The 55,753-nt window shown below is 69.0% G+C and carries 56 protein-coding genes, 1 tRNA gene, 2 pseudogenes and 1 riboswitch (2 of these 60 only partly in view); of the genes and pseudogenes, 46 read left to right on the plus strand and 13 right to left on the minus strand.

From position 1 onward, the window contains the following. Together ku and ACZ7LV_RS24830 are read left to right on the plus strand one after the other, a co-directional pair. Positions 1 to 671, plus strand: partial view of a non-homologous end joining protein Ku gene (gene ku, locus ACZ7LV_RS24825; protein WP_471942271.1) — the 3' portion only. 364 nt of this gene lie to the left of the window's left edge; only the last 671 of its 1,035 coding nucleotides appear in the window; its start codon lies off the left edge, out of view; it ends in the stop codon at positions 669 to 671. A 139-nt stretch (positions 672 to 810) separates the two neighbouring features. Then, the gene (locus ACZ7LV_RS24830) at positions 811 to 1,077 is read left to right on the plus strand and encodes a hypothetical protein (protein WP_471942273.1); all 267 of its coding nucleotides are present in this window, start codon (positions 811 to 813) and stop codon (positions 1,075 to 1,077) included. Between the two features lie 251 nt (positions 1,078 to 1,328). Here the strand turns inward: ACZ7LV_RS24830 and ACZ7LV_RS24835 are convergent, their stop codons facing one another. Genes ACZ7LV_RS24835 through ACZ7LV_RS24850 form a run of 4 tightly spaced genes read right to left on the minus strand, consistent with a single transcriptional unit; the run spans position 1,329 to position 4,007 of the window. Then, positions 1,329 to 2,183 carry an ATP-binding cassette domain-containing protein gene (locus tag ACZ7LV_RS24835; protein ID WP_471942275.1) on the minus strand — a complete coding sequence of 285 codons (855 nt, stop codon included), beginning with the start codon at positions 2,181 to 2,183 and terminating at the stop codon, positions 1,329 to 1,331. After that, positions 2,180 to 2,929 (minus strand): cobalt ECF transporter T component CbiQ, encoded by a 750-nt coding sequence (gene cbiQ / locus ACZ7LV_RS24840; protein ID WP_471942276.1) that lies wholly within the window; start codon positions 2,927 to 2,929, stop codon positions 2,180 to 2,182. Before cbiQ ends, ACZ7LV_RS24835 begins: the two co-directional genes overlap by 4 nt. A 5-nt stretch (positions 2,930 to 2,934) precedes the next feature. After that, on the minus strand, positions 2,935 to 3,303 hold the full coding sequence (locus ACZ7LV_RS24845) for an energy-coupling factor ABC transporter substrate-binding protein (RefSeq protein ID WP_471942278.1): 369 nt from the start codon (positions 3,301 to 3,303) through the stop codon (positions 2,935 to 2,937). Then, positions 3,300 to 4,007 carry an energy-coupling factor ABC transporter permease gene (locus tag ACZ7LV_RS24850; RefSeq protein WP_471942280.1) on the minus strand — a complete coding sequence of 236 codons (708 nt, stop codon included), beginning with the start codon at positions 4,005 to 4,007 and terminating at the stop codon, positions 3,300 to 3,302. The genes ACZ7LV_RS24845 and ACZ7LV_RS24850 overlap by 4 nt, the downstream gene beginning before the upstream one ends. A 34-nt stretch (positions 4,008 to 4,041) precedes the next feature. After that, a riboswitch (cobalamin riboswitch) is annotated at positions 4,042 to 4,225 on the minus strand. 340 nt (positions 4,226 to 4,565) lie between these two features. On the opposite strand from ACZ7LV_RS24850, the gene ACZ7LV_RS24855 reads away from it, so the two are divergent. The 5 genes and pseudogenes from ACZ7LV_RS24855 (at position 4,566) to ACZ7LV_RS24875 (ending at position 9,987) form a co-directional block, all read left to right on the plus strand. After that, a complete protein-coding gene (locus ACZ7LV_RS24855) occupies positions 4,566 to 5,999 on the plus strand; it encodes a tetratricopeptide repeat protein (protein WP_471942282.1) in 1,434 nt (477 codons plus the stop codon). 834 nt (positions 6,000 to 6,833) lie between these two features. Further along, a complete protein-coding gene (locus ACZ7LV_RS24860) occupies positions 6,834 to 7,085 on the plus strand; it encodes a hypothetical protein (RefSeq protein ID WP_471942284.1) in 252 nt (83 codons plus the stop codon). A 788-nt stretch (positions 7,086 to 7,873) separates the two neighbouring features. Then, a complete protein-coding gene (gene snpA / locus ACZ7LV_RS24865; protein ID WP_471942286.1) occupies positions 7,874 to 8,704 on the plus strand; it encodes a snapalysin in 831 nt (276 codons plus the stop codon). 293 nt (positions 8,705 to 8,997) lie between these two features. Continuing rightward, a pseudogene (locus ACZ7LV_RS24870) lies at positions 8,998 to 9,385 on the plus strand (transposase family protein); the annotation flags it as partial. A gap of 251 nt (positions 9,386 to 9,636) precedes the next feature. After that, the gene (locus tag ACZ7LV_RS24875) at positions 9,637 to 9,987 is read left to right on the plus strand and encodes a hypothetical protein (protein ID WP_471942288.1); all 351 of its coding nucleotides are present in this window, start codon (positions 9,637 to 9,639) and stop codon (positions 9,985 to 9,987) included. A 366-nt stretch (positions 9,988 to 10,353) separates the two neighbouring features. Here the strand turns inward: ACZ7LV_RS24875 and ACZ7LV_RS24880 are convergent, their stop codons facing one another. The 6 genes from ACZ7LV_RS24880 to ACZ7LV_RS24905 form a co-directional block, all read right to left on the minus strand. Then, positions 10,354 to 11,607, minus strand: coding sequence for a DNA cytosine methyltransferase (locus ACZ7LV_RS24880; protein ID WP_471942290.1), 1,254 nt, complete (start codon positions 11,605 to 11,607; stop codon positions 10,354 to 10,356). 55 nt (positions 11,608 to 11,662) lie between these two features. Next, complete coding sequence (locus tag ACZ7LV_RS24885; RefSeq protein WP_471942292.1) at positions 11,663 to 12,097, minus strand: very short patch repair endonuclease; 435 nt, start codon at positions 12,095 to 12,097, stop codon at positions 11,663 to 11,665. Between the two features lie 28 nt (positions 12,098 to 12,125). Continuing rightward, positions 12,126 to 12,761 carry a hypothetical protein gene (locus ACZ7LV_RS24890; protein WP_471942294.1) on the minus strand — a complete coding sequence of 212 codons (636 nt, stop codon included), beginning with the start codon at positions 12,759 to 12,761 and terminating at the stop codon, positions 12,126 to 12,128. Continuing rightward, on the minus strand, positions 12,758 to 14,437 hold the full coding sequence (locus ACZ7LV_RS24895; protein ID WP_471942296.1) for a DEAD/DEAH box helicase family protein: 1,680 nt from the start codon (positions 14,435 to 14,437) through the stop codon (positions 12,758 to 12,760). Before ACZ7LV_RS24895 ends, ACZ7LV_RS24890 begins: the two co-directional genes overlap by 4 nt. After that, positions 14,434 to 16,878, minus strand: coding sequence for an ATP-binding protein (locus ACZ7LV_RS24900; protein WP_471942298.1), 2,445 nt, complete (start codon positions 16,876 to 16,878; stop codon positions 14,434 to 14,436). Before ACZ7LV_RS24900 ends, ACZ7LV_RS24895 begins: the two co-directional genes overlap by 4 nt. Before the next feature lie 645 nt (positions 16,879 to 17,523). Next, on the minus strand, positions 17,524 to 18,195 hold the full coding sequence (locus ACZ7LV_RS24905) for a hypothetical protein (protein WP_471942300.1): 672 nt from the start codon (positions 18,193 to 18,195) through the stop codon (positions 17,524 to 17,526). Positions 18,196 to 18,761: 566 nt separating this feature from the next. Here ACZ7LV_RS24905 and ACZ7LV_RS24910 point away from each other — a divergent pair. Beyond that, positions 18,762 to 19,322 (plus strand): HD domain-containing protein, encoded by a 561-nt coding sequence (locus tag ACZ7LV_RS24910; protein WP_471942302.1) that lies wholly within the window; start codon positions 18,762 to 18,764, stop codon positions 19,320 to 19,322. Here ACZ7LV_RS24910 and ACZ7LV_RS24915 read toward each other — a convergent pair. Together ACZ7LV_RS24915 and ACZ7LV_RS24920 are read right to left on the minus strand one after the other, a co-directional pair. Beyond that, on the minus strand, positions 19,310 to 19,780 hold the full coding sequence (locus ACZ7LV_RS24915) for an NUDIX hydrolase (protein WP_471942304.1): 471 nt from the start codon (positions 19,778 to 19,780) through the stop codon (positions 19,310 to 19,312). The genes ACZ7LV_RS24910 and ACZ7LV_RS24915 overlap by 13 nt on opposite strands. 28 nt (positions 19,781 to 19,808) lie before the next feature. Beyond that, positions 19,809 to 20,540 (minus strand): XRE family transcriptional regulator, encoded by a 732-nt coding sequence (locus tag ACZ7LV_RS24920; RefSeq protein WP_471942306.1) that lies wholly within the window; start codon positions 20,538 to 20,540, stop codon positions 19,809 to 19,811. Between the two features lie 157 nt (positions 20,541 to 20,697). On the opposite strand from ACZ7LV_RS24920, the gene ACZ7LV_RS24925 reads away from it, so the two are divergent. From ACZ7LV_RS24925 to ACZ7LV_RS24985, 13 genes are all read left to right on the plus strand, one after another. Then, positions 20,698 to 21,051 carry an SCO3933 family regulatory protein gene (locus tag ACZ7LV_RS24925; RefSeq protein WP_108708685.1) on the plus strand — a complete coding sequence of 118 codons (354 nt, stop codon included), beginning with the start codon at positions 20,698 to 20,700 and terminating at the stop codon, positions 21,049 to 21,051. A gap of 3 nt (positions 21,052 to 21,054) precedes the next feature. Beyond that, entirely contained in the window at positions 21,055 to 22,410 is a 1,356-nt protein-coding gene (locus ACZ7LV_RS24930; RefSeq protein ID WP_471942308.1) for an FtsK/SpoIIIE domain-containing protein, read from the plus strand. 18 nt (positions 22,411 to 22,428) lie between these two features. After that, entirely contained in the window at positions 22,429 to 23,082 is a 654-nt protein-coding gene (locus tag ACZ7LV_RS24935; protein ID WP_471942310.1) for a DUF2637 domain-containing protein, read from the plus strand. Between the two features lie 19 nt (positions 23,083 to 23,101). Then, positions 23,102 to 23,293, plus strand: a complete 192-nt coding sequence (locus tag ACZ7LV_RS24940) for a mobile element transfer protein (RefSeq protein ID WP_471942312.1) — start codon at positions 23,102 to 23,104, stop codon at positions 23,291 to 23,293. A gap of 12 nt (positions 23,294 to 23,305) precedes the next feature. Beyond that, the gene (locus ACZ7LV_RS24945) at positions 23,306 to 23,461 is read left to right on the plus strand and encodes a hypothetical protein (RefSeq protein WP_471942314.1); all 156 of its coding nucleotides are present in this window, start codon (positions 23,306 to 23,308) and stop codon (positions 23,459 to 23,461) included. A gap of 12 nt (positions 23,462 to 23,473) precedes the next feature. Further along, positions 23,474 to 23,803: a SpdD-like protein gene (locus tag ACZ7LV_RS24950; protein WP_471942316.1), complete on the plus strand. Its 330-nt coding sequence runs from the start codon at positions 23,474 to 23,476 to the stop codon at positions 23,801 to 23,803. Between the two features lie 91 nt (positions 23,804 to 23,894). Next, the gene (locus tag ACZ7LV_RS24955) at positions 23,895 to 24,446 is read left to right on the plus strand and encodes a GGDEF domain-containing protein (RefSeq protein WP_471942318.1); all 552 of its coding nucleotides are present in this window, start codon (positions 23,895 to 23,897) and stop codon (positions 24,444 to 24,446) included. Between the two features lie 85 nt (positions 24,447 to 24,531). Next, positions 24,532 to 24,714: a hypothetical protein gene (locus tag ACZ7LV_RS24960; protein ID WP_471942320.1), complete on the plus strand. Its 183-nt coding sequence runs from the start codon at positions 24,532 to 24,534 to the stop codon at positions 24,712 to 24,714. 5 nt (positions 24,715 to 24,719) lie between these two features. Then, positions 24,720 to 25,775, plus strand: coding sequence for a DNA cytosine methyltransferase (locus ACZ7LV_RS24965; RefSeq protein ID WP_471942322.1), 1,056 nt, complete (start codon positions 24,720 to 24,722; stop codon positions 25,773 to 25,775). Further along, on the plus strand, positions 25,772 to 27,160 hold the full coding sequence (gene repSA, locus ACZ7LV_RS24970; protein WP_471942324.1) for a replication initiator protein RepSA: 1,389 nt from the start codon (positions 25,772 to 25,774) through the stop codon (positions 27,158 to 27,160). The genes ACZ7LV_RS24965 and repSA overlap by 4 nt, the downstream gene beginning before the upstream one ends. Positions 27,161 to 27,171: 11 nt before the next feature. Continuing rightward, positions 27,172 to 27,345, plus strand: coding sequence for a helix-turn-helix transcriptional regulator (locus tag ACZ7LV_RS24975; RefSeq protein ID WP_467507954.1), 174 nt, complete (start codon positions 27,172 to 27,174; stop codon positions 27,343 to 27,345). Beyond that, entirely contained in the window at positions 27,342 to 28,715 is a 1,374-nt protein-coding gene (locus ACZ7LV_RS24980; protein ID WP_467507035.1) for a tyrosine-type recombinase/integrase, read from the plus strand. Before ACZ7LV_RS24975 ends, ACZ7LV_RS24980 begins: the two co-directional genes overlap by 4 nt. Before the next feature lie 194 nt (positions 28,716 to 28,909). Next, complete coding sequence (locus ACZ7LV_RS24985; RefSeq protein ID WP_471942326.1) at positions 28,910 to 29,293, plus strand: DUF6083 domain-containing protein; 384 nt, start codon at positions 28,910 to 28,912, stop codon at positions 29,291 to 29,293. A gap of 175 nt (positions 29,294 to 29,468) precedes the next feature. Here the strand turns inward: ACZ7LV_RS24985 and ACZ7LV_RS24990 are convergent. Beyond that, positions 29,469 to 29,540: transfer RNA gene (locus ACZ7LV_RS24990), tRNA-Arg, on the minus strand. 66 nt (positions 29,541 to 29,606) lie between these two features. Between ACZ7LV_RS24990 and ACZ7LV_RS24995 the strand changes: the two are divergent. From ACZ7LV_RS24995 to ACZ7LV_RS25115, 25 genes and pseudogenes are all read left to right on the plus strand, one after another. Further along, positions 29,607 to 30,186, plus strand: a pseudogene (locus tag ACZ7LV_RS24995) (response regulator). Positions 30,187 to 30,370: 184 nt separating this feature from the next. Beyond that, positions 30,371 to 31,516, plus strand: a complete 1,146-nt coding sequence (gene nrtL, locus ACZ7LV_RS25000; protein WP_471942328.1) for an ArgS-related anticodon-binding protein NrtL — start codon at positions 30,371 to 30,373, stop codon at positions 31,514 to 31,516. Between the two features lie 15 nt (positions 31,517 to 31,531). Next, complete coding sequence (lysA, locus tag ACZ7LV_RS25005) at positions 31,532 to 32,923, plus strand: diaminopimelate decarboxylase (RefSeq protein WP_471942330.1); 1,392 nt, start codon at positions 31,532 to 31,534, stop codon at positions 32,921 to 32,923. 289 nt (positions 32,924 to 33,212) lie between these two features. Continuing rightward, positions 33,213 to 34,505 (plus strand): homoserine dehydrogenase, encoded by a 1,293-nt coding sequence (locus tag ACZ7LV_RS25010; protein WP_471942331.1) that lies wholly within the window; start codon positions 33,213 to 33,215, stop codon positions 34,503 to 34,505. 6 nt (positions 34,506 to 34,511) lie between these two features. Then, entirely contained in the window at positions 34,512 to 35,570 is a 1,059-nt protein-coding gene (gene thrC / locus ACZ7LV_RS25015; RefSeq protein WP_471942333.1) for a threonine synthase, read from the plus strand. 314 nt (positions 35,571 to 35,884) lie between these two features. Beyond that, a complete protein-coding gene (gene thrB / locus ACZ7LV_RS25020; RefSeq protein ID WP_471942335.1) occupies positions 35,885 to 36,829 on the plus strand; it encodes a homoserine kinase in 945 nt (314 codons plus the stop codon). 405 nt (positions 36,830 to 37,234) lie between these two features. After that, a complete protein-coding gene (rho, locus tag ACZ7LV_RS25025) occupies positions 37,235 to 39,235 on the plus strand; it encodes a transcription termination factor Rho (RefSeq protein WP_471942336.1) in 2,001 nt (666 codons plus the stop codon). 225 nt (positions 39,236 to 39,460) lie between these two features. After that, on the plus strand, positions 39,461 to 40,597 hold the full coding sequence (locus tag ACZ7LV_RS25030; protein ID WP_471942338.1) for an LCP family protein: 1,137 nt from the start codon (positions 39,461 to 39,463) through the stop codon (positions 40,595 to 40,597). A 151-nt stretch (positions 40,598 to 40,748) separates the two neighbouring features. Further along, complete coding sequence (rpmE, locus tag ACZ7LV_RS25035) at positions 40,749 to 40,970, plus strand: 50S ribosomal protein L31 (protein WP_401673365.1); 222 nt, start codon at positions 40,749 to 40,751, stop codon at positions 40,968 to 40,970. A gap of 145 nt (positions 40,971 to 41,115) precedes the next feature. Further along, entirely contained in the window at positions 41,116 to 42,192 is a 1,077-nt protein-coding gene (gene prfA / locus ACZ7LV_RS25040; RefSeq protein ID WP_401673366.1) for a peptide chain release factor 1, read from the plus strand. A gap of 71 nt (positions 42,193 to 42,263) precedes the next feature. Beyond that, positions 42,264 to 43,103, plus strand: coding sequence for a peptide chain release factor N(5)-glutamine methyltransferase (gene prmC, locus ACZ7LV_RS25045; RefSeq protein WP_401674481.1), 840 nt, complete (start codon positions 42,264 to 42,266; stop codon positions 43,101 to 43,103). Between the two features lie 51 nt (positions 43,104 to 43,154). Continuing rightward, positions 43,155 to 43,802, plus strand: a complete 648-nt coding sequence (locus ACZ7LV_RS25050) for an L-threonylcarbamoyladenylate synthase (RefSeq protein ID WP_401673368.1) — start codon at positions 43,155 to 43,157, stop codon at positions 43,800 to 43,802. Between the two features lie 52 nt (positions 43,803 to 43,854). Next, on the plus strand, positions 43,855 to 44,517 hold the full coding sequence (locus ACZ7LV_RS25055; RefSeq protein ID WP_365456787.1) for an arsenate reductase/protein-tyrosine-phosphatase family protein: 663 nt from the start codon (positions 43,855 to 43,857) through the stop codon (positions 44,515 to 44,517). A gap of 94 nt (positions 44,518 to 44,611) precedes the next feature. Then, positions 44,612 to 45,847 carry a serine hydroxymethyltransferase gene (locus ACZ7LV_RS25060; RefSeq protein WP_471942340.1) on the plus strand — a complete coding sequence of 412 codons (1,236 nt, stop codon included), beginning with the start codon at positions 44,612 to 44,614 and terminating at the stop codon, positions 45,845 to 45,847. 130 nt (positions 45,848 to 45,977) lie between these two features. Continuing rightward, entirely contained in the window at positions 45,978 to 47,294 is a 1,317-nt protein-coding gene (locus tag ACZ7LV_RS25065; protein WP_471942341.1) for an MraY family glycosyltransferase, read from the plus strand. 286 nt (positions 47,295 to 47,580) lie between these two features. Further along, positions 47,581 to 48,018, plus strand: a complete 438-nt coding sequence (locus ACZ7LV_RS25070; RefSeq protein ID WP_471942343.1) for a hypothetical protein — start codon at positions 47,581 to 47,583, stop codon at positions 48,016 to 48,018. Positions 48,019 to 48,291: 273 nt separating this feature from the next. Next, positions 48,292 to 49,062 carry a F0F1 ATP synthase subunit A gene (atpB, locus tag ACZ7LV_RS25075; protein ID WP_401674483.1) on the plus strand — a complete coding sequence of 257 codons (771 nt, stop codon included), beginning with the start codon at positions 48,292 to 48,294 and terminating at the stop codon, positions 49,060 to 49,062. A 77-nt stretch (positions 49,063 to 49,139) separates the two neighbouring features. After that, positions 49,140 to 49,376, plus strand: coding sequence for an ATP synthase F0 subunit C (gene atpE / locus ACZ7LV_RS25080; protein ID WP_189701479.1), 237 nt, complete (start codon positions 49,140 to 49,142; stop codon positions 49,374 to 49,376). A gap of 42 nt (positions 49,377 to 49,418) precedes the next feature. After that, positions 49,419 to 49,967, plus strand: coding sequence for a F0F1 ATP synthase subunit B (locus tag ACZ7LV_RS25085; protein WP_401673379.1), 549 nt, complete (start codon positions 49,419 to 49,421; stop codon positions 49,965 to 49,967). Then, entirely contained in the window at positions 49,964 to 50,779 is an 816-nt protein-coding gene (locus tag ACZ7LV_RS25090; protein WP_471942345.1) for a F0F1 ATP synthase subunit delta, read from the plus strand. Before ACZ7LV_RS25085 ends, ACZ7LV_RS25090 begins: the two co-directional genes overlap by 4 nt. Before the next feature lie 129 nt (positions 50,780 to 50,908). Further along, the gene (atpA, locus tag ACZ7LV_RS25095; protein WP_471942347.1) at positions 50,909 to 52,498 is read left to right on the plus strand and encodes a F0F1 ATP synthase subunit alpha; all 1,590 of its coding nucleotides are present in this window, start codon (positions 50,909 to 50,911) and stop codon (positions 52,496 to 52,498) included. 21 nt (positions 52,499 to 52,519) lie between these two features. Beyond that, positions 52,520 to 53,437, plus strand: a complete 918-nt coding sequence (locus ACZ7LV_RS25100) for a F0F1 ATP synthase subunit gamma (RefSeq protein ID WP_471942349.1) — start codon at positions 52,520 to 52,522, stop codon at positions 53,435 to 53,437. Further along, positions 53,437 to 54,885, plus strand: a complete 1,449-nt coding sequence (gene atpD, locus ACZ7LV_RS25105; RefSeq protein ID WP_471942350.1) for a F0F1 ATP synthase subunit beta — start codon at positions 53,437 to 53,439, stop codon at positions 54,883 to 54,885. Before ACZ7LV_RS25100 ends, atpD begins: the two co-directional genes overlap by 1 nt. A 119-nt stretch (positions 54,886 to 55,004) precedes the next feature. Beyond that, complete coding sequence (locus ACZ7LV_RS25110) at positions 55,005 to 55,382, plus strand: F0F1 ATP synthase subunit epsilon (RefSeq protein ID WP_471942352.1); 378 nt, start codon at positions 55,005 to 55,007, stop codon at positions 55,380 to 55,382. A gap of 129 nt (positions 55,383 to 55,511) precedes the next feature. Then, positions 55,512 to 55,753: the 5' portion of a DUF2550 domain-containing protein gene (locus ACZ7LV_RS25115; RefSeq protein ID WP_189701486.1), read on the plus strand. It continues 205 nt past the right edge of the window; 242 of the gene's 447 nt are visible here — the first part of the coding sequence; it begins with the start codon at positions 55,512 to 55,514; its stop codon lies off the right edge, out of view.

The raw sequence follows: 55,753 nt of genomic DNA on the forward strand, positions 1-55,753 counted from the left end.
CCTACACGCTGCTGCGCGAGGCGCTCAAGCGGAGCAACAAGGTGGCCATCGCCAAGTTCGCGCTGCGCGGCCGGGAGCGGCTCGGCATGCTGCGGGTGGTCGGCGACGCCATCGCGATGCACGGGCTGCTGTGGCCGGACGAGGTCCGCGCACCCGAGGGCGTCGCCCCCGACACCGGTGTCACCGTCCGTGACAAGGAGCTCGACCTCGCGGACGCCCTGATGGACACCCTCGGCGAGGTCGAGCTGGAGGACCTGCACGACGAGTACCGCGAGGCCGTCGAAGAGGTCATCGCCGCCAAGGCGGCCGGCGAGGCGCCCCCCGAGGCCCCGGAACCCGCGGCCGGCGGCAAGGTGCTCGACCTGATGGCGGCGCTGGAGAGCAGCGTCCGCGCGGCGCGGGAGTCGCGCGGTGAGGCGCCGGCCGAGGACGCCGACGTCCACGCCCTGCCGCAGCGCAAGTCCAGCCGTACCGCGCCGAAGGAGCCTGCCGGGAAGAAGTCCACGGCGAAGAAGGCGGCCGCCAAGAAGACGGCGTCCAAGTCGGCCCAGGGGACGAAGAAGGCGGCGGCCTCGAAGAGCACGGCGAAGAGCACCGCGAAGACGGCGGCGAAGAAGTCGACGGCCAAGAAGACGACGGCGAAGACGACGGCGCGCAAGCGTTCGGCGTGAGCGGGTCGTCGCTTCGAAGTCGACAGGCCTGTCACAGAGTCCGGTCGCCGGCCGGTCACTCCCGCCCGTTCAGGTAGTCATGTTCGTGCACTGACCGAACTGACCGAACTGACGAACTGACCGAACGGAGCGGGACGCGATGCGATCCGGGCAGCAGGAGAACGAGACGCGGGACCAGGACGTCCCCGCAGACGCCTGGTGGGCGGGGATGGGCACGGTCGGCGGGCTGGTCCTGGTGCTGATCGGGGTCGCCGTGGCGGCCTGGGCCTTCCTGGACCTGCCGGGCAGCCCGGGCGGCGACCACGCCGTCTACCAGGCGGCCAAGGTCGGCGCGATCGGTGCCGTGGTCGCGGGTACGACGCTCCTCGCCCGCCGCAAGAAGGACACCGACGCCCCGGGCGACTGAGGACCCGCGGGGCAGCGCCCCGACAGCAGCGCCCGCCTCGCGCAACCGGGCGGCGACCTCCGTCGGCCTGCCTGGCCTGCCTGGCCTCCTGGCCTCCTGGCCTCCTGGCCTCCTGGCCTCCTGGCCTCCTGGCCTCCCGGCCTACCCGGCCTCCCGGCCTCCCGGCCTACCCGGCCTCCCGGCCTACCCGGCCTCCCGGCCTACCCGGCCTCCCGGCCTACCCGGCCTCCCGGCCTACCCGGCCTCCCGGCCTACCCGGCCTGCTCCGCCTGTGTCGCCGCCAGCGTCGCGAGTTCCTCCGCCGTGCGCGGGCCCGGCGCCGTACCGGCCAACAGGCCCTGGCCGCGCAGCAGTTCCGCCGCCGCGACACCCCACGGCAGGCGCAGGCCCGCCTCCCGGAGGAGGTGGGTGCGCGCCAGGTTCTCGGGTGCCGGGCCGGTGCGGACGCCGGACGGGGTGAGCAGGGCCGCGTCGTCGGCCCAGCGCAGCGCCAGGTCGACGTCATGGGTGGCCATCACCACCGTCGTACCGCTCGCGCGCAACCCGTCCAGGGTGGCGAGCAGCCGTTCCTGGCCGTCGGGATCGAGCCCGGCCGTCGGCTCGTCGAGGATCAGCACCCGCGGCCGCATGGCGACGGCCCCGGCGATCGCGGTCCGCTTGCGCTGCCCGTACGACAGCAGATGCGTGGGCCGGTCCGCCAGCGCGGCGATGTCCAGCGCGGCCAGCGCCAGGTCCACCCGCGCCCGCACCTCGGAGTCCGCGAGCCCCAGGTTGAGCGGCCCGAAGGACACGTCCTGCGCCACCGAGGCGGCGAAGAGCTGGTCGTCCGGATCCTGCACCACCAGCTGGACGGTGGTCCGCAACCGGGTCAGCCCCTTGCGGTCGTACGACACCGTGCCGCCGTCCACCGTCAACTCCCCGGCCCGCGGCCGAAGTCCCCCGCTGAGCAGCCGCATCAGCGTGGTCTTGCCGCTGCCGTTGCGCCCGAGCAGCGCCAGCGCGCGCCCCTCGCGCACCTCGAAGTCGAGGCCGGTGAGCACGGCCGGGCCGTCCTCGTAGGCGAACGACACGTCGCGCAGGGCGACCAGGGGGGCGGCCTCGCTCATGACAGCGGCCTTTCGAGTACGAAGGTGAGGGCGGTCAGCGCCCCGAGCAGCGCGACGCTCACGACCGTGAACGGCACGGAGACGCGGGCCTCGGGCACCAGGACGCGCAGGGTGCCGTCGTAACCGCGCCCGGCGAGCCCGGCCTGCAGGCGACTCGCCCGGTCGAACGCGCGCACGAAGGCCGTGGCGCCCAGCCCGGCCAGCGACCGCCACTGGGCGGCGCGCGTGGTGTGCCCGAGCCGCGCCGCCTGCGCCTCGCGGATCCGGCGCACCGAGTCGAGGAGCAGAAAGCTCATGCGGTACGTCACCAGCGCCACGTCCACCACGGGCGCGGGCACGCCGGCCCGCACCAGGCGGGGCAACAGGTCGGACATCGGGGTGGTGAACGCGAACAGCAGCACGCCGAGTGAGGCCGCCGAGGTCCGCAGCAGCAACTCCCCGGCACGGACCGCGCCGCCGCCCGCGAGACCGACGAACCCGCCCGGCCCCCCGACCCGCACCAGCAACGGCAGCGCGCCGGTGACGCAGAAGCCCAGCGGCACGCGGTACGCGAGCCACAGCCGCCGCCACGGCACGCCCGCCGGCCCGAGCAGCACGGCCAGCGCCGTCACCAGCACCAGCGCCGCTCCTGGCCAGGGCGGCAGCGAGATCGCCAGCACCGTGAGGCCCAGCCCGAGCACGGCCTTGTCCAGGGGGTGGCGGCGGCGCCAGCGACTGCTGTGCGCCGCCGCGTCGATCGGCAGCACGAGGCTCAGGCCCCTTCGGCCCCGTCGACACCGTCGGCCCCGGACACCCGCGCCGCGCCCTGCCGCTCCGTGGCCCGGGCCTCACCCTGGCGACGGCCCCTCCGGACCCCGAAGTAGTACGCGAGCGCGCCCGCGCCGACCGCTGCCTGGAGGGCGAACAGCCCCGACTCGATCTCACCGGACGGCGGCTCGTACAGCGGAGCGAACCAGGGCTCGTAGTCCGGGTCCAGCTCGGTGATCGCCGTCTCCGCCTCGGCGTCGGCGCCGGTGAACGGCTCCTCCTTGTGGTCGCCGAGGCCGAGCACCAGCGGAAGCACCGCGAGGGCGACGACCGCGAGCAGCAGCAGGAGGTTGGTCCTCGTGTGGCGCTTCATCGGGCCACCGCCTTCGCGTCGGCGTTCTCGCCGCGGGTCCCCTTGGTGAGCAGCACGCCCAGCCGGGTCAGTTCCCCCTTGCTGGACTGCACGAGCAGTCGCATCACCAGCACCGTCAGCAGCCCCTCGCTCACCGCGAGCGGGATCTGCGTGACCGCGAAGATGGAGCCGAACTTGCCGAGCGCGCCGAGGAATCCGCTGCTCGGGTCGGGAAAGGCGAGCGCCAGCTGGACGCTGGTGACGCAGTACGTGGACAGGTCGGCGACGAACGCGCCGAAGAACACGGCGACCATCAGCGGCACGTCGTAGCGCCGCAGCAGCCGGTAGACGCCGTACCCGGCCCAGGGGCCGACGATCGCCATCGAGAAGACGTTGGCGCCGAGCGTGGTCAGTCCGCCGTGCGCCAGCAACAGCGCCTGGAACAACAGGGTGATGGTGCCCAGCACCGCCATGACCGGCGGCCGGAACAGGATGGCGCCCAGTCCCGTGCCGGTGGGATGCGAGCAACTTCCGGTCACGGACGGCAGTTTCAGGGCCGACAGGACGAACGTGAAGGCGCCCGAGGCGCCGAGCAGCAGGGTGCTCTCGGGATGTTCCCTGACCTCACGGGTGAGGGAACGGACTCCGTGGACGACGAACGGCGCGGACGCGGCACCCCAGGCGATCGCGTGCGCCGGAGGCAGAAAACCCTCGGCTATGTGCATGGCTTCAGCAGACCCTCTCCAGCACCTCGTGGATGGTGTACAACGTGCCTCGGCCGGTCTCCTGGCTGACGGGTGACACCGCCCGTGCTCCGCCTTCCCGGGTCACTAGGACCCAGTGGCTGCCCCTGAGGGCCGGAGCCGGACTTCCCGATCACAGTGGCGAGGGCCGCACCGGTATCGCACCGGATTTCCCGTTCACCAAGGCGTGGCGACAGTAGTGCGCCCGCGGGGGTGGTGACAAGCGGCGCATCGGGGGCGCGAAGGCGCTGGTCACGCGGCGCGCCGAGGCGGCGCGCGGGGCCGGCGCCGCTGGTCGACGCCGGGTTCGGGGCCGGGTTCGGGGCCGGTTCGGGGCCGCTCCCCGAAGGTGGCCCGATAAAGGGCGCGCCGAACGGCTGGACAGCAACGGCGTGGGGAAATAAGTGAGTTGAGAGGCAGTTCGCCGACCGGGGGGCACGCCGAACCGGGGTCCCGGTGGCGCCGGCACCGGAACCGGGAGCCGGTGACTCCGGCACCGACGGCTGCACGGGGAACCACTCACACCAGGGGGAGAGCACGATGGAAGAACCGACCTACACCACACCCTTCGCACCACCGCCACGGCCGCCCGAGCCGCCCCGCGTCCACCACCACGACCCGCTGGCCGCCGCCCTCGGCAACGCCTCCCTGCTCGGCGTCGGCTACTGGCTGCTCGGACGCCGCGGACTCGCCGTACTGTCCCTGCTGGGCACGGTCGTCCTCGTCTCGCTGCTCGCCGCCACCGCCGCGTGGGGCTACGAGATCGCCGCGCTGGTGTGGTGGGTCGCGCTCGTGGCCCACGGTTGGTTCCTCGCGAGCCGCGGCGTCCCGCGCGCCGCGTCCCGTAGGCAGCGCCTGATCGCGCTCTGCGTCACCGTGCCGGTGCTGCTGGCGGTGGGACTCCTGCGGTACGACGCCCTGCGCATCGGACAGGACGTCACCGAGGCCCGCGACAAGGGCGACTGCGCCGCGGTGTTCCGGGCCCAGGACGAGGTGTGGGCCGGGCACCGCGTGGCCGGCGCCCCGGTCAGCGCCCGGGGTGACGAGGTGGTCGAGGACTGCCGGAACCTGGGAACGGCCGAGGTGCTGCTGGACAGAGGCCTGGGCAACGACACCGAGGCACTGGAGCGGGGCTTCGGCATCCTCACCTCCGTGCTCCGCGAACCCGGCAACGAGCGGACCGTCGGCACGGTCCTCGACGGCTTCCTCGACGGACTGCCCACGGACGACGCCTGCGGGACCGTCGGCGTCACCGACTGGCTCCGCGACCGCGAGGCGACCCGCGACCAGCTCGACCGGTCCGCGTCCACCGCGGACCGCGTGGCGCCCGCCGCGCTCGTCGCCTGCGGTGACACCCTCATGCAGGGCGACGACTGGCAGGCCGCAAGGGCGCACTACAGGCAGCTGCTCGACGAGTATCCCGACGACGGTCTGCAGAGCCGGGCCCGCACCGGCGTCACCAAGGCCACGCAGGCCATCGAGCTGGACAACGTCCGCTCCCTGCTGTCCGGCACGCAGGACGAACAACCCGAGTACTGCTCCCAGCCGGCCAAGTACAGCGCCGCCAAGCCCCTGGGCAAGGGCACCAACCGGGCGATGTACTTCGGCAACACCGAGTACACCAAGCAGCTCCCCGGCAACTGGAAGGCCACCGACGCCGCGCGCGCGGCGGCGATCGTGTGCGTGGGCGAGGAGGACTTCGGGACGTCCGTCCAGACGTGCCCGTACCAGAGCCAGCGGTCCGGCACCATCACGTACGTGACCTTCCACCGGATCGCGATCCCGGTACGGGTCTACGAGGTGCGCACCGGCAAGCTCGTCTCCCGGCGCACGGTCCAGATCAGCGGATCCAGCTGCCCCGCGGTCCTGTCGTACCTGACCTGGGGCGACGAAGACAACCCACCGAGGAACCGGTACGTCGACGACTCCGCGTCCGACGTGCGCAACGCATTCAGGCCGCTGACCCACCGCTGACCGGCCGGCGGCGTGGGGGACTGACCCGGGCGGGTGGTCCACGCCCACGCCGCCGCGGCTGACCCTCACCTTCGCGACGACGTCGGCAGGCCGCTGACCAACTGCTGACCGGCCGGCGGCGAGGGGGTCGAGCCCCGGGAGGGTCCACACCCCGCCGCCGCGGCCGACCCACACCCTCGCGACGACATCGGCCGGCTCTTCGCGATGTTCCGCACGGCCGCGGCCGACATCGACTCGGCGGTGCCGCACAGCGCCTGCCTCGACCGCTCCGCACCCCGCACGGACAGGCGGGCGAGCGTACGCACCGGTGCGGGAGCACCGCAGGGTCCCGCGGGTCACCCACCTGATGCGGACCGACCCGTACCTCGCAGGGATCCAAGATCATCGAGCGTGAGGGAGGCCAGGGTCTTCCGTTTCGACAAGTGGAGGCGTAGGTTCCGGGTACCCCGCGCGGCACCCTCACAGGTGCGGGCCCGCCAGTTCCGGACGGCGGGCCGCGCGGGGGCCAGAGCCACACGGTCGCGCAGGCCGTCGGTGGACGAGACGGCCGCGCACACGGGTGACGGTCGATCAGCCTCCACGCAGGGGTGGCGCATGCGGGCCGGCCATGGGCCGAGCGCGGCGGAGCGGACCGCTCCTGCCAGCGGCGATGCCGAGGCGGCTGCTGCATCGGGAGTACCGGCCGGCCGGCCCGCGCCCATCCGTGGCCGACGGAGCCTCAGAACCCCTGGATGGCCTTCCCGATGAGCGCCGCGCGAGAAGTCGATCTAGCCTCCGATGAGAGCGCTGAGTGGATCTTCGAGTGGCGCTCCCTGTCCGGCCCAAGGAGGAGATATGCGCAGGTTTCACAAGGCCGCTGTCGCGACCGTCATCATAAGCAGTGTGGGTTTCATGGGTATCGGCACCGCCACTGCCGTGGAAGCGCAAGGCCCGCACGGCGGCGGATGCAGATCCCATGACTTGAACATCGACATCCTGGGCCAGGTGGGCATCCTGAACGGCCTGGGCGGAAACCTGATCAACGGTGAGGGCAGCCCAGGCGCTCAGTTCACCGACATCGGTTCCGATTGTGACGACGACCGTTAACCGAGTCACCTAGCTCACCGCACGGGCTCCGGCGCCCGGGCCCGAACCCGGCGCCCGCCCATGAGTGGCCGCTTGCGTTTCGTCTCGAAGTGGGTGCGAAGGCCCCGGACCTCACCGGTCCGGGGCCTTTGTGACGCCCGACGACCGACGACCTGACGGTTGCGCGGGAAAGCGGTACGCGCGGCATTTCACTGCCCCGTCCGCCGGCGCCGAGCGCGCCTGAAGAAGAGACAGGATCTCCGCGCCGTGATCCATGAGCGCGCTGATCGCGGCCTTGCGGGAGGCCTTGGGGGAGGCTTTGGGGTTCGAACATCAGGGGGCTGAGGCTCGACGAGCGCGTGCTGCGGGCCAGTGGGGCGCAAAAGACGCGTAAGCCCATTATTTCGTGACGTCAGTCACAGCGCTTCTCGAATCAACCGGTGCGCTTAGTAGAGGCAGCATGGCGGACATCTAAGCATTTGTCCGTCTTGACCAGGATGCGAACCCCGTCGCGCGCCCCGGAATCCCGGCCCGCCGATCCGCGCACCGACTGCCGTGCGCAATAAGGGTTTTGACGGAGCAAAAGGTTCCCTTCCTACTGCCGTGCGCACCCCGGCGGCCCGCGTACCGCCCCGGCGAGGCCCCGACACCTACGAAGCGACGTCGTAGTGGACCCCATTGCGCACCCTGTCGAGCCGTTCTAAGAATGGCGCCCCACAGGACGTCGCAGCAGTTCGGAACCGGTGCTCACGCCGAGTCGACCGCGCACTGTGGCGCTCGGCGTCACCGAGTCAGTTGGAGCCCCCCACATGAAGTCGTCCCGAAGGTCCCCGAGATTCCTCGCCGCCGCTCTCGGCCTGGGCCTGGCGTCCAGCGCGCTGGGTGCGGCGGCGCCGGCGAGCGCCCTGACGGCCACCGGCCCGTCCGACTCCGCCGACACCTCCGTGGCGCGGTACGACGGATCGGCCGAGGAGGCCTCGAACAACAAGGCGTTCTTCGAGGCCGTGCTCAAGTCGGCCGCCGAGAAGCCCGCCGCCCAGACCAGCGGGCAGGCGGTGACCCTCTACTACGACGCCTCCAAGGCACCGAGCTACCGCTCGCAGATATCGAGCGCGGCCGAGATCTGGAACAGCTCCGAGTCCAACGTCAGGCTCGAGGAGGCGTCGAGCAGCGCCGCCGACTTCTCCTATTACGAGGGCAACGACCGCCGCGGGTCCCACGCCGAAACCAACGGCCAAGGACGCGGTTACATCTTCCTCGACCACACCCAGACCCGGCAGAACGACTCGATCCGCGTCGTCACCCACGAGACCGGGCACGTCCTGGGCCTGCCGGACAACTACAGCGGGCCGTGCAGCGAGCTGATGTCGGGCGGCGGCGCGGGCCCGTCCTGCACCAACCGCTACCCGAACGCCACCGAGCGCGCCCGCGTCGACGAACTGTGGGGTGACGGAGTCGCCCAGGCCCCGGGCACGGAGAACCAGCCCACCGAAGACCCGAACACCGCACCACAGGCACCCCCCGCGCCCCCGGCCCCGGAAATCCAGCCGCCCGGCCCCATGACCACCGCCCCGCCGACACGCCCCACAGCCCCGGGTCCCGGCCCCTGGCACCCGCACCACCGCACACCCTGGAACTGATCACGCCCGCAGGCGGGGCGGCCGGCGAAGGACATGTCCATCGACGTCGGCGGCCCCGCGGCAGGTCAGGTCACCCGCAGTGGGTGCCTACGGGCGCCCCGCTCGTCGGATAGCCGATCTCCGCGAGGTCCTCCGCGAGCTGAGCCAGGGCTACCTCCGAGTTCAGGGCACGGACCACTTCCTCGGTCAGCGGACGCGAGGGGACTTCGCCAACGAGTTGCTCGCCCGCGTGGACCGGTACGGCGAGTGCGACCCGTCTGTGGCTGCCCCCGCAATCGTGGGGGCCTCAACCCCGACACGGGGTGAACGTGCAGGTCGTGACTGATCCGGGCGGCCGGCTGCTGTGACTCTCACCCGCACTGCCGGGCCGGACACACGACCTGACCGCCGCCCGCACCCCGGATCACCCGAATCTGCGAGCCATAGGGCGTCCCCGTCCTGGCCGATCTCGCCTACCAGGGCGGCGGCCTCGGGGGGACTACGGGCATCAAACGCAGGCGCCTGCAGGAACGCGCCCTCACCGAGAAGACCGCCAACCGGGTGCTGGCCGCGGCACGGGCACCGGTCGGACGCGGCGTCGCCGCCTGAAGTCCTGCCGGATCTTCCCGCAGACCTCGATCCAGCCCAAACCACACGACGACAATCGTCAAAGCCATCCTCACCCTGGAGCGGCAACGCTGAGAGCGTATACAGGGAGCGTGAGTTGGCGGTACTGGAGCCGCTTTCAGGGGTGCTGACGGCCGAGCGGGTTGAGCAGGCGTACAGCGTTACTCGCCATCGTCAGGCTTGGACCCAGGTCCCGCCGCCCGCGGAACGGAAGAGCTGACCCGCCACGCCAAGGGCATCGACGGGCGGCAGACCCACGAGCGTATCGAGGACCTGCTGCGCGAATACGAGTGATTGCACGGGGTCTGGGGCACCATACTTCCGGCGTGGACATATCCCACGATGGCCGGGACCTCGATCCTGAATGGGTAGAGGTCGGCAACAACATATGCGGGGTTCTACACAATTGCCGTGATGCCTCCGCGGTGGCCCAGCACTTCGCGAGGGCGGGATGGAGTTCGAGGTCGTCCTCCTGGCACAGCTACGAGGTGGAGACCAGCTGGTGCCAACTGGAGGTCGACTCGATCGAGGACGCAAGCGTTCTGCTGAACGGTGTCGTCGACCCGCAGCGTTTCGACGAGCTCGACGGCCTACTCAGCCGCTTTGGTTTGAGGTACTCCCTGGAGCTCTACGAAGGAGATGGCAGCCTGGTTCGCGAGACCAATCGTGATCACTGAGCCGCGCGCATGGCTCCTAGTGATCTGTCCGGGTGCCACGTCGTTTCTGCTGGCTCACCTGCGGCAATGTCCCAGGCCCTGTGCACGCCTCGTCCACAGACCTCGACAGGGGCCGCTTCGGGCTGCATACGCCTGCACATGCGCGAAGACCCCGTCCTCAGCGTCTCGCTGATGACGGGGTCTTTGGGCAACTCATAACGGGTGCCCCCGGCAGGATTCGAACCTGCGCACACGGCTCCGGAGGCCCCTTCGGTCTCGGACATGTGCGCAGGCCACGGCCGCTTCACGCACCGATGAACGGGTGACCAGTCCACCAATAGTCCACGGACTCGACATGCGGCTCATCCTGGTGCCCGAGCGGCTGCATCAGCAGAGTTGCTGACCGCTTCCGTCAGCCGCTAGCCGATGCTGCGCTACGGCCCGGGCTGAACCACCGCTGCCGCTGTGTGCTTCGTCGTCGAGTACCAGCCGGAGGCGTCGGCCAATCTCTGCCGCGACCTCAACGGCTACCGCGTTTCCGAGTGCGCGCATGGCCGCCGTCCTTGTGCCGGGAATCTCGTAGTCATCCGGGAAGGTTTGGATTCGGGCGGACTCTCGCACCGTGAGGTAGCGGACGGAGTCGTCGTGGAAGCGGATCATGGCTTCGCCGCCTGCGACACCGTGGACGCCGGCTTTGAGTGTCTTGGCGGGCCAGTCAATCCATCCGCCGCGATGGCGGTCGTAGACCCGTGCTCCGGGGATACCCCGATGGTTTAGAACGGTGGGGATATCGACATCATCTTTCGGCGACGGCAGATCGGATATTGCGTCCCGAGTTGTTCGCCATGCGACTTCCTTTTCTGCCCAATCGCCTGTGCTACGCAACAGTTCGACGCGGGATCGATACTGTTCCGGAATCTTCGGCTTCTCGATCTCGTGTCGCTGCCAGTATGTCCCTGTGATCCATTGCTCACGAAGCAATTGGTCCTTAGTGTGCGTTGGTTGCACGGCAGACCATCGGTCCACACCGGGTAGATCTGTTCTAATGCCAACCAGGAAGACTCGTTTGCGCGCCTGAGGCACGCCAATATCGGCGGCGTCGATCACCTGCTGGTGGACTCTATAGGAGAGACCAGGTCGTTTCGTCTTGAGGATGCGTTCGTGGTGGGCTGTCCAATCCTCGTCCTGATTTCTTGGCCTGACAGACGGCTTGGTCAGCCAATCAGCGATGTAGTCGTAATAGGGTTTGAAAGAGGGGCGTAGCAGTCCGGGTACATTCTCAAACACAAAGCATTTGGGTCGGAGGACACGCACGGATTCTACGGAGGCCGGGAACATGTTCCTTTCGTCGTTCTCGCCCGCGTGAGCTCCGCTGATCGAGAAAGGTTGACAGGGAGGGCCGCCAGCCACTAGATCGATGCCTTCCAGTCCGAGACTGGGAACCTCCTTTAGCCACGTACGGACGTCAGTCTCGCGAACGTGTTCTCGTTTCCATAGATCCGGAGAACGGTCCGCATTCGTTCGCAAAATGTGGCACGCTCGCGGGTCTTTCTCGACCAATTGCTCGTGCTCGAAACCCGCGTTGAACATTCCTATGGCCATGCCGCCACCGCCAGCGAACAATTCTACCGACCGTGGCATCTAGACTCCTTGTCATAGCTTGAGTGAGACCGGATAACGCCTGTTCGATGGTTGGTCACCGTGGCATCCCGGCGCGGACTATCTGGAAGATTTCCTCCACGACTTCGTCGAGGTCTCGTTTCAACCGTGACTCGAAGACTCGGTAGACAGTCCAACCAGCTTGAATGAGTGCCGAATTTACCTCGGCATCCCGTGTCATGTTCTTGAGTAGTTTAGCGCGCCAGAAGTCCGGATTGTTCATGCGGTCGAACTGCGCTTCGAAGCTGGGTAGTCCCCTGATTCGCCAGGCGTTACCGTGCCAGAAATCGCCGTCCACGAACACAGCTAGCTTCGCCCCGGGGAAGGTGATGTCAGGCTTGCCCATAAGCGTGGTTCGGATACGGTAGCGCAGGCCACGACGCCACAGTGCGCTCCTGAGTGCGACCTCCGGCCTGGTGTCCCGATTCCGCACAGCCGCCATGATGCGGCTCGTCACAGCGGGATCGCGCACGGCCGCACCTCCAAGTTCGTGAATGAGTTTAGCTGTCTGGTAGCCGCAGTGTTGGTGCCTCCCGGTTCGCGGACGTCGTCCGGGTCGCACGTGTGGTGATCACCCGGACGTCGAGACCAGCGAGCTGGCAGACCTTCTCATAACGCCGCCGCTCGCTCTCGGTGAGGCGTTCTCCTTGCAGCAGGTTGATGACTGCGACAGGGGACGGTAGCCCGTCGACGCGCGCATTGAGGCCGGCCCATACCAGGCTCTTGAGGTTTCGTGGGTTACCCCAGATCATCAGCATCTGGCGGCGGCCGTCGGTCACTTGGCACCGGTTCGGCTTCTCCTGCAAGGTTCCGCCCAGCACCGTCCAGTCCTCTCCCAGAGCGATCCGGGCTATGTCGTAGGCGCTCGGGAGCGGCGTGCCCACCAGGTCCGCGTACGGTCCGATCCCGCTGCGTGCCCGGTTGTAATGCTTCATCGGCACGTCTTTGATCCACATGCGCGCACGCTCGCGGGGCATGTAGCGGGTCAGAACGCCGCCCAACTTCTCGTCGTCAACCCAGCGGTCGTACCAAGCAGTGCGGTCTACCGCGCTGAGGCCGTCCCAACCCAGTTCGTCCGCTTTGCGATAGATATCTCTGATTACCTCGCGCCGGACGGCTTCCGGAATTTCACTCATGCTTGCCCAAGCAGTGATTCGGGATCGGGGAATTGGAGGCGGTGCTCGTCGAGGGCGGTCTCCAGACTCGCTGCGTCCTTGATCCATTCTTGCATGAGGCTCTCCGCCCGAGCGTCAGTGAACTCAAAGCGTGTGCCCGTCGGGGCCAGTCGCAGCGTTTCGAATTCGTCTGCGGAGACTTGCTCGCGAAGGCTCATGATCGCCGCAACTCTTCTGATGTCGCTGACGAAGTCCAGGGTCTCGACGTGGCTCTTTCCCTCGCGGAGCCGCAGCCCGCGGCCAAGCTGTTGGACGAAGATGCGTCGACTGTGTGTGACGCGCGCGAAGCACAGGATGTTGACGTCCGGGATGTCGACCCCTTCGTTGAGGATGTCGACAGCGGTGATGATCGGGATCTCGCCCTGGCGGAAGGCCATGAGCCGCAGCTGTCGATCCCTGCGATCCAGGCCGGCATGGACCGCCTTCACGTTCTTCCACTGGGGGACTTGGTTGAGTAGTTTGGCTAGGCGCTCGGCATGCTCGACGGTGCGGCAGAATACCACGGCCCGGGGTTCCTTGATATGCGCCCACGTCTCGATGAGTCGATCGCGGATAGCTTCATCGCGTTCGGGTAGAAACAGCCGGGCGTTCAGATCTCTTACGCTGTAGTTGTGTTGGCTTGCCGTGTGGACGAAATCCCAGTCGATATTGTCCGTAAAGAGCCGGTAGCGAACTTCAGCGAGGTAGCCGAGCCTCATGCCGCCGTCGATACCCAGGGTATAACTGGGCTCGCCGAAACTGTTCCGGATGTCAAAGCGGTCTCCGCGCCAGGGCGTTGCCGTCACTCCAAGTCGAGGCACGTCGGCCAAGCGGTCGAGCAATTCGGCGAAGTATCCATCTTTGGACACATGGTGCGCCTCGTCCACCATGACCAGCGCAGGCTTGTAACCGCTGCGCACGTAAGTGAGCGCGGTGGCCACCGTGGCGCACGTGATGCCGCGGAGATCATCCGGTTTATGGTCGCCAGTCAGCAGCTGGGTGCGCGCGGCCTTGGGCACGTGGAACCAGAGTGCGCGCTCTAGTTGTTCAACGAGATCTTTTGTATGGGCGACGACAAGGATCTTGTCGGATGGGTGAAGGCGTAGATGGCGTGCGACAATCTCCCCTCCGATCACCGTTTTCCCCAAGCCGGTCGCGAGGATCAACAGGGCACGGCCCGTGCCCTCCAGGTCCTCCACGAGCCGCTCAAAAGCCTTGGCCTGATACTCGCGCAGGGGGCGTTCCGGTAGCCGTTCGGCACACAACTGATCGCTGTTGTACAGGTCGACCAGCTCGCGCCCCGACCAGAACTCGATCGGATGGCCCACTCGGCGCAGCGCTTCGCGCCGTTCCTCGCTCTTCGGGCCGAATCTGGCATTGGTGACAACCGCCGCTCGGTGCGTCCGATAGAACGCTTTCGCGTTGATGACCTCGTCGATCGCGCTCGGTGCCACCGTGCCGCGCGCCTTCCACTTGGCCTGGAAGACCCAGCGCTGGCCGTTGAGCGTCCCGAGGATATCGCCGCCGTGATCGTTTGGACCATCGACGTTGACTACATCGGTGAAGCCGAGGTGCAGCATGAGCCGCTCAACCTGCCGTGGAAAGGCCGCAGGACCGATGTCCAGAAGGAAATCGGGAGCCATGAAGGATGAGCTCACGTCGACTCCTCATCGGCTATCTCTTCTTCGATCACGTCGAGTGTCATGCGCATCATCGCGAGATCGAGGCGGGTCTTACCACTGATGTTGCTCAGGAATGATCCCGTCACCTCAAGCAGTCGCCCAAGGCGCTCGACCTGGGCATCGCGAGCGTCGGGGTCGTTCCACGTCGACCAGGTCGTGGAGAAGACGGCGCCATCCATCACCAGCTCGGGATGGGCACGGATGATCGCGGCGATGCCCTCGGCGGTGATGTGTGCGATGAAGTCGCCGTTCTCGGTAGCTACGGGCCATACCAATCGGGGGTCCGCTCCGGCGGCGTGCTTCTCCGCAGCCTGCTTCTCCGTGGTAGGGAGGCTCGCCCACAGGGAGGCGGCACGGGCAGCGCCGACCCGCTGGATGCCCTCTCGCACCCGGCCGAGCAGGGCGCTCGCCCGCTCTCGTAGAGCCGCGTCGGTAAACCGCTGATCCGGGAATTGCTGGGTGACCTCGGCAGCGACACGTGCGGCGCTGTCATCGGTGCTGGCAAGTGCGCGTAGCGCCTCTGCGATCTCGATGATCGCGTAGTCGCGGGGATCGCGCCCGAACTCCCTGAACACCGGATGATCTCCGTGAACGAACACCTCAATTGCGTTGCCGCGCAGGGTGTGCGACACGCACGGGGTCGGCCGGCCCGAATGGTCCAGGAGTGGCTCGGGTGTGACGTACACCGTGACCATGCGCCGACCCAGGGTGGCCACGGACACCGCTCCACTGAGGTCGGTCAGCCTACGTGCCCCGGTACGGTATCTGGCGAAGCGCTCATCCTCCGTCTCCGGCTGGGGCGGCGGCGTGGTGGCGTCCGGGGAGCTGCTCGTCGTGCTGGCAGAGGAGTTCCCTAGCCCGAGCCCCGTGCGGCTGAGCAGATCATCAGACTGCTCTTGAGTGTTGTGGGCGGAACCACGCGACGGCGGCGGGGTGCTGGCTCCGCCCCCGGGAGGGGCTGGGCGTCGACCCCGCTTGATCTCATTGATCTCATCGTGTTGTCGCGCGGCCTCGTACCATTTCTCGTCGGTGAGGAATTCGGCGAGCCCCTTACGGAACGAGCCTGCCCACTCCCTTGCCAGCTCGTGAAGCGAGTTCTCGCCATTCCCAGGTACAAGGTTCTTGAGGCCCGGTTCATTTCTGCGGAAGGCGTTGAACAGACGTCCCACGTACGAGTCGTTCGGCGAGTACCCATACGCTTTCGCCTTGTTCGGCTGAAGGGGGCCCTCGCCGCGAATTTTGTGGACGGCGGTGATCCAGTCCCGGGAATCTCTTTTGAAGTCGTTCTTCTGGTAGGTCACGGGCACATGGTCGAGATGTATCTCGCCCACGATTCGGCCGCCCACCGTAGCGCCGAGCTCGATCGGATACTCGGTCAGAGTTTCCCCTGTGTCGGGGTGCTCCCACTCGAAGAGACTTCGATCGGAGATGAGGATCTTCCGCCCGTTCCTGAGGAAGTCGATACCAAAGTCGCTGGTGTGCAAATAGCGCTGGATGCCCACCCAGCCGATGATCCGGCGTTCTCGAAGCTCAAGGTTCGCGCTGCCACACTCGACGCAGGTCTCTAGAGATATGCGGTGCCAGTGACCACAGTCTTGGCACGCCCACGCTGAGGGCAAGGAGATATTAATCGGTTGGATCGCCTTCACGTCGGTACCTCGATAGGTCACCGATCGCTGGGCGTCCCAGACACACGGCAAGCGCGGCCGCACAAGCGTGTTGTTGACGAACAGCCGAAAGCCTCGCCCCTTAAGTTCGGCCCCGGGAAGCTCTGGAAGAACGTCCCCGCCGCGGAGCAAATAGGAGTAGACCTTGCCCAGTTGCTCCCGGATGGTGGAAGGCAGCTGCGGGCGACGCAGGGCGGTTCGTGTGTCGGGCCGCAGTTGACGCACAGTGATCTCGGTCCCGTGCATCGTGGGGTCATCCTTGGGTTCACGCCGCAGCGGGGCCTTGAATTCACCATGCTGCTGCATCTCAAGGAAGTTGATTTCCGCAACCAGCCATTCGCGGTCACCTGATCGGGTAGTCCGTACCTCGGTAACGGATCCCAGATTAGCCGTCGCGATGTTGAACCCCATGCCAAACAGTCCCAGGCTTCCGTACCGGCTGTTCTGGCTGTAACCAGCGCGCAGTGCGAGTTGGAATGCCTCCAGACCCATGCCGCGCCCGTTGTCCGCCACACACACGATCTCGTCGCCCTCGCGGGTGGTGCCGGACTTCGGCAACGTGACACGAACATAGGGGGGGTCGCTCACATCTCGATCGTCATCTGACAGGAAGTCGTCAAATGCGTTATCGATCAGCTCCGCGAGGCATTGCCACGGTTTGTAGGGGATGTCGCCCAGTACCTCAAGGAGCCGTGGCGACGGTGTCAGGTCCAGGCTCTCTGCGTATGCCTCGCTGGCGCCAACTGACACGCAAACCCCTCCGTCTTCGGCCCTGGACACTGCCCACTTGAGTCCCACACCCCTGGCAGCACCGCCTCCACCATGCTTGCGGCAAGGTTACTCACTCGCGGCGCTCCGGTGAGTGGAGTCTGTGATGTTGGAACCTCGGACTGTGACGGGTCCGCGATGAGTTGCGCTGCTCGCCACCGTCAGTAGGTGCACTGCACAGTCTCGTTGGGTTCCGCCGTCGTGCGAGCGGAGCCCGCGCGGGCGGCGGAGTCTGAATGGCTCAGCCAAGCGCTGCTGCCCGGCCCTGGGGTACCAGTTTGGGAGATCGCGTATGCGGGTGCGTGCTGACCTGGCGAGACGGTGACCTGCGCGTTTCTGAACTGGTTGCCGAGACTCCCCGTTGTCCCCCGTCCGGTACCCCCTCATCGGGCACGCAGGGGGCACGAGTGGCTCTCTGCCACGTTCTCAGCTCATGCACCCCCGAGCCTGTCCCGGGCATGCTTGGCTCTCACGCGGTGCTCTGGGCCGTCCTGGCACGCAGGCTTGAGGTCCGGCCTCATCCTTATCAGGTCGATCAAGGGTTCCCTAGGCGACGGCCCCCGCCCGCCGGCGACACGTTGGCCGCTGAGGACCGTTCCCGTCCGGCTCCGGTCGCCTCTGTTGATGTCAGACATCAGTGGAGGGCTTGACAGGACCCTGCTGTTCGGCTTGCTGAACAATGCGATTGGCGAGATCCATAAAGTTCGTGATTGAGGGCGCCTCAACGGTCAGCAGTCTGTCTCCTCGACTGCTGCCGTCTGCGTAGCCGCACCCGCTTTGACGCACCAGGGGAGTGAGCCATTCAACGGTGGGACGCTCGGCAGCAAAGAAGATCACTGGCCGGTCGGACCATGAGTCATCCGAGCAGTGGCTACGGCAGCTCGCTGCGGTGAAACACCCGACAGACGCCAGAGCGTACGACAGCCCCGCAACACCAAGTTCAAGAGCGTCAAGGGGTGATCCGTCTTCGGCGTTGTCGCCCACGACCCGGACAAGCTCGCTATTCGGGTGCTGTGCAACGTAGCTGGCTGGGAGGTAGTCGAGTTCCGCTGCCTCCGCGGCTTGGGCCATGGCCTCGAACTCGGCATGGGTTCGGCTTGCTTGATCTACGAGGGTAACGAGGCGTCGTTCCTCTTCGATCATCCTGATCGCTTCATCACGGCTCACCTCCCCGATCGTCCAGACATCGCGGAAGCAGCCGTAGCCCTCATCTTCGGCTACGTCCTCTTCATCAGGCAGACCCATGGTCAAGTCTGCGGGGAACGCAGAATCGACGTCCATGTCGACGGTGGGAATCACGGGCGCTCCTACTTGGTTGGCGAGCCGAGCACACCGTACGTTCCCCACCCTCAACAACCCCAGACCTCCCCAGCTCCCATCCCGTCCGCCGTCGACCCACACACCGTGGAGCGGGCGTGGTTCAGGGGCGTCAAGGTGGAGCGCGCCACTGTACGAACGACCTTGACGCCCCTGGGCCGCGTCTGCTCGGCTCTGCCTGGGTCGACGGTGGACGGGATGGGAGCACCCCGCGCACGCCACTACGTGCCCGCAGCCGGCGACGGTGCCCCCTCTATCCCGGTGCTGGCCGATCCCCCCGCCGGAGGCATTGTCCTGACCGTTGGCCGCTCCGCGGTGCACGACTCATGGCCGCCGGCCCTATCCACATGTGGGCGCGCGTCGGCGCAGCGCGGGCGGAGCGGGCCGAAGGCAGGAGCGGCGCCCGCGGCGGAGCCGGAAGCGCGCCCGGCGGAGCGGAGCGCAGCCGGGGCTTGATGAAGTAGGGAAAGTCTTACCGCACCCTTGATCGGCAACGGCCCTGATCGTGACCTGTCGGCTCTCTGGTCGGCTCGGCTAACGTTCCATCCATGCCTTCTGCACTGGACACGCCTCAGGGAGCGGCCGAACTCGCCGAGTCGCTGCTTCCTCCGCTCGGGAACCGCTGGCTGCACACTCAGGCCGTGGCCGCTCGGGCCCGTGAGGCTTCCGCGGCTGTGTCCGAGTCGGACCGGGATCTCCTCGTCGCTGCCGCGTGGCTGCATGACATCGGCTACGCGCCTGAGCTGCGTGATACCGGCTTCCATCCCCTCGACGGTGCTCGGCACCTCGAATCGCTGGGGGCGCCGGCGCGGCTGGTGCGGCTGGTCGCTCATCACTCGGGAGCCGTGTACGAGGCGGAGCAGCGCGGACTCTCGGCGGAGCTGGCCGTCTATGAGCGGGAAGACTCGCCACTCCTAGACGCCTTGATCTTCGCCGACATGACGACCGGCCCCGCCGGGCAGTTCTTCGACTTTGACACCCGGATCGACGAGATCCTGGTTCGCTACGAGCCGGGCAGCGAGGTGCACAACGCGATCAGCAAGGCGCGGCCGTACCTCCGGGGCGCTGTCGAGCGGACTCGCGACCGCATGGCGCATCAGCCGATGTAGGGCTCTGCCCGGTCGGCCAGGCCGTGCTCGATCCGCATGCGCATCGACGGGTGGATGTTCAGCTCGTCCAGCTTGCTCGGGTCGACGAAGGCCACTTCCTTGCTTTCGCTGCTCGTCCGCAGCTCGCCGCCGGTGATGCGGGCGTGGAAGCAGATGGAGAACTGCTGACGGACCTCCCCGTCGTCGTACGCCATGACGTGCCCGGGGTTGGTGTAGATGCCGACGAGGCCGGTCACCTCCACGTCAAAGCCGGTCTCTTCCTTCGTCTCGCGTACGGCTGCGTCGGGCGCTGACTCGCCCAGGTCGATACCGCCTCCGGGCAGGGCCCAAAGATCGTTGTCGGTCTTGTGGATCAGCAGGACTTCCCCTGCCCCGTTGCGCGCCACGGCGGTCACGGAGGGGACGAGGCTGTTCGCCTTCGGGGCGTTGGGGTCGTTGAAGTAGTCGACACGGGCCATGCGTTCAGCGTTGCACGTCCGGAGCCTGTTATGCCGCCTGGCCCCGCTCCCACGCGTAATCGAAGCTCCGCATGTAGTGCCGGAACGTCCGCGCTCCTGGGAGATACCGGAAGTGCATCACGGGGTTCTGGCCGGCGGGAGCTCCGAGGACGTGCGGGTTCACGAGGACGTCCTCGTCGAACCGGTAGATCGAGTTGTAGAGGATCGTGTCGTGCAGCCTGACTTCGACGCCGGGCGTCGACATGGCGGGCTCGAGGTAGCGCCGGGTGATCCGGGCACGTGCGGCCAGGTCGTTGCCGATGCCCTCCTCTTCGCCGCGCTGCAGGACCGCTTCGGAGTCGGGATCGCCGAGCAGGATGCGGACCTGGGCGCCGGCCTTCGCCTTCTCGGCCAGCTGGTCCGGCAGGTCCGGATTGCTGTCGAAGAGGAACAGCCCGGCGTACACAAGGATGTCCACCTGGTCCGTCGCCTTCTCGATCAGGGATGACCAGAGGGGGGCGGGCACCGCGCCACGGTGCGGGTAGTACGTGATCAGCTCGGACGTGCTGGCCTTCTCCGCCTGCTTCTCCACGGACGGCCAGATGTAGACCTCGTCGACTCCGAGCAGGCTCGCCGCCTTCCAGCGGTGCCCGCGGTGTGGGGTGCGGCCGGTGGTGATCCACCGCTCGACGCTCTTGGGGTCAACTCCGACGTGCTCGGCAACGGATTGGATCGTCTCGCCATTCGCCGAAATCGCCGCGCGCAGACGTTCGTTCGCCATGACGTGCCCTTCACTGGGACCGCTAGGGACGTTTTGACGGTAGCTCAGACGTCCCTAAACGTCCATACGGACGGTGATGCGTCCACCCTCCCTCACGGTCTCCTGATCTCACCGACGGGATGTCGGTCAACACCTCACCGTTACAGGAGACAAGACGATGCGTCAGATTCCCGTGGACACCGCCAACGCCACCGTGATGGTCGCCAAGGCACCGCAGCCCAAGGTGAAGGACCGCCGTACCGGCGAGATCGCCCTCGACAAGGACGGCGCCACCCTGATGGTCGTGGAGGTCATGTTCTCCACCCCCGACGACGTGGAGATCCTCAAGCTCACCGTTCCGCAGTCCGGCGTCTCCGAGGATTTGACCATGGGCACGCCGGTGGTCCTGACCGGCCTGGTCGCCTCGCCCTGGGAGAACGAGTTCAACGGCCAGAAGCGGCACGGGATCGCCTTCCGAGCGGTCGCGGTGACCTCGCTGGCCGCTGCGGGCTCGGCCTCGAAGGCGGCTTGAGTCATGACGTGGTTGTTAGTCGCCCTGGTGCTGGTCGTCGCTGCTGCGGGTCTCCTGCGGTGGCGGCGCCCCGCCTGGTACTGGATGACCTTCGGGGTCGTCCTAGCAGCGCTGCGGGTCCTGGTCCGGTACGGCTCGGCCATGGATGCCTGCGGCCTCACCGTTCCGGCCCCGCGCTGGCGTCTGGCACTGGCCCGGATGACCAACCGGCCTGTCCCCGGTCCACGGGCCCCGCGCATCCTGCGCGTCAGCGTGACCCGTACCGGCCTGGTGCTGCGGCTGAAGCTGCGGCCCGGTCAGGATGCCTTCGACGTGGCCGCCTCGTGTGACCGGCTACGGCACTCGTTCGCCATGTACGGGGTCACCTCCCGTGAACTGCGCTCGGGCGTCGTCGAGGTGCGCATGACCGGCTATGACGTGCTCAAGCGAGTGCAGATGCCTGCCCTGGTCGAGACCCGGCCGATGCGGGTCCCGGTCGCCTTGCGCGAGGACGGAGCCGTCCACTACCGCGATTACCGCACCGTGCCGCACGCGCTCACCCTCGGTGCCACGGAGTCCGGAAAGTCGGTCTATCAGCGCAACCTCGTGGCCGCGCTCGCGCCGCACCGGGTCGCCCTGGTGGGCATCGACTGCAAGCAGGGGGTGGAGCTGTTCCCGCTGGCCCGCCGGTTCTCCGCACTCGCCGACAACCCCGACACCGCCGCCGAACTCCTCGACGTCCTTGTGTCCCACATGCAGGACGTCTACCAACTCATCCGGGCCGAACAGCGAATTACCGCCGACGTGCCCGATGCGGAGATCGCCGCCGACATCTGGGACCTCCCCGAAGACCTGCGGCCGGTGCCGATCGTGGTCCTGGTCGACGAGGTCGCCGAACTCGCCCTCTTCGCCACCAAGGAGGAGGAGAAGCGCCGGGATCGGATCATCACTGCCCTGGCCCGCCTCGCCCAGCTCGGCCGCGCGGCCGGCATCTACCTGGAGATCTGCGGGCAGCGCTTCGGCTCCGAACTCGGCAAGGGCATCACCATGCTCCGCGCCCAGCTCACCGGCCGCACCGCCCACCGCGTCAACGACGAAACCTCGGCGAACATGGCCCTCGGCGACATCGCCCCGGACGCCGTACTAGCCGCGATCCAGATCCCCACCGACACCCCCGGCGTCGCCATCACCGGCGACTCGACCGGCGGTTGGGCCCGCATCCGCGCCCCGCACACCTCCCTGCGCCAGGCGGTGAACATCTGCAACCGGCACGCCGACCTGGTCCCGGACCTGCCTGGCCTCGCGCCGTTCAGGCCTGCACTCGGTGCCCTTGCCCCGGTTCCGGCCCCGGCCGTCGAGTCGGCCCCGGCCGCCGCCTGACCTTCCCGGAGGTTCGTCATGCCCCGTTCGTTGCTGCGCGTGGATGCCGTCCTGGTTCAGGCCGTCATCGCCGGTGCTCTGTCCTTCGCCCACCTGCACGACCTGGCCGCCGCTGCCGGACAGGACGGCTGGAAGGCCTGGGCCTACCCGGTCTCGGTCGATCTGCTGCTGGTCGCCGCCTGGCGTCGGCTGCGCACAGACGGGCCGTCCCGGCTGGCCTGGTGCTGGTTCCTCACCGCCCTCGTTGCCTCGCTCGGCGCGAACGTCGCCACCGCCGGACTCCTCGACCTCGACGACGTCCCGGCCTGGCTGCGCATCCTCGTCGCCGCCTGGCCCGCCTTGGCCTTCATGGGCGGCACCCTCCTCGCCCACTCACCTGCGGCCCACACCTCGGAGCCGGACCCCGCGCCCGAGGCGGAGCCCGAACCGGTCGCCGCTGCTGAGCCTGACCTGGAACCGGTGCCGACGGCTCCCGGCGACGCCCCCGCCCTCCCGGCCGCCGACCCGGCCCCGCCGGCCGTTCCGGTCCCGGCCGCGCTGGTCGACCACGCCCGCAAGGTCGCCGCCGACCACGAGCAACGGACCGGTGCCCAGATCGACACCGACACCCTGCGCTCCCGCCTCGGCGTCCCGCCGCACCTGGCCGACGCCATCGCCGCCCAGCTCGCCTGACCCGAAAGGAGACCCCGTCATGCCCGCCCGCGACTTCTTCCACTCCGTGATGCGGATCGGCCCGGTGCAGATCGGCACCCACCGCGACCGCAATGGCACCACCAAGCACGCAGCCGTGTGCAGCTCGGACGGCTGCGGCTGGTCCGCCGACTACTCCAGCCAGTCCGCCGCCCAGCTCGCCGCCCGTACCCACCGCTGCCAGGTCCGCTAGGAGGCCACCGCCATGGATATCCCGCTCTGGTTCGCCCTGCTGGTCGTCGGAGTCCTCGGCGTCAAACTCATCCGCCCGCCCCTCTGGCTCGTCGCCGTGCTCCTCCTCGGCGGCTACCTCCTCGCCGACAGCCTTCTCGCCCCGGTCATCGACACCGCCGTCAAGTAAGGAGATCCGCCCATGTTCCGGCCCAAGCTCCCGACAATGCCCCAGCCCACCGGCCTGGTCACCCCGCCCGCGGTCGTCATCGAGCCGACCACCGTCACCCCTGGCACCCCGGCCACGCCGTCGGTCCCCGTCGCCCCGGCCCCGGTAGCGGCCCCGTCCCGGCCCACCGTGCAGCTCACGCCCGGCACCGCGCTCGCCCTCGTCGGCGGCGGCACCGCCGTGGTCCTGGTCGTCGGCGCCGTCCTGGTCTCCATGCTCCTCGCGGTCGCCGTCACCGCCGCCTCGGTCGCCGTCTGCGCGGTCGTCCTGCGCTCGCTGCTGACCTCGCAGCACCGCCGCTGACTGGTCCCGGAGGTGACGCACAAGCCGCCAGCACGCCGCCGCCTTCCGGGACACGTACTCCGCCAACCGCCGTCGTCCAAAGGGGAACGTCATGGATCCGCAGATAGCCGCCGTCCTGGTGCCGTTACTGGGCTGGGCCGTCCACGGAAGCATCCTCGCCCACCGGCTCGCTTCCGCCCGCCGTGACCCGCTGACCGGTCTGCACACCCGCGCTGGATGGACCGCCCGCGCCGAGCACTGCATCCGCCGGCACTCGGCCGCCGCCGTGCTCCTGGTCGACCTCGACCACTTCAAGAACCTCAACGACACCCACGGCCACGCTGCCGGAGACGCCGCCCTCGCCGCCACCGCCGACCGGCTCCGTACCTGGTGCGGACGCCACGGCACCGCCGGACGCCTGGGCGGGGATGAATTCGTCGCCGTCGTCCAGAACCTGGCTGCCGTCGACCTCGATGCGCTGATCGCCGCACTTCACCGGCCGCTGCACTACGCCGGGAGGTCGCTGCCGCTGGCCGCCTCGGTCGGCGTCTGCCGTCTCGCTGGGCTGCCAGTACCGATGCTCACCGATGCGCTCGCCGCCGCCGATGCGGCCATGTACGCGGCCAAGGGCCGTGGCCGCCGTGGCTCGCGCCTTTCTCACTGACCGGCCACCGGGTGGCGCACAAGCCGCCAAGCACGCCGCCACCCGGGGCCGTTCCTTCCAACCGCAATCGAAAGGAACCACCATCATGGCTCACCACACCCCGCCCGTGCCGAGGATCTGCCCGGCCTGCGACGGCTTCGCCACGGTCGCCGTCACCCTCGGCGGCCGCGACCCGCAGGGTCACCTGCGCACCATCACCGTCCGCTGCCCGAACTGCCACGGCGTCGGCACCGCTCGCCCGGTCACACTCGCCCGGACGGGACGGTGACCGCCATGACTGTGCTGGACCTCTTCGCCGGCCCCGGTGGTTGGTCTGAGGGACTGCGTGCCCTCGGCCTGCGAGACGTCGGCATCGAGACCGACAGTGCCGCCTGCGCCACCCGTGCCGCAGCCGGGCACGCCACCATCCGCGCCGACGTCGCCGCCTATCCGAGCACCGCTCTCCCAAGGAAGGTGTCCGGCCTAATCGCCTCGCCGCCGTGCCAGACCTTCAGCGCGGCAGGCCTGCGTGCCGGGAACGCTGATCGCAACCTGTGCCACCAGGGCTTGGACGACCTCGCCCGCGGGCGGGACACCCGCGCCACCCTGCGCGCAGCTTGCTCCGACCCGCGCTCTCTGCTGGTGGTCGAACCTCTCCGGTATGCCCTCGACCTGCGCCCTGACTGGGTCGCCCTCGAGGAGGTCCCTGCCGTGGCGCCCCTATTCGAGCACACTGCCCACCTACTGGCCGGAATCGGCTACTCGACATGGACCGGAGTTCTCAACGCGGCGGACTTCGGCGTCGCCCAGACCCGCCGCCGCGTCTTCCTGATCGCCTCGCGTACTCGCCCAGCCCTGCCACCGGAGCCCACCCACGCCGACGGCGGCACCTGCGCTGACCTCTTCGGCGCCAGCCTGCCGCCCTGGCTGACCATGGGCGACGTTCTGGGCTGCCTGCCCAGTGAGGTCATCACGCGCGGGAACCACACCACCGGCGGAAGCCGCTTCCCAACCACCGGCCCGTCCTGGGCTCTCACCGGCCGCGCTCGGTCTTGGCTGCTCAAGGTCGGTAGCCGCCCCACAGCCACCCGCCGGCGCCTCGATCAACCCGCCTCGACCCTGCTGTTCGGCAAGGCCATGAGCCACGTCACCTGGATCGACGCGGACGGCACGCCCATTCGGCGCCTGGCGGTTGAGGAGGCGGCCGTACTCCAGGGCTTCCCCGCCCGCTACCCGTGGGCTGGCTCCCGTACCAAGCAGTTCGAGCAGATCGGCAATGCCGTCCCCGCACCTCTCGCCGCAGCGGTCCTGCGGCCGCTGGTCCCCTCTGCCCTGGAGGTGGCCGCGTGAGTGACACCGCCACCCTGGCGGGCCTGGACCAGATCACCCTCGGCGACCTGCTGAGGGTGGCTTCGGCCCCCGACTACCACCGCTGGGAAGACCAGATCCGCCGCACCGGCGGCTGCTCCGACCCCATCCACATCACCGGCTGGACCCTCCACAAGGACAAGACGACTGGTGAGACCCTGCACCACTACTCCACCGAACACGAACCGGGCGGACGCCTCCGCCTCGCCTGCGGCAACCGCCGCGCCTCCCGCTGCCCGTCCTGCGCCTGGACCTACGCAGGCGACACCTACCACCTCATCCGCGCGGGCCTGGCCGGTGACGACCGCCGCGACATCCCCGCCACCGTCCGCGACCACCCCCGCGTCTTCGCCACCCTCACCGCCCCCTCCTTCGGCCCGGTCCACAACCGGCCCGATCGAGGCATCTGCCGCTGCGGCACCCGCCACGCTTCGGACGATCCGGCCCTGGGCACCGCACTGGACCCGAACGCGTACGACTACGCGGGCGCCGTCCTGTTCAACAACCACGCCGGACAGCTCTGGCAGCGCTTCACAACTCGGCTCCGCCGCGAGATCGCCGCCCGCGCTGGCCTCACGCAGCGGGAGCTGAAAGAGCGTGCCCGTCTGTCCTACGGCAAGGTCGCCGAGTTCCAGAAGCGCGGTGCCCTGCACTTCCATGCCGTGATCCGCCTCGACGGCCCGGACGGCCCCGACACGTCGCCGCCCGCATGGGCCACGGTCGACCTCCTCGCCAGCGCCGTACGGGCCGCCGCCGCGCACTCGTACACCTCGGTTTCGGTCGCGGCCGCCGAGGACCAACCGGCCCGCACCTTCCGCTGGGGCACCCAACTTGACGTCCGACCGGTCAAAGCATTCGGAGATGGCTCAGAGATCACCGAGCAGGCCGTCGCCTCGTACGTCGCCAAGTACGCGACCAAGGCCGCTGAGAACACCGGCACCCTCGACCGCCGTATCGGCGAGCTCGCCGAGCTCGACCGCCACCAGGTCCCGGACCACGCCCGCCGCCTGATCGAAGCCTGCAAGCTGCTCGACCCGCTCTATCCGGACCGGCGCCTGTGGGCTTGGGCTCACATGCTCGGCTTCCGGGGCCACTTCTCCTCCAAGTCCCGTCGCTACTCGACCACCCTCGGTGCCCTCCGTCAGGCCCGCGCCGACTACCGCGCCGCCCAGGAACACGCTGCCCTCGGCCTCGAGGACCAGGAGCCGGACACCGTCCTCGTCCTGGCCGACTGGCAGTACGCCGGCCACGGCCACACCCCCGGCGAATCCGTCCTCGCCGCCACCATCGCCCGCGACCTCCAACTCAACCGCGAAACCGCCCGCGAAGCCCTGCGAGACCTCGTACAGGAAGGAGTACTGACGTGAAAGACGAGTTGATGACGGTGCGCGAGGTCTGTACCGAACTCAAGGGCGTTTCACGGCGGACCTTCTACCGATGGCAGGAGATTGGGCAGGCGCCACAGGCGTTCAAGCTGCCCAATGGTGAATGGCGCGTGTGGCGCAGCGACTTCGACGCATGGCTGCATGCCCGAGAGAGGGCCACGGTATGAGGTCTCTCGATGTGAAAATCTGGGGTGTTCGAAAGAGGAACACGAAAAAGTCATCCTATGACGTGAGATGGACTGTTGCCGGAGCCGTATTCTCCGATCAGTTCCGCACCAAGGGGCTTGCGGACCACTACCGATCCAAGCTGCTTCGTGCCGCACATGCTGGCGAAGAGTTCGACACGGAGACAGGGCTGCCCGACTCCATGGTCGAAAAGGCAGCCACGCTGACCTGGTATGCCTTCGCTCAGAAGTACCTCGCCATGAAGTGGCCGCACGCGGCGCCGAACACACGCAATGGGATCAACGAGGCCCTTACCGCTGTGACGATGGCGCTTCTCGACGAACGCCCGGGGCGTCCCTCCGAGGAACTGATCAGGAGGGCACTTCGCAGCTGGGCCTTTGTTCTGCCCGGCCCGGACGAGCGTGAGTTGCCGTCTGAGATCGCAAACACCCTGCACTGGGTGGCCAAGGCGTCACGCCCGCTCTCGGACCTCAGTGATGTCGTGGTCGGCAGGGCAGTCCTGGATGCACTGAAGGTGAAGCTCGATGGGACGGCCGCGGCGGCGGAGACCGTTCGCCGCAAGCGTCGTACGCTCGTCAATGCGATGCACTACGCGGTCGACCTTGGGGAGTTCAAAGAGAATCCGATCACCGGCATTCGCTGGAAGAAGCCGAAGGTCGCCGGAGAGGTCGACCCTCGGGTAGTGGCTAATCCTGAGCAGGCCCGTTCCTTGCTGACTGCGGTTTCATATGTCGGCGGGTATGGCCGGGCGCGCGGTCGACGACTTGTCGGCCTGTTCGCCTGTATGTACTACGGCGCTTTGCGTCCGGCTGAGGCTGTCGGACTCGCCGATGCGGACCTGAAACTGCCTGACGCCGGCTGGGGGACGGTGCTGCTCAACCGGACGCGTCCCAGCGTCGGGAAGCAGTGGACGGATACCGGTGAGACCCACGATGACCGGGGCCTGAAGAATCGGCCCGTGGAGGAGGTCCGGCTCGTACCGATCCCGCCGCAACTAGTCGCCATGTTGCGGCAGCACCTCGACACCTTCGGCACTGCCGAGGACGGGCGGCTGTTCGCCAGTGAGCGCGGGGGAGTGGTCGCCTCGTCGACGTATTACCGCGTGTGGCAGGAGGCTCGTGCCCTGGCGCTTCCGCCGGCCGCGGTCGCCTCACCGCTTGCGGCTCGCCCGTATGACCTCCGGCACTCGGCGCTGTCGACCTGGCTGAACGCCGGTGTGGACCCTACGGAAGTCGCTCAACGAGCGGGCAACAGCGTGGAGGTCCTGCTGAGCCGTTACGCCAAGTGCATCGACGGACGGCAGGAGATCGTCAATCGGAAGATTGAGGAGCTGTTGCGCGAGTACGAGTAGACATGTGCCTAAGTCGCTAGCCCTCCAGCCATCCGGCCGGAGGGCTTCGCCCTTTCTCGGCCGTGTGCCGTCGGCCGGTGGTTGCCCGTTGCACCTGCCGCGTCGCGTTCCGTCTCGCCACCCGACTGCTGTCCCGGGCGTTCCGTCTGGTTCTCCCTCTACGCCCGGACCTCCGGGCTGGCGACCCTCGCGGTATGGGGGTTTTAGGGGAAAGGCCGCGGCGGCTGGGTGGTGGGCAGTTGCGCTGCCTTCATTGTGGGCTGCTGCAGGATCGCGTGGCGACGCTTGAGCAGGAGTGGGTGCTGCTGGAGCCTGACATGAGCCCGCTGGCCCACACGGTGCCGGCGGAGCATCGGTGGATCGAGTTGTCCGACGGGCGGGTCACCGTCTACGGAGTGTGTCCGCCGGATCCGTTCCAGCGGTGCCGTATCGAGCACCGGCTCGCCTGCCCGGAACAGTCTCTGCCGGATCTGTGGCGGTGGCTGACGTCCCTGAGGGAGGAGAACGCCCGACGGGCTCAGCGGCAGAGGGACCCCGAGCCGCCTCCGCCTCCCGCGCTGTGGCCGGACGCCGGCTGACGGACCCTTCGATAAACCTGAGGCTGACCTGGGCGGATGCCTCAAGATCCTGTCCACGAATAGTCCACAGACCCCGGCATACGGCCGCTCAGCCTTGCACATGGCTGCACAAGCAAGAAGACCCCGGCCTCAGCGTTTCCGCTGGTGACGGGGTCTTTGGGCACCTCATGCAGGGTGCCCCCGGCAGGATTCGAACCTGCGCACACGGCTCCGGAGGCCGTTGCTCTATCCCCTGAGCTACGGGGGCGTGTCGTTCGCGGTGGTGGTACCTCGCGGCGACGGGTAGAACACTACCAGCTCCCTCGGGGTGTTCATGAACGGGTTTCCTCGAGGTCGTGCCGTGGTCAGGGGTGGTGTGGGTCCCCCGCAGGGGGTGGAAGTGGGGAAAACCCGGACGCGGTGGCCGGTCCCGACCTACTCTCGAAGTTGTGCCAGGCGCGTCTGGCCGGGTGCTTGTTGTGGACGACAACAAGGTCATCCGGCAGTTGATCAGGGTCAACCTCGAGCTGGAGGGCTTCGAGGTCGTGACCGCGGCCGATGGTGCCGAGTGTCTGGATGTCGTCCATCAGGTGCGGCCCGACGTCGTCACGCTCGACGTCGTCATGCCGCGGTTGGACGGACTGCGCACCGCCGCCGGGTTGCGGGCCGACCCCCTCACCCGGCACCTGCCGATCGCCATCGTCAGCGCCTGTACGCAGTACGAGGTCGAGAGCGGCCTCGATCTCGGTGTCGACGCCTTCCTCGCCAAGCCGTTCGAGCCCGCGGAACTGGTGAGGCTCGTGCGGGAGTTGACCGAGCGGGCGGCGGAGCGGAGCGCCGAGGACGGTGACGACGGGGTGGGGGAGTGGCTCGGTGCCGCCGGTGCGGAGCGAGCCGGGCGCGCCGGGGCATGAAGCGCGAGCGTGAGTCGGCCTGTGGGTGACCGTGGGGGTGCCGGACCACTTCGCCGGGGACCTAGCGGCGCTCCTCTGATGCCGGGCGCCGGTGCTGGTCGACTTCGTCCGACCTCGTCCATATCCCGGAACAGCGCCCAAATCGGTTCGCATGCCCACCCCCCTCCTCCCCTACGCTTGTCCCGTGACACCCGTCGAGCTCTCCCGCACCGTGCTGCACGCCGTGCGACGTGCTGTCGACGAGGGTCGGCTCCGTGTGATCGTGCCTGCGCGGGCCGTCGTGACGCCGCCGGGTCCGGGGGGCTGGGGCGACTACGCCACCAACATCGCACTCCAGCTCGCCCGGCCGGCAGGGCAGCCGCCGCTGCGGGTCGCCGAAGTGCTGCGGCCCTATCTGGCGGGCGCCGAAGGGGTACGCGAGGTCCAGGTCACCGGGCCCGGATTCCTGAACATCGCCCTGGACGCGGACGCCTCCGCCGACCTCGTCCGGCGCGTTCTGCGGGACGGGCACCGCTACGGACACGGCGACGTCCTCGCCGGGCAGGTACTGCACCTGCACGCCCCCCACGAGGTGCGCGCGCTCGTCGTACTCGACGCCTCCGCCCGCATCCTGCGTTCCCAGGGCGCCACCGTCCGCACCAGCTGTGATGCCCGACCCGAGCCCGAATGGGAGTCCGTCCTCGGCGCCCACGTCGACGTCCTCGAAGTCCACGTCGACGTCCCCGGCGTCCAGATCGACGCCCCCGGCGACCACGACGCCCCTGGCATCGACGCCGACGCCCCCGATGTCCACGCCCTCGGCGCCGACGCCGGCGCCATGAGCGACCTCGTCCTCATCCGCCCCACCCCCTCCCCGGCCGACCCCACCCCCCTCGCCCGTGCCGCCGGTCGCTGGGCGCTGCTTCATCCCGCGCCCCACGACCGTCCCCGTGTCACCGCCGACCACCTGGTGCAGCGCGAGAGAAACCCCCTCTTCCGGGTCCGCTACGCGCACGCCCGCACCCGTGCCCTCGTCCGCAACGCCGCCGACCTGGGCTTCGCTGCCGAACCCGGCAGCATCGACGGAGCGCACAACGCCGTGCTCACCGCCCTCGCCGACCACCCTCGCGTCCTCGGCGCCGCCGCCACCCGGCACGCCCCCGACCGACTCGCCCGGCACCTCGTCGACGTCGCCGATGCCGTTCTGCCCCTGCTGCACACGGTGCTGCCGCGTGGCGCGGAGAAACCCTCGGCCGCCCACCGCGCCCGGCTCGCGCTCGCCGAAGCCGCCGGGTCGGTGCTGGCCGGTGGCCTGTCCCTGCTCGGCATCGACGCACCCGAACACCTTTGAGAGAGCCGAAAGAGAATGAGCCGTTCCGCACACCCCGCCGGGCCCCGTCACGCCGACGTGTTCACCGAGGGCCACTACAGCGCCCCGCCCGCCGACCTCAACGTCCTCGACGGCAAGGTCTGGGCGCAGACCGTCACGCGCGACGCCGACGGTGTCGTCACTGTCGGCGGTATCCCCGTGACACGGCTCGCGGAGGAGTTCGGCACCCCCGCCTACTTCCTCGACGAGACCGACTTCCGGGCCCGCGCCCGCGCCTGGCGCACCGCGTTCGGGCATGACGCCGACGTTTTCTACGCGGGCAAGGCGTTCCTGTCGCGTGCCGTCGTGCGGTGGCTGCACGAGGAGGGGCTGAACCTCGACGTGTGCTCCGGGGGCGAGCTGGCCACCGCGCTCTCCGCCGGGATGCCCGCCGAGCGCATCGCCTTCCACGGCAACAACAAGTCCGGGGACGAGATCCGGCGGGCTGTCGAGGCCGGCGTCGGGCGGATCGTGCTCGACTCCTTCCAGGAGATCGTCCGCGTCGCCCACATCGCCAAGGAGCTGGGCCGGCGGCAGCCTGTGCAGATCCGTGTCACCGTCGGCGTCGAGGCCCACACGCACGAGTTCATCGCCACCGCGCACGAGGACCAGAAGTTCGGCGTCCCGCTGGCCGGGGGACAGGCCGCCGAGGCGGTCCGCCGGGCCCTGCAGCTCGACGGACTGGAGGTGATCGGCATCCACAGCCACATCGGATCGCAGATCTTCGACATGTCCGGGTTCGAGGTCGCCGCGCACCGCGTGGTCGGGCTGCTCAAGGACATCCGGGACGAGCACGGCGTGGAACTGCCCGAGATCGACCTGGGCGGCGGCCTCGGTATCGCGTACACCAGCGACGACGACCCGCGCGAGCCGCACGAGATCGCCAAGGCCCTCACCGAGATCGTGACCCGTGAGTGCGAGTCCGCGAAGCTGCGGACGCCGCGCATCTCCGTCGAGCCGGGGCGTGCCATCGTCGGGCCGACGGCGTTCACCCTCTACGAGGTCGGGACCATCAAGCCCCTCGACGGGCTGCGGACGTATGTCTCGGTCGACGGCGGGATGTCGGACAACATCCGTACCGCGCTCTACGACGCGGAGTACAGCGTGTCGCTGGTCTCCCGTGTCTCCGACGCCGAGCCGATGCTCGCCCGCGTCGTCGGCAAGCACTGCGAGAGCGGGGACATCGTGGTGAAGGACGCCTTCCTGCCGGCCGACCTGGCCCCCGGTGACCTGATCGCCGTCCCGGCCACGGGTGCCTACTGCCGGTCCATGGCCAGCAACTACAACCACGTGACCCGCCCGCCGGTCGTCGCCGTGCGCGACGGCGAGGCGCGCGTCATCGTCCGCCGCGAGACGGAGGAGGACCTCCTGCGCCTCGACGTCGGGTGACGTCGGTGCGTCGGTGCATCGGTGCATCGGCACAGCGGTGACATCGCTGACATCGGTGAGATCGGTGACATCCGACGACCGACCACCTGGGCCGCGGGACCCCCGGGGCGCCGCGAGGCGTCGGACGTCGGACGTCGCCTGACCGGCTCACCCCCACAAGCGGAAGATCTCCTTCTTCCGCCCCCCGAAAAATGAAATAAACGTCTCACGATCCGGACGAGGGGCCAGAAACTCTCGTCCGGTGAGTGAGACTGGTCCCACCGTCGACGGTAAGAGGAAACGAGGTCGGATGATGCGTACGCGTCCGCTGAAGGTGGCGCTGCTGGGCTGTGGAGTGGTCGGCTCAGAGGTGGCGCGCATCATGACGACGCACGCCGACGACCTCGCCGCCCGCATCGGCGCCCCGGTGGAGCTCGCGGGCGTCGCGGTCCGCCGGCCGGACAAGGTGCGCGAGGGCATCGACCCGGCCCTCGTCACCACCGACGCCACCGCCCTCGTCAAACGGGGCGACATCGACGTCGTCGTCGAGGTCATCGGCGGTATCGAGCCCGCCCGTACCCTCATCACCACCGCGTTCGCGCACGGCGCCTCCGTCGTCTCCGCGAACAAGGCCCTCCTCGCCCAGGACGGCGCCGCCCTGCACGCGGTCGCCGAGGAGCACGGCAAGGACCTCTATTACGAGGCCGCCGTCGCCGGTGCCATCCCGCTGATCCGCCCGCTGCGCGAGTCCCTCGCCGGCGACAAGGTCAACCGTGTGCTCGGGATCGTCAACGGCACCACCAACTTCATCCTCGACGCCATGGACTCGACCGGCGCCGGCTACCAGGAGGCCCTCGACGAGGCCACCGCCCTGGGGTACGCCGAGGCCGACCCCACCGCCGACGTCGAGGGCTTCGACGCCGCCGCCAAGGCCGCGATCCTCGCCGGCATCGCCTTCCACACGCGGGTGCGCCTCGACGACGTCTACCGCGAGGGCATGACCGAGGTGACGGCCGCGGACTTCGCCTCCGCCAAGGAGATGGGCTGCACCATCAAGCTGCTCGCCATCTGCGAGCGGGCCGCGGACGGCGGTTCCGTCACCGCGCGCGTGCACCCGGCGATGATCCCGCTGACCCATCCGCTGGCCTCCGTGCGCGGCGCGTACAACGCCGTCTTCGTGGAGTCCGACGCCGCCGGACAGCTGATGTTCTACGGCCCCGGTGCCGGTGGCTCCCCGACCGCCTCCGCCGTCCTCGGCGATCTTGTCGCCGTCTGCCGCAACCGGCTCAGCAACGCGACCGGCCCCGGCGAGTCCGCGTACGCCGCGCTGCCCGTCTCGTCGATGGGCGAGGTCGTCACGCGCTACCACATCAGCCTCGACGTCGCCGACAAACCGGGTGTTCTCGCCCAGGTCGCCACCGTGTTCGCGGAGCACGGGGTGTCCATCGATACGGTTCGGCAGCAGGGGAAGGACGGCGAGGCCTCCCTCGTCGTCGTCACGCACCGCGCCCTCGACGCCGCCCTCACCGGGACGGTCGAGGCGCTGCGCAAGCTCGACACCGTGCGGGGTGTCGCCAGCATCATGCGGGTTGAAGGAGAGTAACGAGCAATGACCCACCAGTGGCGCGGAATCATCGAGGAGTACCGGGACCGGCTGCCCGTCTCCGACACCACTCCGGTCGTGACGCTCCGCGAGGGCGGCACGCCGCTCGTGCCGGCGCAGGTGCTCTCCGAGCGCACGGGCTGCGAGGTCCACCTCAAGGTGGAGGGCGCGAACCCGACCGGTTCCTTCAAGGACCGCGGCATGACCATGGCCATCTCCAAGGCCAAGGAGGAGGGCGCCAAGGCGGTCATCTGCGCCTCCACGGGCAACACGTCCGCCTCCGCCGCCGCGTACGGCGTGCGCGCCGGGATGGTCTCCGCCGTCCTCGTGCCGCAGGGCAAGATCGCGCTCGGCAAGATGGGCCAGGCCCTGGTGCACGGCGCCAAGATCCTCCAGGTCGACGGCAACTTCGACGACTGCCTCACGCTCGCCCGCGCGCTCAGCGACAACTACCCCGTCGCGCTGGTGAATTCGGTCAACCCGGTACGTATCGAGGGCCAGAAGACCGCCGCCTTCGAGATCGTCGACATGCTCGGCGACGCCCCCGACATCCACGTCCTGCCGGTGGGCAACGCGGGCAACATCACCGCGTACTGGAAGGGGTACAAGGAGTACGCCGCCGACGGCGTCGCCGCCCGGACGCCCCGGATGTGGGGTTTCCAGGCTTCCGGCTCCGCGCCGATCGTGCGCGGCGAGGTGGTCAAGGACCCCTCGACGATCGCCACCGCGATCCGGATCGGCAACCCTGCCTCCTGGCAGCACGCGCTCGACGCGCGGGACGCCTCGGGCGGCCTCATCGATGAGGTGACGGACCGTGAAATCCTGCGCGCCTACCGCCTGTTGGCGGCGCAGGAGGGCGTCTTCGTGGAGCCCGCCTCGGCCGCGTCGGTGGCCGGTCTGCTGAAGGCCGCCGAGCTCGGCAAGGTCGACCCGGGCCAGCGCATCGTGTGCACGGTCACGGGCAACGGCCTCAAGGACCCCGACTGGGCCGTGGCCGGCGCACCGCAGCCGGTCACCGTGCCGGTGGACGCGGCGACCGCCGCCGAGCGCCTCGGACTGGTCTGACGCACCGCTTGACCCGGGGTATCCCCTGACAGGGGTGCACAGGGGGCTTACGACACGCATCGTGCGCCTCCTGTGCGCCCTATGTCGCCACAGAACCTTCCTTCGATAGGCTGTACTGAACCCGCCCCCCGCATATGCCTCGCATAGGCAGGGCGCCGCGCCGTCGTCGTGATCCCCGGAGCGACCGGAGGGATCCGGCAGCGGCCCGAAGGGTCCGTCGTACGTCTTCGAATGTCTTCGGCAATCACGCATCACCCCACGCAACACCTCACGCTCCACCGTCAGTCACGCAGCTCAAGGAGAGTCATCGAGCGATGGCCGGTCCAGCCTTCCGCGCCGCCGCCGTACGGGTGCGCGTCCCCGCCACCAGCGCCAACCTCGGCCCGGGCTTCGACGCCCTCGGCCTCGCGCTGGGGCTCTACGACGACGTCGTCGTCCGGGTGGCAGACTCCGGGCTGCACATCGACATCGCCGGCGAGGGCAGCGGGACGCTGCCACGTGACGAAAGCCACCTTCTCGTACGCGCTCTCCGCACCGCCTTCGATTCCCTGGGCGGTCAGCCCCGCGGCCTGGAAATCGTCTGCGCGAACCGCATTCCGCACGGCCGTGGCCTGGGATCCTCCTCGGCCGCCATCTGCGCCGGGATCGTCGCGGCGCGCGCCGTGACCATAGGCGGCGAGGCCAGGCTGGACGACCGGGGTCTGCTGGAGCTGGCCACCGAGATCGAGGGCCACCCGGACAACGTCGCGGCCTGTCTGCTCGGCGGATTCACGCTCTCCTGGATGGAGGCCGGCGCGGCACGGGCGATCAGGATGGACCCCGCCGATTCCATCGTTCCGGTGGTTTTCGTGCCTGGGAAGCCGGTTCTGACGGAGACCGCGCGCGGTCTGCTGCCGCGCACCGTGCCGCACGTCGACGCCGCCACCAACGCGGGCCGTGCCGCGCTGCTCGTCGAGGCCCTGACCAGGCGCCCCGAGCTGCTGCTGCCCGCCACCGAGGACCGGCTGCACCAGGAGTACCGCGCCCCCGCGATGCCGGAGAGCGCGGCGCTGGTGGAGCGGCTGCGCGCGGACGGCATCGCCGCGGTGATCTCCGGCGCGGGACCCACCGTGCTGGCGCTCGCCGACGAGGGCACGGCCGACAAGGTGGAACAACTGGCGGGCCCGGGCTGGGCGGCGAACCGGCTGGCCCTGGACGTGCCGGGGGCGAGCGTACTGCCGCTCGCGACCGGCGGCACCGACGTGGCGAGCGTCGATTAAAAGCACGCGATTGCCGGATTTCGAGAGGGGGAATGTTTGTTGGATCCGGTAGTGTTAACCTCAAGTCTGCACCCGACCCCACCATGGCGAGGTGCCTCGTGTCCCAGTTCGGGACAGACATTCTTCCGGGAGCTCCCCAAGCCGCACCGTGTCTCGTACCTCGTACGCGGGCAGTACGTCGTACGTCGACACTGAGCGGTCCGACGGGCACGCTCCGGAACCGGTGCGACCACGCCACGTGACACTGGGTGCCACGGCTCAAGGAAGCGCCATCACCAGATATTTCCTCCGCCGCTATGGCGGACCACCGCCCCGGCACGGTTCGGTCAGCAAGAACCGAAGCCGGACAGCACAACCGGTCGCCGAGCCAGACAGGCCGACGTCCGCTCCAGGGAAGGACCCTTCGTGAGCGACACCACCGATCTGATGGGCGCACGTGTCGAGGAGACCGCTGCCGCGCCCGCCACGGACGCCTCCGCGCCTGCCAGCGGTGCCGGCTCCCGGCGGCGCCGCGGTACCGGCCTCGAGGGCATGGTGCTGGCCGAGCTGCAGCAGGTCGCATCCGGCCTCGGCATCAGGGGCACCGCGCGCATGCGCAAGAGCCAGCTGATCGAGGTCATCAAGGAGGCGCAGGCGGGAGGGGGAGCCCCGGCGAAGAACGCCGAGGGCGCCACCGAGACCAAGCCGAAGCGCCGCGCCACGTCCAAGGCGCGCACCGGTGACGAAGCAGCTGCCGAGAAGGCCGCCCCGTCGGCCGAGGCGCCCGCCGACAAGGCCGTGGCCCAGCAGCAGATCGAGATTCCCGGCCAGCCCGGTGGCGCGGCCCGCGCGAGCGAGGCCGAGCGTGGGGGCGACGACGTCCCCGAGCGCCGGCGTCGGCGGGCCACCGCCGAGGCGGGCAGCCCCGAGACCGTCGCGGCCGAGGCGAAGAGCGAGCCGAAGGCCGAGTCGCCCGCGCAGCAGCCGCAGGGCGACGGCGACGGCGGCGAGGGCCGACGTCGCGACCGCCGCGAGCGTGGCCGCGACCGTGAGCGGGGCGACCGGGACAACCGGGACCGCGACCGCCGCGGCAAGGGCGACGACCAGCAGCAGAGCCAGGGCCAGGGTCAGCAGCGCCAGCAGCAGGGCGGCGGCGGACAGGGCCAGAACGACGACGACTTCGACGGTGGCCGCCGTGGTCGTCGCGGCCGCTACCGCGACCGCCGGGGTCGCCGGGGCCGTGACGAGATGGGCGGCAGCAGCAGCGAGCCGCAGATCACCGAGGACGACGTCCTGATCCCGGTCGCGGGCATCCTCGACATCCTCGACAACTACGCGTTCATCCGGACCTCCGGCTACCTGCCCGGCCCGAACGACGTGTACGTCTCCCTCGCCCAGGTCCGCAAGAACGGCCTGCGCAAGGGCGACCACATCACCGGCGCGGTCCGTCAGCCCAAGGAAGGCGAGCGGCGCGAGAAGTTCAACGCGCTCGTGCGCCTCGACTCCGTCAACGGCATGGCGCCCGAACACGGCCGTGGCCGCCCGGAGTTCAACAAGCTCACCCCGCTCTACCCGCAGGACCGCCTCCGTCTGGAGACGGACCCCGGCGTCCTCACCACCCGCATCATCGACCTGGTCTCGCCGATCGGTAAGGGCCAGCGCGGTCTGATCGTGGCCCCGCCGAAGACCGGCAAGACCATGATCATGCAGGCGATCGCCAACGCGATCACGCACAACAACCCCGAGTGCCACCTGATGGTCGTCCTCGTCGACGAGCGTCCGGAAGAGGTCACCGACATGCAGCGGTCGGTCAAGGGCGAGGTCATCTCCTCGACCTTCGACCGCCCGGCCGAGGACCACACCACGGTCGCCGAGCTCGCCATCGAGCGTGCCAAGCGCCTGGTGGAGCTGGGCCACGACGTCGTCGTACTGCTCGACTCGATCACGCGTCTGGGCCGTGCGTACAACCTCGCCGCCCCGGCCTCCGGCCGCATCCTGTCCGGTGGTGTCGACTCGACCGCCCTGTACCCGCCGAAGCGCTTCTTCGGTGCGGCCCGCAACATCGAGGACGGCGGCTCGCTGACCATCCTCGCCACCGCCCTGGTGGACACCGGGTCCCGCATGGACGAGGTGATCTTCGAGGAGTTCAAGGGCACCGGCAACATGGAGCTCAAGCTCGACCGGAAGCTCGCCGACAAGCGCATCTTCCCCGCGGTGGACGTGGACGCGTCCGGTACGCGTAAGGAGGAGATCCTGCTCGGCGCCGAGGAGCTGGGCGTCGTCTGGAAGCTGCGCCGGGTGCTGCACGCGCTCGACCAGCAGCAGGCGATCGAGCTGCTCCTCGACAAGATGAAGCAGACCAAGTCGAACGTCGAGTTCCTGATGCAGATCCAGAAGACGACGCCGACCCCCGGCAACGGCGACTGACGTCGGCACGCTGAACGGGTCCGCTGAGACGGCCCGCTGAGATCGGCCTGTGAAGGGCCGCATCCGTCACATCGACGGATGCGGCCCTTCACAGTTTTCTGTGCGACCCTGCGCCGGGTTTCCCCGTCCGACCGGGCAGGGCGACGATGGACCGGTGCATGCCCGTTCCTGATCGCATTCCTGACCGCAGGGGGTACCCGACATCCGACGAGAGCTGAGGAGCACATGCCTGCCGACAGCACGCCGGAGCCCGGTATACCGGGTGAGTCCGGCACACACGGTCCGCACCGACGGGCCAAGGGAAGCCGCCGCAAGCCGCGGGCCAGGAGCCGCAGAGGGCTGCTGATCGCCGCCTGGACCGCGGCGGGCGTCGTCGTCCTCGGCGGCACCGGCGTCGGCTACGTGTACTTCAAGCTCAACGGCAATCTCCGCAGTGTCGACATCGACCAGGCGCTGGGCGCCGACCGGCCCGGCAAGGCCGACGACGGCTCCGAGAACATCCTGGTCCTCGGCTCGGACACCCGCGCGGGCGGCAACGAGAAGCTGGGCGGCGGCACCGACGACGGCAGTGCCCGCTCGGACACGGCGATGATCGTGCACGTCCACGAGGGCCGGAAGAAGGCCAGCGTCGTCTCCGTCCCCCGCGACACCCTGATCGACCGTCCCGCGTGCACGGACGCCGACGGCGGCCGGCACGACGCCGCCTCCGGCGTGATGTTCAACTCGGCCTACAGCACCGGCGGCGCCGCCTGCGCCGTCAAGACCGTCGAGTCCCTCACCGGCATCCGCATGGACCACTACCTGGAGGTCGACTTCGCCGGCTTCCAGAAGCTCGTCGACGAGCTGGGCGGCGTCGAGGTGACCACGACGAAGGACATCGCGGACCCGGAGAGCCACCTCGACCTCGCGGCGGGCACGCACCGGCTCACCGGTGAGCAGGCCCTCGGCCTCGTCCGCACCCGGCACGGCGTGGGCGACGGCTCGGACCTCGGCCGTATCCAGCTCCAGCAGGCCTTCGTGAAGGCGCTGGTCGAGCAGGTCAAGGAGATCGGCCTGTTCACCAGCCCCAAGAAGCTGTACGACCTCGCCGACACCGCCACCGACACGGTCACGACCGACTCCTCGCTCGGCTCGGTCGACGCCCTGACGTCCTTCGCGAGCGGCCTCAAGGGCATCAGCGCCTCGAAGATGAACATGGTGACGATGCCGGTGCGCTACGACCCCGCCGACCCCAACCGCGTGCTCCTGGACGAGGCGAAGGCGGATCGGGTGTGGGACGCCCTGAAGAACGACGAGCCCATCCCGAGATCGGCCACCGACGGCTCGGCGACGGGCGAGGCCAAGGGCGTGGTCACGTCGTAAGGGGCACGCCACCGCCCGCACGGAATAGATCGGAGCGGCCCCCGGTTTTGGGGGATGGCCCCAGTCCTGGCAGACTGGTACGTCGGCCCCGGTTCACGCTCCCGCATCCCGCGGCGGCGACCCGGCGCCCTCCCGAACCATAGGAGACACCTTGAAGCGCGAGATCCACCCCGAGTACGTCGAGACGCAGGTCAGCTGCACCTGTGGCGCCTCGTTCACCACCCGTAGCACGATCCAGTCCGGCACCGTCCGGGCCGAGGTCTGCTCCGAGTGCCACCCGTTCTACACGGGCAAGCAGAAGATCCTCGACACCGGTGGCCGTGTGGCCCGCTTCGAGGCCCGCTTCGGCAAGGCCGCCGGCTCCAAGAAGTAGCGAGCCCCATTTCGCCGGTCCACGGCCGCGCCCCTCGCTGGCGCGCCGGGACCGGCGTTTTTGGTCGCCCGCCCACTTCACCCCGTACCCTTCCCCACGCTCTCACCCACGTCCGAGCAGGGGATGCCCCCATCAGGAGCCAGAGATGTTCGAGGCCGTCGAGGAGCTTGTCGCCGAGCACGCCGACCTGGAGAAGCAGCTCGCCGATCCGTCGGTCCACGCCGATCAGGCCAACGCGCGCAAGCTGAACAAGCGCTACGCCGAACTCACCCCGATCGTCGCCACGTACCGCTCCTGGAAGCAGTCCGGGGACGACATCGAGACGGCCCGTGAACTGGGCGCCGACGACCCCGAGTTCGCCGCCGAGGTCAAGGAGCTGGAGCGGGGGCGCGAGGAGCTCACCGAGAAGCTGCGCCTGCTGCTGGTCCCGCGCGACCCCAGCGACGACAAGGACGTCATCCTGGAGATCAAGGCGGGCGCCGGCGGTGACGAGTCCGCGCTGTTCGCCGGCGACCTGCTGCGCATGTACCTCCGCTACGCCGAGCGCGTCGGCTGGAAGACCGAGATCATCGACGCCACCGAGTCCGAGCTGGGCGGCTACAAGGACGTCCAGGTCGCCGTGAAGACCAAGGGCGGCCAGGGTGCCACCGAACCCGGGCAGGGCGTGTGGGCGCGGCTGAAGTACGAGGGCGGTGTGCACCGCGTGCAGCGCGTGCCCGCCACGGAGTCCCAGGGGCGCATCCACACCTCCGCCGCCGGCGTGCTCGTCACCCCGGAGGCGGAGGAGATCGACGTCGAGATCAACCCCAACGACCTGCGCATCGACGTCTACCGGTCCTCCGGTCCCGGCGGCCAGTCCGTCAACACCACCGACTCCGCCGTGCGCATCACGCATATCCCGACCGGGGTCGTGGCCTCCTGCCAGAACGAGAAGAGCCAGCTGCAGAACAAGGAGCAGGCACTGCGTATCCTGCGCTCCAGGCTGCTCGCAGCGGCGCAGGAGGAGGCGGAGAAGGAGGCCGCCGACGCCCGCCGCAGCCAGGTCCGCACCGTCGACCGCTCCGAGAAGATCCGCACGTACAACTTCCCGGAGAACCGCATCTCGGACCACCGCGTCGGCTTCAAGGCCTACAACCTGGACCAGGTTCTCGACGGCGAGCTCGACGCGGTGATCCAGGCCTGCGTCGACGCGGATTCGGCCGCCAAGCTCGCAGCCGCGTAAGGCACTTACGAGTACGACGGAGGACGAGCGTGCAGCCATCCATTGGGGGGCGACCCCCAGGCCCCCGCAGTCTGCTGCTCGCGGAGGTGGCCCAGGCCACCCAGCGGCTGGCCGACGCCGGCGTGCCCTCGCCGCGCACCGACGCGGAGGAACTCGCCGCGTTCGTGCACGGCGTGAAGCGGGGCGAGTTGCACTCCGTGAAGGACTCCGACTTCGACGCCCGCTACTGGGAGGTCATCGCCCGCCGTGAGCAGCGCGAGCCGCTCCAGCACATCACCGGGCGCGCCTTCTTCCGGTACCTGGAACTCCAGGTCGGGCCGGGCGTGTTCGTGCCGCGCCCGGAGACGGAGTCCGTGGTCGGCTGGGCCATAGACGCGGTGCGCGCCATGGACGTGGTCGAGCCGCTGATCGTCGACCTGTGCACCGGCTCCGGCGCCATCGCGCTGGCGCTCGCCCAGGAGGTGCCGCGCTCCCGGGTGCACGCCGTGGAGCTGTCCGAGGACGCGCTGCGCTGGACCCGCAAGAACGTCGAGGGGTCGCGGGTGGACCTGCGGCAGGGCAACGCGCTGACCGCCTTCCCCGACCTCGACGGCCAGGTCGACCTGGTCATCTCGAACCCGCCGTACATCCCGCTCACCGAATGGGAGTACGTCGCTCCCGAGGCGCGGGACTACGACCCCGAGCTGGCGCTGTTCTCCGGCGAGGACGGCCTCGACCTGATCCGTGGCATCGAACGCACCGCGCACCGGCTGCTGCGCCCCGGCGGCGTCGTCGTCATCGAGCACGCCGACACCCAGGGCGGCCAGGTGCCGTGGATCTTCACCGAGGAGCGGGGCTGGGCCGACGCGGCCGACCATCCCGACCTCAACAACCGCCCACGCTTCGCCACCGCCCGTAAGGCGCTGCCGTGAGCACCCACCAGACTTCACCCCGGCAGTACGGGTACGAGGAGGACCGCTGAAATGGCACGGCGATACGACACCAATGACGCCACCGACCGCGTGACCGGTCTGCGTGAGGCCGCGTCCGCCGTCCGCCGTGGCGAGCTGGTGGTCCTCCCGACCGACACCGTGTACGGCATCGGCGCCGACGCGTTCTCCTCCGAGGCGGTCGCCGACCTGCTGGAGGCCAAGGGCCGCGGCCGCAACATGCCCACGCCCGTCCTCATCGGTTCCCCGAACACCCTGCACGGCCTGGTCACGGACTTCTCCGAGCTGGCCTGGGAGCTGGTCGACGCCTTCTGGCCGGGCGCGCTGACGCTGGTCGCCCGGCACCAGCCGTCGCTCCAGTGGGACCTGGGCGACACCCGGGGCACGGTCGCCGTACGCATGCCGCTGCACCCGGTCGCGATCGAGCTGCTCACCGAGGTCGGCCCGATGGCCGTGTCGTCGGCGAACCTGACCGGGCACCCGGCGCCGGAGGACTGCGACGCGGCCCAGCAGATGCTCGGCGACTCCGTCTCCGTCTACCTCGACGGCGGCCCGACCCCCGGCAACGTGCCGTCCTCCATCGTCGACGTCACCGGCCCGGTGCCCGTCCTGCTGCGCGAGGGCGCCCTCTCGCCGGACGAGCTGCGCAAGGTCGTACCCGACCTTGAGGTGGCCAATTGACAGCCCCTGACTCGCCCGAGCTCCCGGCTCCGCTCGCGCAGGGGGCACCCCCATGCGTGGCATAGGCAACCGGGAAAGCGCGGCGGAGATCACGACGACGTTCGTGGGGCTTCCGCGTGACAGCTTCCGCATCCTCCACGTCAGCACCGGAAACGTGTGCCGCTCACCCATCACCGAGCGGCTGACCCGGCATTTCGTGTCGGAGCGGCTCGGTGTCCTCGGCGGCGGGCTGATCGTGGAGAGCGCCGGCACCTGGGGCCACGAGGGCGCTCCCATGGAGGCCAACGCCGAGACGGTGCTGGCCGACTTCGGCGCGGACGCGTCCGGCTTCGTGGGCCGGGAGCTGCTGGACGAGCACGTGATCCGTGCCGACCTGGTGCTCACCGCCACCCGTGACCACCGTGCCCAGGTGATCTCGATGGGGCACTCGGCGGGGCTGCGCACCTTCACGCTGAAGGAGTTCACCCGGCTGGTGAAGGCCATCGACCCGGCGACCCTGCCGCCGCTGGAGGACGGGGTGGTGGCCCGGGCCCGCGCGCTGGTGCGGGCCGGTGCCGCACTGCGCGGCTGGCTGCTGGCGCCCACCGCCGAGGCGGACGAGGTCTACGACCCGTACGGGGCGCCGCTGACGTTCTTCCGCTCGGTCGGCGACGAGATACACCAGGCACTGGACCCCGTGGTGACGGCCCTGACGGGAGTGGCGGCCCGGACCTGAGTCCCGGCCGCCCCCGGGGCCGTGCGACAGCGGGCGCCCCCGACCGCCCCGGCCTACATTGGACCTACGTCATCGTCGACGGCCGGAGTCCACCATGTCGGTCACCCATGCCCCCGAGGCCGATCTGCTGCGCCGGCAGGATCCCGCGCTCGCCGAGATCCTGCTCGGGGAGCTGGACCGGCAGTCGACCACGCTCCAGCTGAACGCCGCCGAGAACTTCGCGTCGCGGGCCGTGCTGGCCGCCCTCGGCTCACCGCTGGCCAACAAGTACGCGGAGGGCTATCCGGGCTCCCGCTACCACGGCGGCTGCGAGATCGTCGATGTCGCCGAGGGGCTCGCCGTCCGCCGGGCCCAGGCGCTCTTCGGTGCCGAGCACGCCAACGTCCAGTGCCACTCGGGCAGTTCGGCCGTCCTGGCCGCGTACGCCGCCCTGCTGCGCCCCGGCGACACGGTCCTCGCCCTCGGCCTGCGCCACGGCGGCCACCTCACGCACGGCTCGCCCGCCAACTTCTCCGGCCGCTGGTTCGACTTCGTCGGCTACGGCGTCGACGAGGAGACCGGTCTGATGGCCTACGACCAGGTGCGCACCCTGGCCCGCGCGCACCGCCCCAAGGCGATCGTGTGCGGCTCGATCGCCTACCCGCGCCACCTCGACTACGCCTACTTCCGTGAGGTCGCCGACGAGGTCGGCGCCTACCTCATCGCGGACGCCGCGCACCCCATCGGGCTCGTCGCCGGGGGAGCGGCGCCCAGTCCGGTGCCGTACGCCGATGTGGTGTGCGCCACCACGCACAAGGTGCTGCGCGGGCCGCGCGGCGGCATGATCCTGTGCGGAGCGGAGCTCGCCGAACGCGTCGACCGGGCCGTCTTCCCCTTCACCCAGGGCGGCGCCCAGATGCACAGCATCGCCGCCAAGGCGGTCGCCTTCGGCGAGGCGGCGACACCGGCCTTCCAGGCGTACGCCCATCAGGTGGTCGCCAACGCCCGGTACCTGGCCGCCGCGCTCGCCGCGGAGGGGCTCGTCGTCACCACCGGCGGCACGGACACCCACCTCATCACCGCGGACCCGGCCCCGCTCGGCGTGGACGGCCGCGGTGCCCGTGGCCGGCTCGCGGCCGCCGGGATGATCGTCGACTGCTGCGCGCTGCCGCACGACGCCCGCGGTCTGCGGCTGGGCACCGCCGCCGTCACCACGCAGGGGATGAGCGAGGGTGAGATGGCTCGCATCGCCAAGCTGCTCGCCGAGGTGCTGCGGGACCAGGCCGACAGCAGGACGGTACGGGAGGAAGTGCGGGATCTCGCCGGGGGATTTCCGCCGTATCCGCGCTGAGGCGGGGTAGCCGGAAGTCCGGTGCACAGCCACACGTGCAACCATCGTCGCTACCCGGAAGTCCCCAACCATATGCGTCCCTCGCTAGGGTGTGGGGCTGAGATGGCCAGCGAGATCTGTGGGGAAGCCCGTGCGTGAATACCTGCTGACGCTCTGCATCACGGCCGCGGTGACGTACCTGCTGACCGGGCCGGTGCGGAAGTTCGCGATCGTGGCCGGAGCGATGCCGGAGATCCGGGCACGTGACGTGCACCGGGAGCCCACTCCGCGGCTCGGCGGGATCGCGATGTTCTTCGGCCTGTGCGCGGGTCTGCTGGTCGCGGACCATCTCACCAACCTCAGCGACGTCTTCGAGAAGTCCAACGAGCCACGTGCCCTGCTCTCCGGGGCGGCGCTGATCTGGCTGATCGGTGTGCTGGACGACAAGTTCGAGATCGACGCCCTGATCAAGCTGGGCGGCCAGATGATCGCCGCCGGCGTCATGGTGATGCAGGGCCTGACGATCCTGTGGCTGCCGGTCCCGGGTGTCGGCACGGTCGCGCTGACCCAGTGGCAGGGCACCCTGCTGACGGTGGCGCTGGTCGTCATCACCATCAACGCGGTCAACTTCGTCGACGGGCTGGACGGACTGGCGGCGGGCATGGTGTGCATCGCCTCGGCCGCGTTCTTCATGTACGCCTACCGGATCTGGTACTCGTACGGCATCGAGGCCGCCGCTCCGGCGACCCTGTTCGCCTCGGTGCTGATGGGCATGTGCCTGGGCTTCCTGCCGCACAACATGCACCCGGCCCGCATCTTCATGGGCGACTCGGGCTCGATGCTCATCGGCCTGGTGCTGGCGGCGGGCGCGATCTCGGTGACCGGGCAGGTCGACCCGGACGTGATGAAGCTGTTCTCCGGCTCCGAGCGCAACGCGGTGCACCAGATGGTGCCCGTCTACATCCCGCTGCTGATGCCGCTCACCATCATCGCGATCCCGGCCGCGGACCTGATCCTCGCGATCGTGCGCCGCACCTGGCGCGGGCAGTCGCCGTTCGCCGCGGACCGGGGGCACCTGCACCACCGGCTGCTGGAGATCGGCCACTCGCACAGCCGGGCCGTGCTGATCATGTACTTCTGGTCGGCGCTGATCGCCTTCGGTGCCCTCGGCTACTCGGTGAACTCCGCGTCCATGTGGATCGTGCTGGGCGTCGTGCTGCTCAGTGCGCTCGGTTTGATCCTGCTGCTGCTGCCCCGCTTCACCCCACGGGCGCCGCTGTGGGCCGAGCACTTCGTACCGCCGCGCTACCGCCGCCGGGCCGTGCTGCCGCCCGCTTCGGAGGTCCCGGTCGAGGCCCCGGCCGAGGAGCGCAACGAGGACGAGGGCGAGCGCACGCCGGTCGCCGTGGGGGTCTCCGGTGCCAACGGAGCGACCGCCGTCGGTCCCCGCTCACGCTTCACAAGGTAAGAATCTGACTAAGGCATTGCCTGGCCGTGGGGGAACGAACACCCCATTACCAGACATGTCGGCTCGGATTCTGCACAGACGCGCACCATCACCCTCATGTGTGACAGTGCGCACACCCCCAGGTAAAGACCTCATCAAATAGTTTGTGATACGGTTCACGAGAACCCCCCGGACAGAGCCGCCGGACCGTGGTGCGACGGTCCACCGGCATGAGGTTCTCTCTCAGCCCGGGACTACGCTCGTCCATGACGACACCCTGCCCCCCTGTGAAAGCGGAGTTGCCGCCATGCCGTCCAATGACGCCCGGAACCTTCTGCAGACAGCTGTGCCTTCGGCCGCTGTCGGTGCGGTCACGGTGGCGGTCAGCGGTGTGGTCGCCGGCGGCAAGGGGGCGCTCGGTGCCGGCGTCGGCGCTCTGCTCGCCATCCTCTTCATGGGGATCGGCCTGTTCGTCCTGCAGTGGACGGCGAAGACGCTCCCCCAGCTGTTCCAGGCCATGGGGATGATGCTCTACGTCGCCCAGCTCCTGCTGCTCCTGATCTTCGTCGCCCTCTTCAAGGACACCTCTCTCTTCAATCCGAAGACGTTCGCCCTCGGTCTCGTCATCGCGACCGTGGTGTGGATGGCCGCGCAGGCCCGTGCGCACATGAAGGCCAAGATCTTCTACGTCGATCCGGATGCCGTGAAGAGCGAGAAGCCCGAGAAGACAGGGCCGTCGTCGTGAGGGGTAGGGGCGGGATAAGGGCCAGTGAGATCTCCTGCTATCGTCCGGTGCCAACTGCGGCATCGCGGGCGCGGGCATCCGAGCTGACGCCTGCTCGATCGCGAGTCTTGATGTCCCCCAGCCGCCCCCACATCCGTAACACCTGTCCGGTGCCGACCCGCGGCCCTGCGCCGCGCCGACACAACGAGGTTGCCGTACCCATGCGTCACGCCGAAGGAGCCCGTGGTGAGTGCTGACCAGACCCAGCTCGCCTTTGACTGGAGTTGTCGGATCATGTCCGACAACGGGTGTGGCTTTCCGGCTCCGGGCCTGCACTCGTTTCTCTTCCAGCCGATCACCACGGTGGGAGGGTTCGAGTTCAACAAGGTGATGCTGCTCGCGCTCATCACCACCGTGCTCGTGATCGGCTTCTTCTGGGCGGCCTTCGGCAAGGCGAAGGTGGTGCCGGGCAAGCTCCAGATGATCGGCGAGGCCGGCTACGACTTCGTACGCCGCGGCATCGTCTACGAGACCCTTGGCAAGCGTGAGGGCGAGAAGTGGGTCCCGCTCATGGTCTCGCTCTTCTTCTTCATCTGGATCATGAACATCTGGTCCGTGATCCCGCTGGCCCAGTTCCCGGTGTCGTCGATCATCGCGTACCCGATGGTGCTGGCCGCGATCGTCTACCTCACCTGGGTCGGACTGACCTTCAAGCGCCACGGGTTCGTCGGCTTCTTCAAGAACGTGACCGGCTACGACAAGTCGCTCGGTCCGGTGCTGCCGCTCGTCATGATCATCGAGTTCTTCTCGAACCTGCTGGTCCGCCCGTTCACGCACGCCGTGCGACTGTTCGCCAACATGTTCGCCGGTCACCTGATGCTGGTCATGTTCACCGTGGCCTCCTGGTACCTGCTGAACAGCTGGCTGATCCCGGCGGCGGGCGTCTCGTTCATCATGACGATGGCCATGATCCTCTTCGAGCTTTTCGTGCAGGCCGTCCAGGCGTACGTCTTCGTACTGCTGGCCTGCTCGTACATCCAGGGCGCTCTCGCCGAGCACCACTGAGCCCCTAAGCCCGCAAGCCCCCCAGAACGTCCGGTGGCCAACCCCCGCCGGTCCATGAAAGAGAAGGAAGATTCAGCATGGCTGCCACTGAGACCCTCGCCGCTGTCTCCGGTTCGCTCGGCTCCATCGGCTACGGCCTCGCCGCCATCGGCCCCGGCATCGGCGTCGGCATCATCTTCGGCAACGGCACCCAGGCCCTGGCCCGCCAGCCCGAGGCCGCCGGCCTGATCCGTGCCAACCAGATCCTGGGCTTCGCCTTCTGTGAGGCGCTCGCCCTCATCGGCATCGTTATGCCGTTCGTGTTCGGTGTGTAAGTAGCCCACGCTTACCGACACGATTCGACGAAAGGCACTGATGTGATCGCCAACCTGGTGCAGCTGGCGGCCGAGGAGGAGCAGAACCCGCTCGTCCCGCCGGGTCCCGAGCTGCTCGTCGGCACCATCGCCTTCGCCATCGTCTTCTTCATCTTCTGGAAGAAGCTGCTTCCGAACATCAACAAGGTTCTGGAGGAGCGCCGCGCGGCGATCGAAGGCGGTATTGAAGAGGCCGAGACCATGAAGGTCGAGGCCCAGAGCGTCCTTGAGCAGTACAAGGCCCAGCTCGCCGAGGCCCGGCACGAGGCCGCGCGACTGCGCCAGGAGGCTCAGGAGCAGGGTGCCGCGCTCATCGCCGAGATGCGCGCGGAAGGCCAGCGGCAGCGCGAGGAGATCGTCACCGCCGGCCACTCCCAGATCGAGGCCGACCGCAAGGCCGCCTCGTCCGCGCTCCGTCAGGACGTCGGCAAGCTGGCCACCGAGCTGGCCGGCAAGCTGGTCGGTGAGTCCCTGGAGGACCACGCCCGGCAGAGCCGCGTGATCGACCGCTTCCTCGACGAGCTCGAGGAGAAGGCCGAGGCGTCTCGATGAACGGAGCGAGCCGCGAGGCCCTGGCTGCCGCACGTGAGCGTCTCGACGCGCTGACGGACGCCACGTCCGTGGACGCGGCGCGGCTCGCCGACGAGCTGGCCGCGGTGACCGCGCTGCTCGACCGCGAGGTCAGCTTGCGTCGGGTCCTCACCGACCCGGCGCAGGCCGGTGAGAGCAAGGCCGAGCTGGTCCAGCGCCTGCTCGGCACCCAGGTCGGCGGCGAGACCGCGGACTTGGTGTCCGGCATGGTGCGCTCCCGCTGGTCGCAGTCGCGCGACCTGGTGGACGCGCTGGAGGAGCTGGCGAGCACCGCGGACCTCACCGCGGCCCAGCAGGGCGGCACGCTCGACAGCGTCGAGGACGAGCTGTTCCGGTTCGGCCGGATCGTCGCCTCCAGCACCGAGCTGCGCGCCGCGCTGACCGACCGCAAGGCCACCACCGCTGCCAAGAGCGAGCTGCTGCGCAGCCTGCTCGGCGGGCGGGCGGCCCCGGCCACCGAGCGTCTGGTGACGCGCCTCGTGACCGCGCCGCGGGGACGTAGCCTGGAAGCGGGACTCGAGTCCCTGTCCAAGCTCGCCGCCGAGCGGCGTGACCGCATGGTGGCCGTCGTCACCTCGGCGGTGCCGCTGAGCGACGGGCAGAAGCAGCGCCTCGGCGCCGCTCTCGCCAAGCTCTACGGCCGCCGGATGCACCTCAACCTCGACCTGGACCCCGAGGTCCTCGGCGGGATCCGGGTGCAGGTCGGTGACGAGATCATCAACGGCTCCCTGGCGGACCGCATCGCGGACGCCGAGCGCCGGCTGGCGAGCTAGCCGCAACTGAACACGCAAGTCGTAATTACGGCCCGGTTGGGCCGTGCAGAGGATTCACCTCTCTTAGGGGGGAGTCCCCATCCCCCCAAAGTGAAACTTCGGGCCCAACAAGGAGAGCAGGGAACCCAGATGGCGGAGCTCACGATCCGGCCGGAGGAGATCCGGGACGCACTGGAGACCTTCGTCCAGTCGTACAAGCCGGACGCGGCCTCGCGCGAGGAGGTCGGTACGGTCACCCTTGCCGGCGACGGCATCGCGAAGGTCGAGGGTCTGCCCTCGGCCATGGCCAACGAACTGCTGAAGTTCGAGGACGGCACCCTCGGCCTCGCCCTCAACCTCGAGGAGCGCGAGATCGGTGCCATCGTCCTCGGTGAGTTCAGCGGCATCGAGGAGGGGCAGCCGGTCACCCGCACCGGCGAGGTCCTCTCCGTCGCGGTCGGCGAGGGCTACCTCGGCCGTGTGGTCGACCCCCTCGGCGCCCCGATCGACGGCCTCGGCGAGATCGAGACCTCGGGTCGTCGCGCCCTTGAGCTGCAGGCCCCCACGGTCATGCAGCGCAAGTCGGTGCACGAGCCGATGGAGACCGGCTACAAGGCCGTCGACGCGATGACCCCGATCGGCCGTGGTCAGCGTCAGCTGATCATCGGTGACCGCCAGACCGGCAAGACCGCCCTGGCCGTCGACACGATCATCAACCAGCGTGACAACTGGCGTACCGGCGACCCGAACAAGCAGGTCCGCTGCATCTACGTCGCCATCGGTCAGAAGGGCTCCACCATCGCGTCGGTCCGCCGCGCGCTGGAGGAGAACGGTGCGCTGGAGTACACGACCATCGTCGCCGCCCCGGCGTCCGACCCGGCCGGCTTCAAGTACCTGGCGCCGTACACCGGTTCGGCCATCGGCCAGCAGTGGATGTACGAGGGCAAGCACGTCCTCATCATCTTCGACGACCTGTCGAAGCAGGCCGACGCCTACCGTGCTGTCTCCCTGCTGCTGCGCCGCCCGCCGGGCCGTGAGGCCTACCCGGGTGACGTCTTCTACCTGCACTCCCGCCTGCTGGAGCGCTGCGCGAAGCTCTCCGACGAGATGGGTGCCGGTTCCATGACCGGTCTGCCGATCGTCGAGACCAAGGCCAACGACGTCTCGGCGTTCATCCCGACCAACGTCATCTCCATCACCGACGGCCAGTGCTTCCTGGAGTCGGACCTGTTCAACGCCGGTCAGCGCCCCGCGCTGAACGTCGGTATCTCCGTCTCCCGAGTCGGTGGTTCCGCGCAGCACAAGGCGATGAAGCAGGTCTCCGGCCGTCTGCGCGTGGACCTGGCCCAGTTCCGTGAGCTGGAGGCGTTCGCCGCCTTCGGTTCCGACCTGGACGCCGCGTCGAAGTCGCAGCTGGAGCGTGGCCAGCGGATGGTCGAGCTGCTGAAGCAGGCTCAGTACCAGCCGATGTCCACCGAGGACCAGGTCGTCTCCGTCTGGGCCGGCACCACCGGCAAGATGGACGAGGTTCCGGTCTCCGACATCCGCCGCTTCGAGAAGGAGCTCCTGGAGTACCTGCACCGCAAGGAGCAGGGCCTCATGACCTCCATCAAGGAGGGCGGCAAGATGTCGGACGACACCCTCACGGCCGTCGCCGACGCCATCGCCGAGTTCAAGAAGCAGTTCGAGACCTCGGACGGCAAGCTGCTCGGCGAGGACGCTCCGTCCACCGCCAAGTGACGTAAGGAAGGGACCTGACTCATGGGAGCCCAGCTCCGGGTCTACAAGCGTCGCATCCGATCCGTCACCGCGACCAAGAAGATCACCAAGGCGATGGAGATGATCGCCGCCTCGCGCGTCGTCAAGGCGCAGCGCAAGGTGGCGGCCTCCACGCCGTACGCGCAGGAACTGACCCGCGCGGTCACGGCGGTCGGCACCGGGTCGAACACCAAGCACCCGCTGACCACCCAGGCCGAGACGGTCACGCGGTCCGCGGTGCTGCTGCTGACCAGCGACCGGGGTCTGGCCGGTGCGTTCAACTCCAACGCCATCAAGGCGGCGGAGCAGCTCACCGAGCGGCTGGAGCGCGAGGGCAAGCAGGTCGACACGTACATCGTCGGCCGGCGCGGTGTCGCCCACTACAACTTCCGTGAGCGCAGGATCGCGGAGTCGTGGAGCGGCTTCACCGACGAGCCCACGTACGCGGACGCCAAGAAGGTCGCGGCTCCGCTGATCGAGGCCATCGAGAAGGAGACGGCGGAAGGCGGCGTGGACGAACTCCACATCGTCTTCACCGAGTTCGTCTCGATGATGACGCAGAACGCGCAGGACGCGCGGCTGCTGCCGCTCAGCCTCGAAGAGGTGGCGGCGGAGGCCAAGCCCAAGGGCGAGATCCTCCCGCTGTACGACTTCGAGCCGTCGGCGGAGGACGTCCTGGACGCCCTGCTTCCGCGGTACGTCGAGAGCCGGATCTACAACGCGCTGCTCCAGTCGGCCGCTTCCAAGCACGCCGCCACCCGGCGCGCGATGAAGTCGGCCACCGACAACGCGGGTGAGCTGATCAACACGCTCTCCCGTCTTGCCAACGCGGCCCGCCAGGCCGAAATCACCCAGGAAATCAGCGAGATCGTCGGTGGCGCCAGCGCCCTGGCCGACGCGAACGCGGGGAGTGACAACTAATGACCACCACTGTTGAGCCGACCGCTGCGTCGGGCGTGGCCACCGGCCGCGTCGCGCGGGTCATCGGCCCGGTCGTCGACGTGGAGTTCCCCGTCGACGCGATGCCGGACATCTACAACGCGCTGCACGTCGAGGTGGCCGACCCGGCCAACGCCGGCGAGAAGAAGACGCTGACCCTGGAGGTCGCCCAGCACCTGGGTGACGGCCTGGTCCGCACCATCTCCATGCAGCCCACCGACGGTCTGGTCCGCCAGGCTGCGGTCACCGACACCGGCACGGGCATCACCGTCCCGGTCGGCGACTTCACCAAGGGCAAGGTGTTCAACACCCTCGGCGAGGTGCTGAACGTCGACGAGACCTACGACGGCGAGCGCTGGTCCATCCACCGCAAGGCCCCGCGCTTCGACGAACTCGAGTCGAAGACCGAGATGTTCGAGACCGGCGTCAAGGTCATCGACCTTCTCACCCCGTACGTCAAGGGTGGAAAGATCGGTCTGTTCGGTGGTGCCGGCGTCGGCAAGACGGTGCTCATCCAGGAGATGATCTACCGCGTCGCCAACAACCACGACGGTGTCTCCGTGTTCGCCGGTGTCGGTGAGCGCACCCGTGAGGGCAACGACCTCATCGAGGAGATGTCCGACTCGGGCGTCATCGACAAGACCGCCCTGGTCTTCGGTCAGATGGACGAGCCGCCGGGCACCCGTCTGCGCGTGGCCCTCGCGGGTCTGACCATGGCGGAGTACTTCCGCGATGTGCAGAAGCAGGACGTGCTGTTCTTCATCGACAACATCTTCCGCTTCACGCAGGCCGGTTCCGAGGTCTCGACCCTGCTCGGCCGTATGCCCTCCGCGGTGGGCTACCAGCCGAACCTGGCCGACGAGATGGGTCTCCTCCAGGAGCGCATCACCTCGACCCGTGGTCACTCGATCACCTCGATGCAGGCGATCTACGTCCCCGCGGACGACCTGACCGACCCGGCCCCGGCCACCACCTTCGCCCACCTCGACGCGACGACGGTGCTGTCCCGTCCGATCTCGGAGAAGGGCATCTACCCGGCCGTGGACCCGCTGGACTCCACGTCCCGCATCCTGGACCCGCGGTACATCGCGCAGGACCACTACGACGCCGCCATGCGCGTCAAGAACATCCTGCAGAAGTACAAGGACCTCCAGGACATCATCGCGATCCTCGGTATCGACGAGCTCGGCGAGGAGGACAAGCTCGTCGTCCACCGTGCCCGTCGCGTGGAGCGCTTCCTGTCCCAGAACACCCACGTGGCCAAGCAGTTCACCGGTGTGGACGGCTCGGACGTGCCGCTGGAGGAGTCGATCGCGGCGTTCAACGCGATCTGCGACGGCGAGTACGACCACTTCCCCGAGCAGGCCTTCTTCATGTGCGGTGGCATCGAGGACCTGAAGAAGAACGCGAAGGAGCTGGGCGTCTCCTGACCCGGGCCCTCGTGCTCGTGTCGTGAGGGGGCGGGGTCGTCCCGCCCCCTCTGTCACGCCCATTAGACTTGTAACCAACACCCGGCACATCCGCCGGGTGGTGACCCGAGGAGCCACCCTTGGCTGCTGAGCTGCACGTCGCGCTGGTCGCTGCCGACCGCCAGGTCTGGTCCGGCGAGGCCACCCTGGTCGTCGCGCGCACCACGTCCGGCGACATCGGCGTCATGCCCGGTCACCAGCCGCTGCTCGGTGTGCTGGAGTCGGGCCCGGTGACCATCCGTACGAGTGATGGCGCAACGGTCGTCGCCGCGGTGCACGGCGGTTTCGTCTCGTTCGCGGACAACAAGCTGTCGCTGCTGGCGGAGGTCGCGGAGCTCGCCGACGAGATCGATGTCAAGCGCGTCGAGCAGGACCTGGAGCGTGCGAAGGCGGAGGACGACGCCGAGGCCAAGCGCCGCGCCGACGTCCGGCTTCGCGCGGCGACGGCGGCGCGTTGATCCAGCCCGCCCTGCGATGACGTCACTCAGCCGCGGTCAGCACCGGAGCAATCCGGAGCTGACCGCGGCTGAGGCGGATATGGGTGTTTTTCACGTTCCGTTACTGAGGAGACGAGGAGGTCGGTGCCGATGGTCCTCGCTCTGACTGTGTGCGGAATTGTCGTGGCCCTGGTGGTGCTGGGACTGTTCGTCTTCGGCCTGCGCCGCAGGCTCATCCAGCGTTCCGGCGGCACCTTCGACTGCAGCCTGCGCTGGGACGTCCCCGAGAAGCCCGACACCGGTGGCAAGGGCTGGGCCTACGGCGTGGCCCGCTACAACGGCGACCGCGTGGAGTGGTTCCGCGTCTTCTCCTACGCCCCGCGCCCCCGCCG

Source organism: Streptomyces sp. NPDC107562 (genome assembly GCF_055657325.1).

What these genes read in the sequence shown, in the direction of transcription:
- ACZ7LV_RS24925 (WP_108708685.1), top strand. Translation starts at nt 20,698, where the DNA reads ATGCGTCAGATTCCCGTGGACACCGCCAACGCCACCGTGATGGTCGCC.
- ACZ7LV_RS24860 (WP_471942284.1), top strand. Translation starts at nt 6,834, where the DNA reads ATGCGCAGGTTTCACAAGGCCGCTGTCGCGACCGTCATCATAAGCAGT.
- ACZ7LV_RS24850 (WP_471942280.1), bottom strand. Translation starts at nt 4,007, where the DNA reads ATGCACATAGCCGAGGGTTTTCTGCCTCCGGCGCACGCGATCGCCTGG.
- ACZ7LV_RS25100 (WP_471942349.1), top strand. Translation starts at nt 52,520, where the DNA reads ATGGGAGCCCAGCTCCGGGTCTACAAGCGTCGCATCCGATCCGTCACC.
- ACZ7LV_RS25030 (WP_471942338.1), top strand. Translation starts at nt 39,461, where the DNA reads ATGCCTGCCGACAGCACGCCGGAGCCCGGTATACCGGGTGAGTCCGGC.
- ACZ7LV_RS24975 (WP_467507954.1), top strand. Translation starts at nt 27,172, where the DNA reads ATGACGGTGCGCGAGGTCTGTACCGAACTCAAGGGCGTTTCACGGCGG.
- ACZ7LV_RS24845 (WP_471942278.1), bottom strand. Translation starts at nt 3,303, where the DNA reads ATGAAGCGCCACACGAGGACCAACCTCCTGCTGCTGCTCGCGGTCGTC.
- ACZ7LV_RS24835 (WP_471942275.1), bottom strand. Translation starts at nt 2,183, where the DNA reads ATGAGCGAGGCCGCCCCCCTGGTCGCCCTGCGCGACGTGTCGTTCGCC.
- ACZ7LV_RS24915 (WP_471942304.1), bottom strand. Translation starts at nt 19,780, where the DNA reads ATGGCCCGTGTCGACTACTTCAACGACCCCAACGCCCCGAAGGCGAAC.
- ACZ7LV_RS24880 (WP_471942290.1), bottom strand. Translation starts at nt 11,607, where the DNA reads ATGCCACGGTCGGTAGAATTGTTCGCTGGCGGTGGCGGCATGGCCATA.
- ACZ7LV_RS24960 (WP_471942320.1), top strand. Translation starts at nt 24,532, where the DNA reads ATGGCTCACCACACCCCGCCCGTGCCGAGGATCTGCCCGGCCTGCGAC.
- ACZ7LV_RS24950 (WP_471942316.1), top strand. Translation starts at nt 23,474, where the DNA reads ATGTTCCGGCCCAAGCTCCCGACAATGCCCCAGCCCACCGGCCTGGTC.
- ACZ7LV_RS24910 (WP_471942302.1), top strand. Translation starts at nt 18,762, where the DNA reads ATGCCTTCTGCACTGGACACGCCTCAGGGAGCGGCCGAACTCGCCGAG.
- ACZ7LV_RS25060 (WP_471942340.1), top strand. Translation starts at nt 44,612, where the DNA reads ATGTCGGTCACCCATGCCCCCGAGGCCGATCTGCTGCGCCGGCAGGAT.
- ACZ7LV_RS25055 (WP_365456787.1), top strand. Translation starts at nt 43,855, where the DNA reads ATGCGTGGCATAGGCAACCGGGAAAGCGCGGCGGAGATCACGACGACG.
- lysA (WP_471942330.1), top strand. Translation starts at nt 31,532, where the DNA reads ATGAGCCGTTCCGCACACCCCGCCGGGCCCCGTCACGCCGACGTGTTC.
- snpA (WP_471942286.1), top strand. Translation starts at nt 7,874, where the DNA reads ATGAAGTCGTCCCGAAGGTCCCCGAGATTCCTCGCCGCCGCTCTCGGC.
- ACZ7LV_RS25050 (WP_401673368.1), top strand. Translation starts at nt 43,155, where the DNA reads ATGGCACGGCGATACGACACCAATGACGCCACCGACCGCGTGACCGGT.
- ACZ7LV_RS24830 (WP_471942273.1), top strand. Translation starts at nt 811, where the DNA reads ATGCGATCCGGGCAGCAGGAGAACGAGACGCGGGACCAGGACGTCCCC.
- ACZ7LV_RS24985 (WP_471942326.1), top strand. Translation starts at nt 28,910, where the DNA reads ATGGGGGTTTTAGGGGAAAGGCCGCGGCGGCTGGGTGGTGGGCAGTTG.
- ACZ7LV_RS24930 (WP_471942308.1), top strand. Translation starts at nt 21,055, where the DNA reads ATGACGTGGTTGTTAGTCGCCCTGGTGCTGGTCGTCGCTGCTGCGGGT.
- atpB (WP_401674483.1), top strand. Translation starts at nt 48,292, where the DNA reads ATGTCCGACAACGGGTGTGGCTTTCCGGCTCCGGGCCTGCACTCGTTT.
- thrB (WP_471942335.1), top strand. Translation starts at nt 35,885, where the DNA reads ATGGCCGGTCCAGCCTTCCGCGCCGCCGCCGTACGGGTGCGCGTCCCC.
- thrC (WP_471942333.1), top strand. Translation starts at nt 34,512, where the DNA reads ATGACCCACCAGTGGCGCGGAATCATCGAGGAGTACCGGGACCGGCTG.
- ACZ7LV_RS24940 (WP_471942312.1), top strand. Translation starts at nt 23,102, where the DNA reads ATGCCCGCCCGCGACTTCTTCCACTCCGTGATGCGGATCGGCCCGGTG.
- atpE (WP_189701479.1), top strand. Translation starts at nt 49,140, where the DNA reads ATGGCTGCCACTGAGACCCTCGCCGCTGTCTCCGGTTCGCTCGGCTCC.
- ACZ7LV_RS24980 (WP_467507035.1), top strand. Translation starts at nt 27,342, where the DNA reads ATGAGGTCTCTCGATGTGAAAATCTGGGGTGTTCGAAAGAGGAACACG.
- atpA (WP_471942347.1), top strand. Translation starts at nt 50,909, where the DNA reads ATGGCGGAGCTCACGATCCGGCCGGAGGAGATCCGGGACGCACTGGAG.
- atpD (WP_471942350.1), top strand. Translation starts at nt 53,437, where the DNA reads ATGACCACCACTGTTGAGCCGACCGCTGCGTCGGGCGTGGCCACCGGC.
- ACZ7LV_RS24855 (WP_471942282.1), top strand. Translation starts at nt 4,566, where the DNA reads ATGGAAGAACCGACCTACACCACACCCTTCGCACCACCGCCACGGCCG.
- ACZ7LV_RS24945 (WP_471942314.1), top strand. Translation starts at nt 23,306, where the DNA reads ATGGATATCCCGCTCTGGTTCGCCCTGCTGGTCGTCGGAGTCCTCGGC.
- ACZ7LV_RS24935 (WP_471942310.1), top strand. Translation starts at nt 22,429, where the DNA reads ATGCCCCGTTCGTTGCTGCGCGTGGATGCCGTCCTGGTTCAGGCCGTC.
- prfA (WP_401673366.1), top strand. Translation starts at nt 41,116, where the DNA reads ATGTTCGAGGCCGTCGAGGAGCTTGTCGCCGAGCACGCCGACCTGGAG.
- ACZ7LV_RS24955 (WP_471942318.1), top strand. Translation starts at nt 23,895, where the DNA reads ATGGATCCGCAGATAGCCGCCGTCCTGGTGCCGTTACTGGGCTGGGCC.
- ACZ7LV_RS24890 (WP_471942294.1), bottom strand. Translation starts at nt 12,761, where the DNA reads ATGAGTGAAATTCCGGAAGCCGTCCGGCGCGAGGTAATCAGAGATATC.
- ACZ7LV_RS24920 (WP_471942306.1), bottom strand. Translation starts at nt 20,540, where the DNA reads ATGGCGAACGAACGTCTGCGCGCGGCGATTTCGGCGAATGGCGAGACG.
- ACZ7LV_RS25070 (WP_471942343.1), top strand. Translation starts at nt 47,581, where the DNA reads ATGCCGTCCAATGACGCCCGGAACCTTCTGCAGACAGCTGTGCCTTCG.
- ACZ7LV_RS25090 (WP_471942345.1), top strand. Translation starts at nt 49,964, where the DNA reads ATGAACGGAGCGAGCCGCGAGGCCCTGGCTGCCGCACGTGAGCGTCTC.
- ACZ7LV_RS25010 (WP_471942331.1), top strand. Translation starts at nt 33,213, where the DNA reads ATGATGCGTACGCGTCCGCTGAAGGTGGCGCTGCTGGGCTGTGGAGTG.
- ACZ7LV_RS24965 (WP_471942322.1), top strand. Translation starts at nt 24,720, where the DNA reads ATGACTGTGCTGGACCTCTTCGCCGGCCCCGGTGGTTGGTCTGAGGGA.